Origin of the sequence: Sorangium sp. So ce185, from assembly GCF_051526825.1 — a bacterium.
Lineage (GTDB): Bacteria > Myxococcota_A > Polyangia > Polyangiales > Polyangiaceae > Sorangium > Sorangium cellulosum_D.
In genome coordinates this window covers 2762218-2819888 of sequence record NZ_CP150316.1, presented here as the reverse complement: position 1 = coordinate 2819888, position 57671 = coordinate 2762218, and the positions used below count along the sequence as shown (strand labels likewise).

At 73.3% G+C, this 57671-nt stretch carries 43 protein-coding genes (2 of these 43 only partly in view); 10 read left to right on the top strand and 33 right to left on the bottom strand.

What is annotated here, in order from left to right; genetic code table 11:
- The 8 genes from WMF26_RS10455 to WMF26_RS10420 form a co-directional block, all read right to left on the bottom strand.
- Window positions 1-353: the start of a response regulator gene (locus tag WMF26_RS10455; RefSeq protein ID WP_437337005.1), read on the bottom strand. 1339 nt of this gene lie to the left of the window's left edge; 353 of the gene's 1692 nt are visible here — the first part of the coding sequence; the start codon lies at window positions 351-353; the stop codon falls past the left edge of the window.
- A gap of 369 nt (window positions 354-722) precedes the next feature.
- Window positions 723-1844 carry a tRNA guanosine(34) transglycosylase Tgt gene (gene tgt / locus WMF26_RS10450; RefSeq protein WP_061627576.1) on the bottom strand — a complete coding sequence of 374 codons (1122 nt, stop codon included), beginning with the start codon at window positions 1842-1844 and terminating at the stop codon, window positions 723-725.
- Window positions 1841-2965, bottom strand: a complete 1125-nt coding sequence (queA, locus tag WMF26_RS10445; RefSeq protein WP_438000201.1) for a tRNA preQ1(34) S-adenosylmethionine ribosyltransferase-isomerase QueA — start codon at window positions 2963-2965, stop codon at window positions 1841-1843. Before queA ends, tgt begins: the two co-directional genes overlap by 4 nt.
- Before the next feature lie 9 nt (window positions 2966-2974).
- Window positions 2975-3382 carry a response regulator gene (locus WMF26_RS10440; protein ID WP_438000200.1) on the bottom strand — a complete coding sequence of 136 codons (408 nt, stop codon included), beginning with the start codon at window positions 3380-3382 and terminating at the stop codon, window positions 2975-2977.
- Between the two features lie 403 nt (window positions 3383-3785).
- Window positions 3786-5141 (bottom strand): sigma-54-dependent transcriptional regulator, encoded by a 1356-nt coding sequence (locus tag WMF26_RS10435; protein WP_437337001.1) that lies wholly within the window; start codon window positions 5139-5141, stop codon window positions 3786-3788.
- A gap of 211 nt (window positions 5142-5352) precedes the next feature.
- Window positions 5353-5823, bottom strand: coding sequence for a bacterioferritin (gene bfr / locus WMF26_RS10430; RefSeq protein ID WP_020734067.1), 471 nt, complete (start codon window positions 5821-5823; stop codon window positions 5353-5355).
- A 180-nt stretch (window positions 5824-6003) separates the two neighbouring features.
- The gene (locus tag WMF26_RS10425) at window positions 6004-6216 is read right to left on the bottom strand and encodes a (2Fe-2S)-binding protein (protein WP_044985703.1); all 213 of its coding nucleotides are present in this window, start codon (window positions 6214-6216) and stop codon (window positions 6004-6006) included.
- Between the two features lie 345 nt (window positions 6217-6561).
- Window positions 6562-7326 (bottom strand): SDR family oxidoreductase, encoded by a 765-nt coding sequence (locus tag WMF26_RS10420; RefSeq protein ID WP_437337000.1) that lies wholly within the window; start codon window positions 7324-7326, stop codon window positions 6562-6564.
- 160 nt (window positions 7327-7486) lie between these two features.
- Here WMF26_RS10420 and WMF26_RS10415 point away from each other — a divergent pair, with 160 nt between their 5' ends.
- The gene (locus WMF26_RS10415) at window positions 7487-7909 is read left to right on the top strand and encodes a hypothetical protein (RefSeq protein WP_438000199.1); all 423 of its coding nucleotides are present in this window, start codon (window positions 7487-7489) and stop codon (window positions 7907-7909) included.
- Between the two features lie 63 nt (window positions 7910-7972).
- On the opposite strand, the gene WMF26_RS10410 is transcribed toward WMF26_RS10415, so the two are convergent.
- From WMF26_RS10410 to WMF26_RS10400, 3 genes are all read right to left on the bottom strand, one after another.
- Entirely contained in the window at window positions 7973-8641 is a 669-nt protein-coding gene (locus WMF26_RS10410) for a sigma-70 family RNA polymerase sigma factor (RefSeq protein ID WP_438000198.1), read from the bottom strand.
- Window positions 8642-8643: 2 nt separating this feature from the next.
- The gene (locus WMF26_RS10405) at window positions 8644-8886 is read right to left on the bottom strand and encodes a hypothetical protein (RefSeq protein ID WP_020734062.1); all 243 of its coding nucleotides are present in this window, start codon (window positions 8884-8886) and stop codon (window positions 8644-8646) included.
- A 61-nt stretch (window positions 8887-8947) separates the two neighbouring features.
- Window positions 8948-9472, bottom strand: a complete 525-nt coding sequence (locus WMF26_RS10400) for a hypothetical protein (RefSeq protein ID WP_438000197.1) — start codon at window positions 9470-9472, stop codon at window positions 8948-8950.
- Window positions 9473-9678: 206 nt separating this feature from the next.
- On the opposite strand from WMF26_RS10400, the gene ftsH reads away from it, so the two are divergent.
- Complete coding sequence (gene ftsH / locus WMF26_RS10395) at window positions 9679-11496, top strand: ATP-dependent zinc metalloprotease FtsH (RefSeq protein ID WP_438000196.1); 1818 nt, start codon at window positions 9679-9681, stop codon at window positions 11494-11496.
- A gap of 9 nt (window positions 11497-11505) precedes the next feature.
- Here ftsH and lepB read toward each other — a convergent pair whose 3' ends face one another.
- Window positions 11506-12240, bottom strand: a complete 735-nt coding sequence (lepB, locus tag WMF26_RS10390; RefSeq protein WP_437945951.1) for a signal peptidase I — start codon at window positions 12238-12240, stop codon at window positions 11506-11508.
- Window positions 12241-12287: 47 nt separating this feature from the next.
- On the opposite strand from lepB, the gene WMF26_RS10385 reads away from it, so the two are divergent.
- The 3 genes from WMF26_RS10385 to WMF26_RS10375 all read left to right on the top strand — a co-directional run bounded on the left by WMF26_RS10385 (window position 12288) and on the right by WMF26_RS10375 (window position 16536).
- Window positions 12288-13133, top strand: a complete 846-nt coding sequence (locus WMF26_RS10385; RefSeq protein WP_437939912.1) for a shikimate dehydrogenase — start codon at window positions 12288-12290, stop codon at window positions 13131-13133.
- A gap of 140 nt (window positions 13134-13273) precedes the next feature.
- On the top strand, window positions 13274-14317 hold the full coding sequence (locus WMF26_RS10380; protein WP_061627586.1) for an arginine N-succinyltransferase: 1044 nt from the start codon (window positions 13274-13276) through the stop codon (window positions 14315-14317).
- A gap of 119 nt (window positions 14318-14436) precedes the next feature.
- A complete protein-coding gene (locus WMF26_RS10375) occupies window positions 14437-16536 on the top strand; it encodes an FAD-dependent oxidoreductase (protein WP_438000195.1) in 2100 nt (699 codons plus the stop codon).
- Here WMF26_RS10375 and WMF26_RS10370 read toward each other — a convergent pair.
- The 8 genes from WMF26_RS10370 to WMF26_RS10335 form a co-directional block, all read right to left on the bottom strand.
- Window positions 16525-17259, bottom strand: a complete 735-nt coding sequence (locus WMF26_RS10370; RefSeq protein ID WP_129574106.1) for an ABC transporter ATP-binding protein — start codon at window positions 17257-17259, stop codon at window positions 16525-16527. The two genes, WMF26_RS10375 and WMF26_RS10370, sit on opposite strands and share 12 nt — an antisense overlap.
- Before the next feature lie 8 nt (window positions 17260-17267).
- Window positions 17268-19424 carry an FtsX-like permease family protein gene (locus WMF26_RS10365; RefSeq protein ID WP_438000194.1) on the bottom strand — a complete coding sequence of 719 codons (2157 nt, stop codon included), beginning with the start codon at window positions 19422-19424 and terminating at the stop codon, window positions 17268-17270.
- Complete coding sequence (gene lysS, locus WMF26_RS10360) at window positions 19421-21142, bottom strand: lysine--tRNA ligase (protein WP_438000193.1); 1722 nt, start codon at window positions 21140-21142, stop codon at window positions 19421-19423. The genes WMF26_RS10365 and lysS overlap by 4 nt, the downstream gene beginning before the upstream one ends.
- Window positions 21139-22282, bottom strand: a protein-coding gene (gene prfB, locus WMF26_RS10355) for a peptide chain release factor 2 (RefSeq protein WP_187345900.1) whose coding sequence is annotated in 2 segments (ribosomal slippage) — window positions 21139-22212 and window positions 22214-22282 — 1143 coding nt in all. Because the reading frame shifts where the segments join, the coding sequence is not laid out codon by codon here. The genes lysS and prfB overlap by 4 nt, the downstream gene beginning before the upstream one ends.
- 99 nt (window positions 22283-22381) lie before the next feature.
- Entirely contained in the window at window positions 22382-22855 is a 474-nt protein-coding gene (locus WMF26_RS10350; protein WP_438000192.1) for a hypothetical protein, read from the bottom strand.
- A gap of 279 nt (window positions 22856-23134) precedes the next feature.
- A complete protein-coding gene (locus WMF26_RS10345) occupies window positions 23135-23662 on the bottom strand; it encodes a hypothetical protein (protein ID WP_437726469.1) in 528 nt (175 codons plus the stop codon).
- 101 nt (window positions 23663-23763) lie between these two features.
- A complete protein-coding gene (locus tag WMF26_RS10340; protein WP_438000191.1) occupies window positions 23764-24582 on the bottom strand; it encodes a hypothetical protein in 819 nt (272 codons plus the stop codon).
- A gap of 186 nt (window positions 24583-24768) precedes the next feature.
- On the bottom strand, window positions 24769-26499 hold the full coding sequence (locus tag WMF26_RS10335; protein WP_438000190.1) for a DUF885 domain-containing protein: 1731 nt from the start codon (window positions 26497-26499) through the stop codon (window positions 24769-24771).
- A gap of 114 nt (window positions 26500-26613) precedes the next feature.
- On the opposite strand from WMF26_RS10335, the gene WMF26_RS10330 reads away from it, so the two are divergent.
- Window positions 26614-27765, top strand: a complete 1152-nt coding sequence (locus WMF26_RS10330; RefSeq protein ID WP_061622367.1) for a S1C family serine protease — start codon at window positions 26614-26616, stop codon at window positions 27763-27765.
- 107 nt (window positions 27766-27872) lie between these two features.
- Here the strand turns inward: WMF26_RS10330 and WMF26_RS10325 are convergent, their stop codons facing one another.
- The 10 genes from WMF26_RS10325 to WMF26_RS10280 all read right to left on the bottom strand — a co-directional run bounded on the left by WMF26_RS10325 (window position 27873) and on the right by WMF26_RS10280 (window position 44549).
- A complete protein-coding gene (locus tag WMF26_RS10325; RefSeq protein WP_438000189.1) occupies window positions 27873-31106 on the bottom strand; it encodes an efflux RND transporter permease subunit in 3234 nt (1077 codons plus the stop codon).
- A gap of 44 nt (window positions 31107-31150) precedes the next feature.
- Window positions 31151-32242, bottom strand: coding sequence for an efflux RND transporter periplasmic adaptor subunit (locus WMF26_RS10320; protein WP_438000188.1), 1092 nt, complete (start codon window positions 32240-32242; stop codon window positions 31151-31153).
- 701 nt (window positions 32243-32943) lie between these two features.
- Complete coding sequence (locus WMF26_RS10315; protein ID WP_438000187.1) at window positions 32944-34557, bottom strand: 1,4-alpha-glucan branching protein domain-containing protein; 1614 nt, start codon at window positions 34555-34557, stop codon at window positions 32944-32946.
- A 94-nt stretch (window positions 34558-34651) separates the two neighbouring features.
- Entirely contained in the window at window positions 34652-35548 is an 897-nt protein-coding gene (hemC, locus tag WMF26_RS10310) for a hydroxymethylbilane synthase (RefSeq protein ID WP_438000186.1), read from the bottom strand.
- Between the two features lie 4 nt (window positions 35549-35552).
- A complete protein-coding gene (gene hemA / locus WMF26_RS10305; protein ID WP_437336984.1) occupies window positions 35553-37142 on the bottom strand; it encodes a glutamyl-tRNA reductase in 1590 nt (529 codons plus the stop codon).
- Window positions 37143-37147: 5 nt separating this feature from the next.
- Window positions 37148-38059: a cytochrome c biogenesis protein CcsA gene (ccsA, locus tag WMF26_RS10300; protein WP_061621460.1), complete on the bottom strand. Its 912-nt coding sequence runs from the start codon at window positions 38057-38059 to the stop codon at window positions 37148-37150.
- Window positions 38060-38325: 266 nt separating this feature from the next.
- Window positions 38326-38727 carry a hypothetical protein gene (locus WMF26_RS10295; RefSeq protein ID WP_020734041.1) on the bottom strand — a complete coding sequence of 134 codons (402 nt, stop codon included), beginning with the start codon at window positions 38725-38727 and terminating at the stop codon, window positions 38326-38328.
- Between the two features lie 84 nt (window positions 38728-38811).
- A complete protein-coding gene (pssA, locus tag WMF26_RS10290) occupies window positions 38812-39630 on the bottom strand; it encodes a CDP-diacylglycerol--serine O-phosphatidyltransferase (RefSeq protein WP_044985697.1) in 819 nt (272 codons plus the stop codon).
- Between the two features lie 183 nt (window positions 39631-39813).
- Window positions 39814-43380: a hypothetical protein gene (locus WMF26_RS10285; RefSeq protein WP_438000185.1), complete on the bottom strand. Its 3567-nt coding sequence runs from the start codon at window positions 43378-43380 to the stop codon at window positions 39814-39816.
- On the bottom strand, window positions 43377-44549 hold the full coding sequence (locus WMF26_RS10280; protein ID WP_437336981.1) for a hypothetical protein: 1173 nt from the start codon (window positions 44547-44549) through the stop codon (window positions 43377-43379). Before WMF26_RS10280 ends, WMF26_RS10285 begins: the two co-directional genes overlap by 4 nt.
- Before the next feature lie 75 nt (window positions 44550-44624).
- On the opposite strand from WMF26_RS10280, the gene WMF26_RS10275 reads away from it, so the two are divergent.
- A complete protein-coding gene (locus tag WMF26_RS10275) occupies window positions 44625-45221 on the top strand; it encodes a Uma2 family endonuclease (RefSeq protein ID WP_438000184.1) in 597 nt (198 codons plus the stop codon).
- A gap of 5 nt (window positions 45222-45226) precedes the next feature.
- On the opposite strand, the gene WMF26_RS10270 is transcribed toward WMF26_RS10275, so the two are convergent.
- From WMF26_RS10270 to WMF26_RS10260, 3 genes are all read right to left on the bottom strand, one after another.
- Window positions 45227-45955, bottom strand: coding sequence for a hypothetical protein (locus WMF26_RS10270; RefSeq protein WP_438000183.1), 729 nt, complete (start codon window positions 45953-45955; stop codon window positions 45227-45229).
- 282 nt (window positions 45956-46237) lie between these two features.
- The gene (locus WMF26_RS10265; RefSeq protein WP_438000182.1) at window positions 46238-50245 is read right to left on the bottom strand and encodes a serine/threonine-protein kinase; all 4008 of its coding nucleotides are present in this window, start codon (window positions 50243-50245) and stop codon (window positions 46238-46240) included.
- A 227-nt stretch (window positions 50246-50472) separates the two neighbouring features.
- Entirely contained in the window at window positions 50473-52230 is a 1758-nt protein-coding gene (locus WMF26_RS10260) for an AAA family ATPase (protein ID WP_438000181.1), read from the bottom strand.
- A gap of 225 nt (window positions 52231-52455) precedes the next feature.
- Between WMF26_RS10260 and WMF26_RS10255 the strand changes: the two genes are divergently transcribed.
- The 3 genes in view from WMF26_RS10255 to tsaD are tightly spaced (each overlapping or abutting the next) and all read left to right on the top strand, a layout consistent with a single transcriptional unit that may run on beyond the window.
- Entirely contained in the window at window positions 52456-56757 is a 4302-nt protein-coding gene (locus WMF26_RS10255) for a HEAT repeat domain-containing protein (protein WP_438000180.1), read from the top strand.
- A complete protein-coding gene (locus tag WMF26_RS10250) occupies window positions 56754-57344 on the top strand; it encodes a hypothetical protein (protein ID WP_438000179.1) in 591 nt (196 codons plus the stop codon). The genes WMF26_RS10255 and WMF26_RS10250 overlap by 4 nt, the downstream gene beginning before the upstream one ends.
- Window positions 57332-57671, top strand: partial view of a tRNA (adenosine(37)-N6)-threonylcarbamoyltransferase complex transferase subunit TsaD gene (gene tsaD / locus WMF26_RS10245; RefSeq protein WP_437945931.1) — the 5' end (the start) only. 725 nt of this gene lie beyond the right edge of the window; only the first 340 of its 1065 coding nucleotides appear in the window; the start codon lies at window positions 57332-57334; its stop codon lies beyond the right edge, outside the window. Before WMF26_RS10250 ends, tsaD begins: the two co-directional genes overlap by 13 nt.

Sequence of the window (57671 nt, the reverse complement as noted above, 5' to 3'; positions counted from 1 at the left end):
AGCTCGTCGATCACCTTCTTGTCGGCGGGCGCGGCCATGGCCACGAGGATGCGATCCTCGCGGACGAGCACGGGCAGGAGCTTGTGCTTGGCGGCGATCTCGCGCGGCAGGATCGAGAGGTCGCTGAGCTTGATGCAGACCTGGTTGAGGTCGATGCCGGGAACGCCGCTCTGCTCGGAGAGGGCCTTCAGCGCAGCGACCTCGGAGACGGTGCCGCTCTCGATCAGGTTCGTGGCGAGGGGGACCCCCTTCGCGCGCGCCTCGAGGAGCGCTTGTTCGAGCTGGGGCTGGGTGACCGCCCTTTGCTGGAGGAGGATGCGTCCGAGCGGCTTCTTGTTGGCGTCTTGCGTCATTCCGCGGGCCGAGTCCGAAGGCTAATGGACGAGGAATGCGCGGGCAAGCACGCGGTCCGCGCGCGACGGCGGCCGTTCGGCGGGTGCGGCCGGCTGGGGCTCGTGCGCCGGCGCCTCGGGCCTACAGGCGGGTCGAGCGCGGCCGAGGCGTGGCCCCGCGCGCGCGGCTGCGGGCGCGCGACGCCACGCCGGAGGCGAGGGCTCACCATCCGCCCATGGTAGCTCGGAACCCTCCCGGGCAGCGCGGACGTTGCGCCCTCCGCGCGATCCCCCGCGGCCGCGCCAGGAGCGCGTCCAGAGACCATGGAGACGATGTAGGCGGCTTTCGATCCCGCGGTCGCTCGGCCACCGGGTTGCTCGGTTGCCCGGTTATTCGGTGGCATCGCGCGCGCCGAGCCACGCGCGGGCGAACGCCGCGTACCGCCCCTCGGCGATGGCCGCGCGCGCCTCGCGCATCAGGCGGCCATACAGGTGCAGGTTGTGCTCGGTCAGCAGGCGCAGCACCAGGATCTCGCCCGCCATGTAGAGGTGCCGGAGGTACGCGCGGCTGTACCCCCCGGCGCAGGTCGGGCAGGCGCAGGTCGGGTCGAGCGGCGATCGGTCGTCCTTGTAGCGCGCCTGCTTGATGACGATCTTGCCGTGCTGCGTGAGCGCTTGCCCGTTGCGGGCGTTCCGGGTGGGGAGCACGCAATCGAACATGTCGACCCCGGCGCCGATCGCGTGAACGAGATCGAGCGGCGTCCCCACGCCCATGAGATAGCGGGGGCGCGACGGATCGAGGCGCGGCGCGATCTGCGCGACGGCCTCGTGCATCAGCGCGATCGGCTCGCCCACGGAGAAGCCGCCCAGGGCGAGCCCATCGAACGGCAGGGCCGCGAGCTCGTCCGCGTGCGCCGTGCGCAGGGCGACCGAGGTGCCGCCCTGAACGATGCCGAAGAGCGCCTGGGTGGGGCGCTTGGCGGCGAGGCAGCGCTTCCCCCAGCGCGTCGTCAGGCGGCACGCCTCCTCGACCTCCGCGAGCGGCGCGCCGCCGGGCGGGCACACGTCGAGCTGCATCGCGATGTCGGCCCCGAGCAGCCCCTGCACCTCCATCGCGACCTCGGGCGTGAGCGCCTTGCGGGCGCCGTCGAGGTGCGAGCGGAACACGAAGCCGTCCTCCACGAGGGTGCGCCGCTCGGCGAGCGAGAAGGCCTGGAAACCGCCGGAGTCCGTGAGCATCGCGTGCGGCCAGCGCGTGAACGCGTGCAGCCCGCCGAGCTGCGCGACGAGCTCGGGCCCGGGGCGGAGCCACAGGTGGTACGTGTTGCCGAGGACGATCCTCGCGCCGGTCGCGGCCACCTCGGCGGGGGTTAACGTCTTCACGCTGCCCTGGGTGCCGACCGGCATGAACGTCGGGGTCGGCACGTCGCCGTGCGGCGTGGAGAGCACGCCCGTGCGGGCGTGACCGTCCCGCGCGAGCTCGGAGAAGGCGAAGCCGGGCGTCCGGCTCATGGCGCGCTCGCGCCGCGGATCAGCATGGCGTCTCCATAAGAGTAGAAGCGGTAGCGGGCCTCGATCGCCGCGCGGTACGCGAGGAGCGCGCGCTCGCGGCCGGCGAAGGCGAACACCAGCGCGAGCAGCGTCGAGCGCGGCAGGTGGAAGTTCGTCAGCAGGCCGTCGACGACGCGGAACCGGTAGCCGGGCTGGATCAGGAGGCGCGTCTCCCCGGACTGCGCCCGCACGAGGCCCTCGCGCGCCGGGTCGGCCGCGCTCTCCAGCGCGCGCACCACGGTGGTGCCGATCGCGACCACCGGCGCGCCGCGCTCGCGCGCGGCCGCGACCGCGCCGGCGGTCGCCTCGGGGACCGAGTAGACCTCGACGTGCATCGGGTGCTGGTCGAGGTCGTCGACCGTGACCGGCTGGAACGTGCCGAGGCCGACGTGCAGCGTGACGCTCGCGATCTCGACCCCGTTCGCGCGGAGCCGCTCGACGAGCCCGGGCGAGAGGTGGAGGCCCGCGGTGGGCGCGGCGACCGCACCCGGGACGCGGGCGAAGATGGTCTGGTACCGCTCGCGATCGGACGCGTCGTCGCCGCGGCCGAGGTAGGGCGGGAGCGGGACGTGGCCGTACGCGTCGATCGCGGCCGCGACGGACAGCCCTGCCGGCGACGAGAGCCGCACCGTGAGCACGCCGTCGTCCGCGCGCTCCAGCACCTCCGCGACCAGCGCCCCGTCGCGCTCGAGATCGAGCAACGCGCCCGGCCGGATCGGCTTGGACGCGCGCCCCATCGCTCGCCAGCGCTCGGGCCGCGCCGCGCCGTCGCACGGCTGGCCGGCGGTCCCCTCCCCGCCGTCGGGCGCCTCGTCCAGCCGGTGCAGCAGGAAAAGCTCGACCTGCCCTCCGGTGCCGCGCTTCTTGCCGAACAGCCGGGCGGGTACGACCTTCGTGTCGTTGACGACGACGAGCGCGCCGCGCTCGATGTACCGGTCGAGATCGCGGATCGCGGCGTGCTCGACCTCGCCGGCCTCGCGGCCGCGGTCGACCAGGAGGAGCCTGGCGCCGTCGCGCTCCTCGGGGGGCCGCGACGCGATGAGCGCTTCAGGGAGTTCGTAGTCGAGCAGCTCGCAGCGCACGCCGCGCTACTAGCACGGCGCGGGCGTGAGCACGTTCGTCTTGGCGCGCAGGAAGCGACAGATCTCGCCCACCTTGTATGGCTTCGGGACGAACGCCACGGCGCCGCAGTCGGCGCGCTCGACCTGGCGCGCGGAGAGGTGATACGGGCTGGAGAGCACGACCCGCACCCTCGGGAAGGCATGCCGGATGTTACGGGCGAGCTCGAGCCCGTTCAGGTCCGGCATCATCAGGTCGATCATCGCCACGTCGACCGGGGAGGCGCCGAGGATGCGCAGCGCATCCTGGAACGAGGCGGCGAAGACGACCTCGAACCCCTCGACGCTTAGCCCAGCTGAAAGAGCGCGACGCTGGGAATTCTCACCGTCCACGATCAGCATGCGGGCCATTAAGCGTCCTCCTGCGGCGAGCGCCGCCAACCATGACTACGCCTATCGGTTCAGGGGTTAGCAATTGCCGGGCCAAGCTGCCGAATCACCGCGTTGCGGTTGCCGACGCCGAAGTGAAACAGATGCGCACAGTCTACATCGGCTGCCTCATTGCACTAAGGCAAATCCCGACCCTGCGCCATTGCAAAGATGCAAGCCAACGTGGGCTAGCTGCCCTGATTTGCTGGCGAGTCAGGTCTGTTGCTCAGCCTGGCCGTACGTGCCGGTCGAACCGCGGACAGGCACACGCTGGCTGAGCCCGGTGGGCAGAACGTTGCTCAGCCAGGTGAGCACTGGCCTGCTCAGTCGGGTCCACGGAGTTCCGCTGTACCCTGAGGGAACGTGCTGTCGAGCCTGGTCGTCGGGAACGGCAGAACGGCTGCGGAGGGGCTGCTCAGCCCGGCGGGTACGTGATCGTCAGGCGGGTCATCTTGCGCCAGAGGGTGGTCGCGCTGATCCCGAGCACCTCGGCGGCGCGCTCCCGGCTGCCGTCGCACTCCCGCAGCGCGGCCTCGATCGCCTGGCGCTCGGCGCAGTCGACGACGTCGGCGAGCAGCCGGCTGCCGCCCTCGGGCGCCCGCTTCGGCTGCACCGCGGCGGGCAGCACGTCGTCGACGCTGATGACGCCGCCGCCCGAGAGGGCCACCGCCTGCTCCACCATGTTCTCGAGCTCGCGGATGTTGCCGGGGAAGTCGTACTGCGTCAGCGCCTCGATGACGCCGTCCGCGGCGCGCGCCCGACAGGCCATCTTCCGGTTGTACTTCTCCAGGAAGAACTCCCAGAGGATCGGGATGTCCTCGCGCCGCGAGCGCAGCGGCGGGAGCACGAAGCGCGCGACGTTCAGGCGGTAGTAGAGATCCTGGCGGAACCGCTTCTCCGCCACCGCGGTCAGGAGCTCCTGGTTCGTCGCGGCGATGATGCGCACGTCGACGTGGATGGGCTTGTTCTCGCCCACGCGGCGGATCTCGTTCTCCTGGATCGCGCGGAGCAGCTTCGCCTGGAAGGTGAGCGGGGTCTCGGCGATCTCGTCGAAGAAGAACGTGCCCCCGTCGGCCTCCTCGAACAGGCCCTTCCTCGCCGAGATCGCGCCCGTGAACGAGCCGCGCGCGTGGCCGAACAGCTCGCTCTCGAGGAGCGTCTCGCTGATGGCGGCGCAGTTCACCGGCACGAAGGGGCGATCGGCGCGCTTGCTGTTGGCGTGGATGGCCTTGGCGACCAGCTCCTTGCCGGTGCCGCTCTCGCCGGTGATGAGCACCGTCGCGTCGGTCGGCGCGACCTTCACGATCCGGCCCAGCACCTCGCGGACCGCCTGCGAGCGGCCCACGATGTTCTCGAACCGGTAGCGCTCCTTGAACTCGCTGGCGAGCAGCTGCACCTCCCCGGTGAGCTTCCGGTTCTGGATCGCGCGCTCCACCTTCACGAGGAGTTCCTGCTCCGAGAACGGCTTCTGGATGTAGTCGAACGCGCCGAGCCGCATCGCCTCGACCGCGCTCTCGATGGTGCCGTACGCGGTCATCACGATGACCTCGGTGTTCGCGTTCGACTCCTTCACCGCGCGCAGCACGCCGATGCCGTCGAAGCCGCCCATCCGCAGGTCGGTGAGCACGACGTCGTACGCACCCTTGGCGCCCAGGTCGGCGCCCTGGCTGCCGTCGCCCGCTTCATCGACCTCGTACCCGGCGCCACGCAGCATCATCGCGAGCGTGGTCCGCATGTTCCGCTGGTCATCGACGACAAGAATCTTCGACATGGATTTCCCCCGCCGCGCTCATCCTCCTCGAGGGACGAGCGCGGCGCGACGATCACGGCCGACGCACCGAGCCGGCGCGTAACCGCGCGAGCGCGGTCGTCCGCGGCGCCTTGGACATGCGTCCAGAGTATCGTACGTCAAGCGCGGCCTCCGCCGCCAGAACGCGCGCGGGGTGCGCCGTCGGTGCGGGGGGGCCGAGCCCCACCCTACCCTACTCGCGGATCTGCTGGGACAGGTAGGCGGTCTCGCCAAGCTTCTCGATTAGGCCGATTTGCGTCTCGAGCCAGTCGATGTGCTCCTCCTCGGACTCGAGGATCTTGGCCAGGAGCTCCTCGGAGGTGCGATCCCCCTTGTCGCGGCAGAGGGCGATCGCCGTGTTGAGCCGCTTGACCGCGTTGTACTCGAGCTCGAGGTCGCTCTTGAGCTGCTCCGGCACGGTCTGCCCGATGTGAAGGGTGTCCAGGCGCTGCAGGTTGGGCAGCCCTTCCAGGAAGAGGATGCGATCGATGATCGCATCGGCGTGCTTCATCTCGTCGATCGACTCGGCGCGGCCGCGCGCGGCGAGCGTGACGAAGCCCCAGTGCGCGCACATCTTCGCGTGCAGGAAGTACTGGTTGATCGCGACGAGCTCCGCCGCGAGCACCTCGTTCAACGCGTCGACGACATCTTTCGCACCCTTCATCGGACCCTCTCGCGCTCGTGCCTGTCGTGCTCGCCCCGCCTGCCACGGCGAGGAGGCGCCGGCGGGAGCGCCAGCGCCCAGGTCAAATGCGCAAGGTCCACGGAAGTGCGCAAGAAATTTCTAAGGAAAGGTCGCCGATCCCCCGCCGGAGAGACCGGAGCGCAGCGTCGATCCAGAGAATCAGGCTGCGCTGGAGACCGGCGCCATCGTCAGGCGGCGCGGGGCGGCGACGGGCTCGCCCGCGCCGACGAGCTTGGCGATCGTCGGCTGGCAGGAGCCGCACCGCGTGCCGGCCCCCGTGCACTCCATCACCTCGGCCACGGAGCAGGCCCCCTCGTTCACCGCTTCGCGAATCTCTCGATCACAGACGCCCATGCAGAGGCACACGTACATGCAGAACCCCCGGCTACGTTTAACGGGTAGGTTGATATTGAACATAGCTTTCAATATCGACGCGTCAAGCGCGAATGTTTCGTGGGCGGATCGCCGAGCCGGCTCGGGGCTCGGCCTCCCGGGGTTCGGGCGCCCCCGGCGCCGGACGGCGGCGCCGGCGGAGCGAGACGTGGGGCCGCCGGACGGGGCAGGCCGACGACGGACGCCGCCGGGCAGCGCCCTGGGTGTCCAGGAGGCGAGGCGCGAAGCGAAGGGGCGCGGTGAGTGAGGACGCGCGGGGACGCGGGGAGGATGCGACGAGGACGCGCGGGGACGCGGCGGGATGCCGGGGCCGCCGCTCCGGGGTCACATCGTGAGACCGCCGTCGACGTCGATGCAGCGGCCGTTGAAGTACTCGCACTCGATCACGAAGCGCACGGCCTGCCAGATGTCCTCGGGCACGCCGATGCGGCCGACCGGGATCATGGCGACCAGGGCGTCGCGCGCCTTCTGGTGCATGCCCTGCGTCATCGGCGTCTCGATCATGCCGGGCGCGACCGCGCCCACGCGGATGCCGAACGGCGCGAACTCGAGCGCCCAGGTCTTCGTATTCGCCGCGAGCGCGCTCTTCGCGGCGGTGTAGTTCGACTGGCCGCGGTTGCCGTGGCGCGCGATGGAGCTGATGTTGACGATGACGCCCTTCTGCTCGGTCTCGACCATCTTCGCGACGACCTCGCGGACCATCAGCGTGGCGCCCGTCAGGTTGACGTCGATGACGGCCTGCCACTGCGCCGCGCTCAGCTTGACGACCGCGCCGGTCTGGCGGTCCTTCTTGACCAGGAGGCCGTCCCGCAGGATGCCGGCGTTGTTCACGAGGCCGTTCAGGCCGCCCATGGCCCCGTGCGCGAACCGGACGAACGCCTCGACCTCCGCCTCCACCGCCACGTTGAAGGGCCGCGCGTGGATCTTCCCGGGGAGACCCTGGCTCGCCTCGACCAGCGACGCGAGCCCCTCCTCGTTCACGTCGCCCGCGGCGACCTGGCCCCCGGACTCCGCGAGCCGCAGCGCATAGTGGCGACCCAGCCCCTGGGCGGCGCCTGTGACGACAAACTTCGTGTCCTCGAGTCGCATGATCGCATTCCTCCGAGGGATCGCTCCCGGCCACTGTCTCGAAGGCGCGTCTACCACAGCGCCGCCCCCCAGCGGCGGACGACGTCGCGGCGCGCCGCGCTCCCCCGCGCCGAGCGCGGTAGCCGCTTGCGCCAGGTCGCATCGATGTTATTCAGCGCCCATGAGGTCGATCGCGCTCGCCGCCGCCGTGTGCGCCGGCATCCTGATCCTCGCGCCGGCCTGTGACCGCGCGCCCCCCGTGCCCGAAACCTCCGATCCGACCGGCAAGGATCTGGTCGTCGGCGCCGTGGTCGCGGCCACCGAGAAGAGCGGAGGGATCCGCATCTACAAGATCGTCGAGGTCGAAGACCTGCCCGAGCCGTTCGGAAGGGACCTGCACATGATCGCCTACGATCCCAAGGTGCAGACCTTCCAGGAGGCCGCGGAGCTCCGCCGCAAGGGGAAGCTGACCGTCGTGAAGGACCACATGATGGTCCGCCTCGTTCACTTCATGCCGCGCGATCACCGCGTGATCAGCAACGAGCCGGTCACCGACGAGGAGCGCGCCCCGTACCTCCGCTCGGTCCAGAGCCGGCAGCGATAACCGCCATCCGTCGAGGGGGAACGACGCGCCGGCGCGCCCGTGGGAGAGCGGCGCGCACGCGCGTCAGCGCATCGCGCGGAGCAGCTCGCCCAGCCGCGCGATCGCCTGGCTGTGCAGGCGGCTCGCCCAGCTCTTGCTGATCCCGAGATCCTGCGCGATCTGATCGAAGCGCTCGTCGTCGAAGTAGTGGCGCTCGACCAGGGCGCGCTCGCGCTCGGGGAGCTCGCGCACGGCGTGCCGCACGGCCTGTGCGAGCTCGGCGGCAGAGGCGCGCTCCTCGGGGCTGTCGGCGGCGTCGGCGACCGCAGCGACGTCGCCCTGGTTCGAGAGCAGGCCGAGCGCCATCGCGGCCGCGTGCCCGGCGAGCAGGCCGCCGAGCCGCGCGGCGTAGTCCTCCTGCGTGGCCGGCGCGTCGGCGTCGTCCTCCGGCCCCCGCCCCTCCGCGAACCGCGCCGACGCAGCCAGCGCGCTGGCCCGCGCCGCCGCGGATCGCCAGCGCGTCTCCCGCCGGATACCGTCGAAGATCGCCCAGCGGATCTTCCGCTTGGCGTACGCCTCGAACGAGGATCGGCCTGGATCGTACGTCCGCACCACCTCGAGCAGCGCCGGGTGCCCGAGCGCGACGAGGTCCTCGACCGGGATGCGGCGGCCCAGGCGGCGCGCGACGCGCTTCGCGACCAGCTGGAGCAGAGCGAGCCCCTCGGCGAGCAGCCGGTCTTCCGGAGTGCGCACCGCTAGCCCGCCTTGGCGCGCCCCGCTGCGCCGAGCACCCCGAACGCCCGCTCGCCGCTCTCGTCGACCTCGCGCGGGTGCGCGCGCCGGAGGAGGCGGATCGCCTCCTCGTCGTGCAGCAAGACCTCCGCGAGCTGCTCGCGCATCCACGCGACCTCGTGCGCCGGCAGGCGACCCACGTAAGGCGCCACGGCGGCGTCGACCTGAGCGGCGATCCAGGGGTCGTCGAGGAGCGAAGCGTCCATGCGGGGCCGCATTATATCCGCATCGCGCGCGCCGTCATCCGGCGCACGCGACGCGGCGGCGTCACTTGGCCGGCGGCGGCGCGTTGAGGCAGGCCTCGAACGCCCTGACGCTCCGCGCGTCGAACGCGCACTTGAGCGACCTCGGATCCACGTGCTTGCCGACGTTCTGCTCGCACGACTGCGCGTACTGCTCCCCGAGGGTGGCCGCGACGGCGTCGATCCTCTTCTCGGTCTCGCCCCGCTGCTCCGGCGTCAGCTTGGCGCTCAGCGCCGCGACCTGCTCCGAGCGCGTGAGCACCGTGAGCTGCTTGCCGAGCTCGACGCAGTCGCCGTGCATGAGCGCGTAGTCGTCGGGCACCGAGTCGTCGCGCCGCGGCGCCGCCGGCGCGGCGGACGGCGTCGCCGGAGCGGGCTCCGCCTCCTGCGCCTCGACGCCCAGGGCGGCCTCCGGCGCGGGCTCGGCGGCCTTCGCGGGCTCCTCCAGCCGCGCGGGCTCGGGCTGCTCGGCCGGAGGTGGCGCAGCCCCGCCGCACCCGAGCAAAGACATCGTCAGCGGACCCGTGATCAAGAAAAGAGCTCTCCCCATGCGATCAGGGTTGATCGGTTCGCGCCGTGCGTCCACGCCGCGCCGGGCGCGCTCGGCGCTGTTACGCCTGTAACGCAACTTCATCGGTCGAGCGGTCCGCCTTGCCTCGAGGGTGCACGACCCGCCTTGGCAGACTCCGTGCAGGGCGCACCGTGGCGACTGGCCGGGCTTGCCGGTGACGTCGCCTGTCCGCGCGGAGGCGAGCCATGCGGTCGCTCTGGATTGTTCTCGTCCTGGTGCTCGGCTCGGCGCTGCTCCTTCAGGTGGTGGTGGCGTCCGACAGCCGCATCCCGTACGCGCGGTTCCGCTCGCTCGCGGAGAGCGGAGAGCTCGCCGAGGTCGAGATCCGGGACGGCGTGTACATCGGGCGAGCGGCGCCCGGCCTCAGCGCGACAGCGCCGCGGAGCTACCGCACGGGGCGCATCGAGCAGACCGAGAAGGATCTGCTCGCCGCCCTCGACCGGCGCGGAATCCCGTACACGCGCGCCGCGGACGAGCGAGGGCTGCTGCCGTATCTCTGGCTGGCGCTGCCCCTGACCGCGCTGGTCGCGATGATCCACCTCGCGTCGCGCCGGTCGGCGGCGGGGAACGTCTCGGGCGCCGCGACCGCCTTCGGCAAGAACAAGGCGCGGCTCTACGAGGAGCGCGGGTCGACGGCGACGTTCCGCGACGTCGCGGGCAGCGCCGAGGCGAAGGCCGAGCTCGGCGAGATCGTCGACTTCCTCAAGGCGCCCGAGCGCTACGAGAAGCTCGGCGGCCGGATGCCCAGGGGGGTGCTCCTCGTGGGGCCGCCCGGCACGGGCAAGACGCTGCTGGCCCGGGCGATCGCGGGAGAGGCGAGCGTCCCCTTCTTCAGCGCGTGCGGGTCGGAGTTCGTGGAGATGTTCGTCGGCGTCGGCGCCGCGCGCGTGCGCGATCTCTTCTCCCAGGCGCGCGAGAAGGGGACCTGCCTCGTGTTCATCGACGAGCTCGACGCGGTCGGCAAGGCGCGCGGCATCGGCGGCTCGGTCGGCGGCCACGACGAGCGCGAGCAGACGCTCAACCAGCTCCTGACCGAGATGGACGGGTTCGACGCGCGCGCGGCCATCGTCGTGATCGCCGCGACGAACCGCCCCGAGATCCTCGATCCGGCGCTCCTCCGGGCGGGGCGGTTCGATCGCCGGGTGCACGTCGATCGGCCCGATCTCGCCGAGCGGCGCGAGATCCTCGCGGTGCACGGGAGGAAGGTGACGCTCGACGCGGACGTGGATCTCGACGCCGTGGCCGCGCAGACCGCGGGGCTCGTCGGGGCCGACCTCGCGAACATCGTCAACGAGGCGGCGCTGCTCGCGGCGCGGCGCAGGGCCACCGCGGTGGGGCAGATCGACCTGGAGGCCGCGATCGAGCGCGGGCTCGCGGGGCTCGAGCGGCGGGGCCGGCGGCTCGGCGCGCGCGAGAAGCTCGTGGTCGCCTACCACGAGGTGGGGCACGCGCTGACGGCGACGCTGCTGCCGACGCAGGACCCGGTGCGCAAGGTGTCCATCGTGCCGCGCGGGCCAGGGGCGCTCGGGTACACGATGCAGCTGCCGCGGGAGGACCGTTACCTGTGGAGCCGGCAGGAGATCCTCGACCGGCTGGTCGTGCTGCTCGGCGGGCGCGCCGCCGAGGCGGAGGCCGTCGGGGACCTGTCGACCGGCGCGCAGGACGACCTGCTCAACGCGACGGAGCTCGCGCGCCGCATGGTGCGCGAGCTCGGCATGGGCCAGGGGGTCGGGCTCTCGGCGCTGGAGCCGCGCCGGCCGCTGTCGTTCCTCGGCGAGCCGCGGGGCGCGCCCCCGTCCGGGGCGGGGCGGGAGTGCAGCGACGCGACCGCGCGCGAGATCGACGCGGAGGTCGCGCGGATCCTCTCGGACGCGGAGGCGCGGGCGCGCGCGATGATCCACGGGCGCCGCGCGACGCTCGAGCGCATCGCCGCGAGGCTCTACGAGGTCGAGACCCTGAGCGGCGATGAGCTCAGGGCGATGATGGCGCGAGGCGACGCGTGACCCGGGCGCTCAGTCGACGCTCCGCAGGGCGCGGGACAGATCGAAGCCCTCGGCGTCGTGGTGATAGACGACGCGGAGCACGCGGCCGCGGACGAGCTCCCGCGGCACCGCGCCCATCGCCCGGCTGTCGAGCGACGCGGCGCGGTTGTCGCCCATCACGAAGAGGTGGCCCGGCGGCACGACGACCGGCCCGAACGCCTCGAGATCGGGCTCGCCCGCGGCGTGCGTGACCGGGCCGAGGTGCTCGACCCGCGTGCCGTCCCCGAGCTCCTCGGTCGCCTGCGCCGCGCCATCGACGTAGAGCACGCCTCGCCGGAGCATCACCGTCTGCCCGGGGAGCGCGATCACGCGCTTGACGAGGAGGGTCGAGCCGCCGCGCGGATCCGCGAAGAGCACCACGTCGCCGGCGCTCGGCCAGCTGCGCTCGAACACGTAGCCGTCCGTGAGCGGGACGCGGAGCCCGTAGGCGACCTTGTCGACAAGGATGCGATCGCCGGGGGCGATCGTCGGCCACATCGAGCCGGTGGGCACGTGATACTGGTCCGCGAGCGTCGAGCGGCCCAGCGTGAGGACCGCGAGGACCGCGAGGACCTTGAGGAGGCTGCGACCGAGCGGCGCGACGGTCTGGTAGGCGCGCCGCGCGAACGCGCGATCGGATCGGGGCATGAACAGGCCGGCCTTGGCGGGCTCGAGGCACGCTGTCGCCGCCTCCGCCGCCGGCCCGGGGGAGCTCTGCTCGCTCATCGCTGGCGGGGCTAGCATCCGCGCTGGAGACAGGCCAGCTTCGCTGCATGCACGGCTGTACTTCGTCGACTGCATCATTCTCCCAAGCTCTGGGCCGCCTCACACTCTGCGGATCAATGTCGCTTCATCCGGTATCGACAGGCGCCGCCATGCACCTCGCCGGCTACCGCGCGCTGGGGCTCGATTTTACCTATATCCCTTTTGCGGTGACCGATGTTGAGGGAGCGACGCGCGGGATGCGGGCGCTCGGGATCCGCGGCCTCGGTGTGTCGATGCCCTACAAGCAGGCGGTAATTCCGTTGCTGGACGAGATCGACCCCATCGCCGCGCGCATCGGCGCGGTGAACACGATCGTCAACGACGGCGGGCGACTCCGGGGATACAACACCGACTGGATCGGCGCGGCGCGGGCGCTGGAGGAGGCGACGCAGCTCGGGGGCGCGCGGGTGCTGCTCCTCGGCGCGGGGGGCGCGGCGCGCGCGGTCGCGTTCGGGCTCGCGGAGCGCGGCGCCCGCGTCACGATCGCGAACCGGGATCTCGAGAAGGCGCGGCAGCTCGCGGCGGCGGTCGGCGGGACGGCGGTGCCCCTCGACGGGGGGGCGCTCACGCCCGACCACGACGTCCTCGTCAACGCGACCTCGCGCGGCATGGCCGAGGTCGACCCGCGGAGCCCCGTCCCGGAGGAGGCGTTGCGGGAGGGTCTCCTGGTGATGGATATCGTGTACAAGCCGATGATCACGGAGCTCGTGGAGGCGGCGCGGCGGCGCGGGGCCACCGCCGTTCACGGCGGGAGGATGCTCCTTCACCAGGCGGCGGAGCAGTTCCGGCTGTACACCGGGCGCGAGCCGCCGCTCGACGCCATGGACGAAGCGCTCCGCGCTCAGCTCGGCTGACGCGCGCCGCCGCGCGGGGCCGGCTCGCGCCGTCCGCGCGCCGGCGGGGACGGGCGGCGCGCGGCGAGCTCTGTTGTACGCCCCGCGCGCGGCATCCGTAGCAATGGCCAAGCGCGAGCGCCACGCGTAGGCTTCTCCCGATGATCTCGTTTGAAATACGCGCAGCCGTGACCGGCGACGAGGAGCAGCTCCTCTATGTCGCGCGCCACCTGAACTCGGTCAACCTGCCGAACAACCGTGACGCAATCCACGAGATCGTCGCCGAGAGCCACCGGAGCTTCAGCGGGGCCATCCAGGACCCGCGCCTGCGCCAATACGTCTTCGTGCTCGTCGACCTGACGAAGGGCGACAAGGGCATGATCGTCGGCACCTCGATGATCATCGCGCAGCTCGGCCGGCGCGGCGTCCCGTACATCTATTTCGACGTGCTCGACGAGGAGAAGTACTCGGCCACGATCGACAAGCATTTCCATCATACCGTGCTGCGCATCGGCTACTCGTACAATGGACCGACGGAGATCGGCGGACTCGTGCTCATGCCGGACTACCGGCAGGGGCCTGAGCGGCTCGGCACGATGATCTCGTATGTTCGCTTCCTCTACATGGCCGCGCGGCCCGACCTGTTCCAGGAGGAGATCCTCGCGGAGCTGATGCCCCCGCTCGAGCCGGATGGAACAAGCCACCTCTGGGAGGCGCTGGGGCGCAAGTTCACCGACATGAGCTATGCCGAGGCAGACCTCCTCTCCAAGAAGAACAAGGAGTTCATCAAGGGGCTCTTCCCCGAGGGGACCATCTACGCCTCGCTGCTGCCCGAGGACGCCCAGCGCGTGATCGGGAAGGTCGGGTCGCAGACCCGGGGCGTGGAGAAGCTCCTGCGCCGCATCGGCTTCCGCTACGCCCACAGGGTCGATCCGTTCGACGGCGGGCCGCACTTCACCGCCCGCATGGACGAGATCTCCCTCGTGAGCGACACCCGCCGGGCCAAGGCTGGCCGCCCGTTCGCGCCGAGCCCGTCGGACCCGAAGGGCATCGTCGCGCTCGAGCGCCCCGACGCCCCCTACTTCCGCGCGGTCGCCGCGCACTTCCGCGACGAGGGAGAGCGCGGCCTGGCGATCGCCGAGGACGCCTGGCACCACCTCGCGCTGGAGCCCCGCGCGCCGATCTGCGTCCTGCCCATGCCGTGAGCGACGCCGCCGCGCGCTCCGACCGGAACGCGCAGACCGAGCGGACCGGGCCGCCTTGCATTTCGACGATTCTGTTGCTACAGAATTAACAGAAGTTATCACGAGGGGCTCGGACGACCATGACCCTGGGATTGGACTTCGATTTCAGGCGCTGGCCCGCGCTGGAGCGGCTGGAGCGGAAGGAGCGCTGGCCCGGGGCGGCGCAGCGGGCGGAGGGCGGCGCGGAGAGCGCGCCCGCGACAGGGGGACGGCCTGGAGCGGAGCCGGCGCTCTCGGAGCGGGAGCTGCGCGTCGCCGCCGCGCTCGCCGAGGCGGCGATGCCGCCCGGCCGCTTCCTCGAGGGCGCCGGCGCGGCGACCGCCGCCCGCCTCGCGGCCTTTCTGTCGACGATCCCGCCGCACCTGGCGCAGGGGCTGCGCGCGGCGCTGTGGGCGATCGAGCTCGCGCCGGTGGCGACGCGGCTCAGGCCGCTGTCGGCGCTGCCGCTCGAGGAGCGGATGGAGGTGCTCCGCGGCTTCGAGCAGAGCCGGGCGCTGGCGCTGCGGTCGCTGCTCCGCGCCGTGCTCACGCCGCTCCGGTTCCTCCACTACGACCGGCCCGAGATGTTCGAGCACGTGGGCTGCCGCTACGAGCTGCCCACGGTGCGGGACGAGAGCCCCCGCTGGCTGTCGCAGGTGACGAACGGGCGCGAGGTCGAGGAGGACCTGGAGCTCGAGTGCGAGGTGCTCGTGATCGGCACCGGGGCCGGGGGCGCGGCCGCCGCCTACGAGCTCGCGTCGCGGGGGCACGCGGTCCTGATGCTCGAGGAGGGCGACTACCACCGCCGCTCGAGCTTCACCGGCCGGCCGGCGCGCGCGTACCGGGAGATGTACCGCGATCACGGGCTCGACATGGCGATCGGCAACGTGGGGATCCCGGTGTTCGCGGGGCGCGCCGTCGGAGGGAGCACCGTGATCAACTCCGGGACCTGCTACCGGGCGCCGGAGAGCACCTTCGCGTCGTGGCGGGACGGCATGGGGCTGCCCGCGGAGCTCTCGTCCGAGGGGCTCGCGCCCTACTACGAGCGCGTCGAGCGGATGCTCCAGGTCGCCCCGGCCGATCCGCTGCACCTCGGGGCGATCGGGCCGATCATCCGGCGCGGCGCGGAGCGGCTCGGCCTGCAGCACGGGCCGCTCCAGCGCAACGCGCCGGACTGCGACGGACAGGGGATCTGCTGCTTCGGCTGCCCGACCGGGGCCAAGCGCTCGACCGACGTGAGCTACGTGCCCGAGGCGCTGAAGCGGGGCGCGCAGCTCATCACGGCGGCGCGCGTGAGGACGATCGACGTCGTGGCGGGCCGCGCGCGCGGGGCGACGGCCGTGCTCGGCGGCGACACGAGGGCCGGCGGAGGCGGCCGCTCGGCCGGCGGCGCGAGGCGGCGGCGGCCGCGGCTCGTGGTCAAGGCGGAGGCCGTCGTGGTGGCCGGCGGCGCGCTGATGACGCCGCTCTTGCTGCGCCGGAGCGGGGCGTGCCTCTCGAGCGGCATGCTGGGGAAGAACCTGTCGATCCACCCGGCGTCGAAGGTGATGGCGCTCTTCGACGAGCGGGTCGACCAGTGGCGAGGCATCCCGCAGGGCTACCAGATCGACCACTTCGCCGACGAAGGCCTGATGTTCGAGGGCGGGTCGCTCCCGTTCGACGTCGCCGCGCTGGCCGTGCCGTGGACGGGGCGGCGCTACACCGAGCTCATGGAGCGGTACCCGCACCTCGCGACGTTCGGCTTCATGATCAAGGACACGAGCCGCGGCGAGGTGAGGCCCGGGATCGGCGGCACGCCGCTCGTGCTCTACACGATGAACCCGGAGGACGTCGCGAGGATGCAGCGCGGGATCGAGCTGCTCTGCGAGGTGTTCCTGGCCGCGGGGGCGCGGCGTGTCCTGCCGCTCGTCGCCGGCTGCGACGAGGTGAACGGCCCGGAGGACCTCGCGCGGCTCAAGGGGCGGCAGATCAAGGCCGGCGACATCGACGTGGCCGCGTTCCACCCGCTCGGGACGTGCCGCATCGGCGTCGATCCGCGGTCATCGTGCCTCGGGCCGGACCACCAGGCGCACGACGTCGCCGGGCTCTACGTGTGCGACGGGAGCGCGATCCCCTCATCGCTCGGCGTGAACCCGCAGATGACCATCATGGCCATGTCGCTGCGCGCGGCCGAGCTCCTGAGCGAGCGGCTATCCGGCTGAGCCGCCGCGGTACCCGGCGGCCGCGGCGCGCTCGCTGCCGATGCGGTCGCTCTCGATGGCCCCGTCGCGCATCGTCACCACGCGCGGCATCGACTCGGCGAAGCTGAGGTTGTGCGTCACCACGACGACCGTGGTGCCGTGCTTGCGGTTCATCTCGAAGAACAGCTGGTGGATCGAGTCGCTCGTCGCGGTGTCGAGGTTGCCGGTCGGCTCGTCGGCGAGGAGCAGCTTCGGCGACAGGACGAGCGCGCGCGCCAGGGCCACCCGCTGCTGCTCGCCGCCCGACAGCTCGCCCGGCCGGTGCGTCGCGCGCGCGGCGAGCCCCACCTCGGCGAGCAGCGCGCGCGCGAGCGGCTCCATCTCGCGGCGGGTCTTCCCCTGGATGAGGCCCGGCATCATCACGTTCTCGACCGCGTTGAACTCGGGGAGCAGGTGGTGGAACTGGAAGACGAAGCCGATCATCCGGTTCCGGATCGCCGCGAGCCGCGAGCTCGGCATGCCGGTGAGCTCGTCGCTGCCGAGGCGGATGCGGCCGCTCGTCGGGAGGTCCAGCGTGCCGATGCAGTGGAGGAACGTGCTCTTACCGGCCCCGGAGGGGCCCACGAACGCCACGACCTCGCCCTGGTTGATCACGATATCGATGCCGCAGAGCACGTGGAGCTCGCGCCCCATGTGAACGAACGTCTTGCGGAGATCTTCGACGACGACGAGCGGAGTGGACATGGAGGGGTTTACTCGTAACGGAGCCCGTCGACCGGAGAGAGCTTCGAGGCGGCGCGGGCCGGGTAGAGGGTGGCGATCGTGCAGATGAGCAGCGCCGCCACGGCGACTATCGCATAGTCGGAGCCGTTCACGTTCACGGGCAGCCGGTCGATGTAATAGACGTCCGGATCGAGCCGGACGCCGAACCAGGACAGGCCCGTGCAGACCGCCAGCGCGGTGCCGACACCGTAGACGGTGCCGATGGCGCCGATGATGACGCCCTCGAGCATGAACACGCGCATCACCGCGCTGTCCGAGGCCCCGAGCGCCTTCAGGACGGCGATCTCCTTGCCCTTCTCCGTCACCATGAGGAGCAGCGTGCAGACGATGCAGAAGCTCGCGACCGCGATGGCGATGGACAGGATGATGAACGTCGCGATCTTCTCCAGCTTGAGCGCGCTGAAGAGGCTCTTGTTGCTCTCGACCCAGTCGCGGACGCGGAGCTTTTGGGGCGGCTTGCCGCCCTCCGGCGCCTCGTCGAGCGCGGCGCTCGCGGCGACCGCCGCCTCGACGGCCGGGCGGACGTCCTGCACCCGCTCGGGATCCGGGATCCGGATGTCGATGTGGGTGATCCTGTCCTCCAGGCCGAAGAACTTCTGCGCCTCGTCCAGCAAGACGTACGCGTGCGAGACGTCGTACTCGTACATGCCGCTGTAGAAGATCGCCGCGACGCGGAACCTGCGGGAGCGCGGCATCACGCCGGTGGGGCCGAGCTCGCCCACCGGCGAGAGGAGCGTCACCTCGTCCCCGACGAGCACGTGGAGCGACTTCGCGAGCTCGCGGCCGATGACGACGCCCGGGTACACGCGCGTCTGCCGCTTCAGGTACTCGCGCACCGACGGGTCGACGTCCGACGGCTGGCGGAAATCCGGCCCCTTGAAGTACGGCTCCCCGCCCGGGCCCCGGCCGATGATCTCCTCCGGCGGCAGGCTCGTCAGCTTCTCGGGATCGCGCAGGTAGTCGAAGTTGCCGACCTCGATGTTCTTCTTGAGATCGATGACCTGCCCGATCGTGTCCGGATCGATGCCGCGGACGATGGCGCCAGCGGTGTTCGAGGCGCTGGAGCCCATCGCCTCGCCGGCCGCGACCGGCGTCGCGGCGCCCCCGTAAGGCGCGAGCGCGACGCGCACCTTGGTGAGCTTGTCGTCCCAGTCGCCGAAGCCGCCGGGGCGGGTGGCGTCGACGACCATGTGCGCGTTGTTGCCGAGGATCTTGCGCTTCAGGTCGGCGCCGAAGCCGCCCATGATGCTCGTCACTGAGCACAGCGAGCACGAGCTGACGGCGACCCCGGCCATCGACAGGACCGAGATGACCGTGAGAAAGCCGCTCTTCGAGGCGCGCACGTGGCGCGCGCCCACGTGGGGCACGAAGCTCCGGCGCTCCAGCGCGTCGAGGGCGAGCGGCAGGAGCGCCGACAGCACGAAGAACAGGAAGACCGTGCTGGAGACGAGCGCGGCGAAGCGGATGATCTGATCGGTGGGGTTGTGCGCCGCGAACCGCCCGACGGGCATCCTGGCCGTGAGCGCCGCGGTGACGCCGAACGTCACGCCCACGAGCGCGCCCCACCACCAGCCGAGCGCGCGGTAGAGCCCCTTGCGGACCAGGCGAGTCCCGGCGATCGCGTAGCCAACGCCCGCGGCGATCAGGACCCCGGCGAGGAGCCACTTCAGCGTCGGATGGAGCGGCAGGACCGCGAGCCAGACGACGGCCACCGCGAGCGCGGCCACGAGGCAGATCACGCCCAGCGCCCTGACGAACGCGCGGACCTTGGGCCCTCGCGCGCCGAACACCCGCCAGCCGAGGCCCGTCGCGGTCACGAGCAGCAAGCCGACGCCCGCCCCGGCCAGCGCGCCGAGGGCGCCGCCGATCATCTCGGGGTTGCTGGCGACGACCACGCCGACGAGCCCGAGGGCCTTCGCTCCCCCGCCGGCCGTGAGGAGCGCGAGCGCGAGCAGGCCGCCGCCCGCGAGCGCGAGCACGAGCCCGACGCGCGCGACGACGGGGCGCCGCGGCTCCAGCTCGCCCTTCTTGTCGAAGCGGGTGTAGCCGCGCCAGGCGAGCAGGAGGACACCCAGCGCGACGGCGGCGAGCAGCGCGGCCTGCAGGGGTCGGGAGAGCTCGATCACGCGTCGGTCTCGGGGCGCAGGAGGGGGAACAGGATGACGTCGCGGATGGATGTCGCGCCGGTGAGGAGCATCGTCAGGCGATCGATCCCCATGCCGAAGCCCGCCGTCGGCGGGAGGCCGTGCTCCAGGGCGCGGACGTAGTCGGCGTCGTAATCCATCGTCTCCTCCTCGCCCCGCGACTTCTTGGCGACCTGCGCGCGGAACCGCGCGTCCTGGTCCTCGGGGTCGTTGAGCTCGCTGAAGGCGTTGCAGAGCTCGCGGCCCTCGATGAAGAGCTCGAAGCGGTCGACCAGCGAGGGGTCGCTGTCCTTCTTGCGCGCGAGCGGGGAGACCTCGAAGGGATAGTCGATGATGAAGACGGGGACGCTCTTGTCGCCCGCCTCGGTGCGGTAGTCCTTCGTGAGGAACGGCTCGACCACGTACTCGTAGGCGCAGAAGACGAGCTCGCCGGGCGACTCGCACTTCTTCGCGCCCGCGCGGAAGTTCGTCCAGTCGATCTCGCGCCCGCTCGCCTTGGCGGCCTTCGCCCACTCCTTGATCGGCGCGTCGTCCGCGGCGACGCGCTGCGGGACGTCGGCCGGGAGCCCCGCCTTGGCCAGGGCGCGGGCGAGCCCCTCGGCCATGGGCACGCGCGCGAAGCGCTCGAGCGAGAACGCGCGCTGCGAGGCCCAGGCCGCGTGCTCGGCCGGGAGGCGCTCGGCGAGGCGGGCGTCGACGTGGCGGAGCATCGCCTCGGTCGCGTCCATCAGGGTCTCGTACGTCGCGTACGCCTGGTAGTACTCGAGCATCGTGAACTCGGGGTTGTGCCGCGTCGACAGCCCCTCGTTCCGGTAGCAGCGTGCGATCTCGTAGACGCGCTCGAAGCCGCCGACCACGAGCCGCTTCAGGAAGAGCTCGGGCGCGATGCGCATGAAGAGCTCGAGATCGAGCGCGTTGTGGTGGGTCTTGAACGGCTTCGCGGCCGCGCCGCCGACGAGCGTGTGCATCGTCGGGGTCTCGACCTCGAGGAAGCCCCGCGCGTCGAGGAACTCGCGCAGCGCGGCGACGATCGCGCTGCGGGCGCGGAAGACCCCCGCCACGTGCGGGTTGGCCACGAGGTCGACGTACCGCATGCGGTAGCGCGACTCGACGTCCTTGAAGCTCGTCTTGGTCGGCAGCGGGCGGTAGGCCTTCGTGAGCAGCCGGAGGCGCTCCGCGCGGATCGAGAGCTCCCCCTTCTGCGTGGCCATCGCGACGCCGTGGGCCTCGACGAAATCGCCGAGATCGATGTCCTCCAGCCGCTCGAAATCGGCCAGGCTCCCCTGCTCGCAGTAGAGCTGGAGCTCGCCGGTGCGGTCGCGCAGCCGCACGAAGGTGACGCCGCCGAACGAGCGCACGAAGAGGACCCGGCCCGCGACGCGGAACGGGGTCGGCTCGACGCGCGCCGGGTCGTAGCGATCCGCCGTCGGCGCGGCGGGCCGGTCCGGCGCCGCGCCCTCCGGCCGGGGCTCGGCCGCGGCCCGCGCCCCGTCGAAGCGGGCGCGGACGGCGGCGAGCTCGGTGAGCGGCTCGCCCGTCGTGACGTCGTTGGCGAACGGGTTCTCGCCGCGGGCGCGGAGGCGGGCCGCCTTCGCCTTGCGGGTGGCGATCAGCGTCTCCTCGGCGCGCGCGGCCTCGGCGGCCTCCTTCGCTAGCCGCTCGCTCTTCTTGTCGTTCGGTCGGTCTTTTTGCTGGCTCACGGAGCGTCGTCCTCCGCGACCGAGCCGCCCTTCCTGAGCGAGCCGCCGGCCGCGGCGAGCAGATAGGCCTCGATGAAGCCCTCGAGATCGCCGTCGAGGACGGCGTCCACGTCGGTGGCCTCGGTGGAGGTGCGGACGTCCTTGACGAGCCGGTAGGGCGCGAGGACGTAGTTCCTGATCTGGCTGCCGAAGTTGATGGCGCTCTTCGCGGCGTTGTAGGCCTGGACCTCGGCCTCCCGCTTCTGGAGCTCCATCTCGTACAGCTTCGCCTTGAGGACCTTCATCGCCATCGCGCGGTTCTGGTGCTGGCTGCGCTCGGCGCGGCACACGATGTTGAGGCCGGTCGGGAGGTGGCGCAGGCGAACGGCGGTCTCCACCTTATTCACGTTCTGCCCGCCCTTGCCGCCGGCGCGCATCGTCGTGATCTCGATGTCCTTCTCGTTGACCTGGATGTTGATCTCGTCGTCGCTGTCCGGGGTGATCTCGACGGCGGCGAACGCGGTCTGGCGCGTGTGATCCGCGTTGAACGGGCTCATCCGCACCAGGCGATGGACCCCTGCCTCGGAGCGCAGGTACCCGTAGGCGGCGTCGCCGGTCACCGTGAAGGTCACGGCGTCGATGCCGGCCTCGTCGCCGTCCTGGTAGTCGATGATCTCCGTCTTGTAGCCCCGGCGCTCGCAGAAGCGCAGGTACATGCGGAGGAGCATGGACGCCCAGTCCTTCGCGTCGGTGCCGCCGGCGCCCGGGTGGATGCTGACGATGGCGTTCCCGCGGTCGGCGGGGCCGGACAGCATGCGATCGAGCTCGGCCTTGCGCAGGCGCGCGGCGATGGCGTCGGCCTGCGCGTCGGCGTCGGCGATGACGCCCTCGTCGCCCTCGGCGGCGCCGAGCTCGAGGTACTCCGCAAGATCCTCGATCTCGCGGCCGAGCTTCTGCGCCATCTCGAGCTTCGCCTCGACCTGGGCGCGCTTGCGGAGGACGGCTTGGGCTTTTTCCTGATCGTTCCAGAACCCGGACGACAGCGTCGTCTGGGTCAGGTCCTGGAGCATCCGTTCGAGCTTAGGGACGTCAAAGATGCCCCCTTAGCGCCTCAAAGCGCCGTTTGATGTCCAGGACTTTCTCGCGGGTCTCGGAGAGCATGGCCGGGGATCTATTCGATCTGGGCGGCGATCGCCAGGAGAGACCGCCCCGCGCGCAGACGCAGAGGCCGCGGCGGCCCGCGCCGGGGGCGCTGGCGGCTCAAGCCGGGGTCGGTCGGGGGACAGATCGCTGGAAGGCCCGACGGATCGCGGGCCATGACGGCCGAGGTCTCCTCGCTCGGCGCGAGCTCGCCACCACGTCTCGGATCGTCCTCAGGGAGATCGGGGGAGCCGCCGCCGGGCTGCTCAGCGCACCGTCGAGGTAACGGCCCAGGAGCTCGGTCAGCGCGACGGCGGTGATCGCGTTGGAGAAGAGACCGGCGACCGGGACGAGGCCGAGCGTGAAGTTGGCGAAGAGCCGCACAGCGGCTCCGCCCCAGATGATCTTGCTCACCTGAAGCCACGGAGCCCTGAGGAGCGGCACGCCCCGCGCCCGCGTCAGCGACGCGGAAAACCAGTAATGGATGGGAACCACGATCAGCTCATCTGCGCCGGGAATGGGCTGTGTGACGAAGCTCGTCACCGCGGTGATCGCGGAATACTTGTTGGTCAGTCGGCGGATCTTCGGTTCCATCGACCGTATATACGGCGCGGCGTTGGCCACCGGGAGGCCGGACGAGCTCGCTGGGTCGAGGCCGCGACGCGCGAAGTCGAGGACGAACCGCGCTCGACCAGGGCGCAGCGCGGGACTCGCCGCGATCCCGATCGCGGGCCTCGGCGCGCTTCGCGAGCGCGCGGCGAGGCGAGATCCCCCCGGAGCGACTCTGCAGATCGGCGGATCGATCCAGCGCGAGCCCCCGGGAGCCCGACCCCGCGCTCCGCTGGAATGGCGGCGTCTCCAGCGCCGGCGGCGCTACGGATCGAGCCCTTCCCTGCAGGCGGCCCTGAGCTCGGCGAGCGCGGCGACGAGCGACTCCCGCTCGCCGCGCCACGCCGGCGACGCGTCCTCGGCGTCGCGCCGGCGGAGGTGCTCGCGGGCCTCGTCCCAGAGCGGGCGCGGCGGCTCCAGCGGGGGCACGCGCCGGCGCACGGCGTCCGTCAAGCGGAGCACGCGCTCGACGCGGGAGAGCGCCTCGCCGAGCGGCACCTCGCCCGCCTTGCAGCGCCGGAGCAGGCCGCACTCGTAGCTGCTGCACACGGAGAAGCGCGTCTCGTAGACGGTGCACTTCCGGTCGCGGTGGCACGGGCACGGCAGCCTGAAGGCGTCGTGGTACTGGTTGCACGCGAGAGGCAGGCGCAGCTTCTCGGCGAGCGGGAGCTCGTGCTCCTCGAGCGGCGCGACGTCGAAGAGCAGCCCCGTGCAGCACAGGCCGCACGCGGTGCACAGGTCCGAGCCGCTCGGCCGCGCCTCGGGGGTCTCGCTCGCCGGGGGAGAGCTCACCCGCCTCGATTGGCACGCGCGCGGCCGCGCGTCGAGCCGGGAGGCGGGCGAGCGAGGCGCGCCCGGCGCCCGGAGGCAGGCGCGGGCGCGCTGGCCGGCGATCAGAACACGATCTCCGAGTAGGGGCAGCGCTCCCGGATGGCCTCGACGTCGCACGGCTCGGGCGGCATGCAGTTGAACGACGGCGGGCAGCTCGCGTCCTGCTCGCAGCCGCAGCCGCACGCGTTGTGGAAGTAGGCCGTGGTGTCGGGGCAGACGAAGTCGATGAGCTGGCACGTCTCCGGGCTGTCGGCCGCGTAGCTGCGCCACCACTCGGCCTCCGGGTCGCACGCGCAGGCGCGCTCGGTGCACGCGACGCTGCCGTCGGCCGCGCACGTGCAGGTGTTGCAGCCGTCGATGGACGGGAACGCCTCCCCCACCTCGTAGATCGAGCCCTCGTAGAAGCAGCCGTCGTAGCAGAGGACCGCCGTGCAGACGGCGATGCCGTCGGCGTCGCACCAGCAGGTGTTGCAGCCGTCGTCCATCGGGAGCTCCTCGCCCGGCGCGCACCCTTCACACGCGATGGTGGAGCACTCGACGTTGCCGCTGCCGGAGGGGTCGCAGATGCACGAGTTGCAGCCGTCCGAGGCGCGGAAGGAGTCGCCGGGGGCGTGGTCCACGCCGTCGTACGTACAGCCGCCGGGCACGCACGCCTTGCGGGTGCAGGCGATGGTCCCGTCGTCCGAGCAAACGCAGGTGTTGCAGCCGTCCTTGTCCAGGAACGAGTCGCCGGGGCTGTAGACGGTGCCGTCCACGTCGCAGGGGGTCCCGCCATCCACGACGTTGATGTGGCAGCCCGCGAGCGCGCCCGCCGACGCGAGGGCGACGGCCACCGAGAGCAGGCCGCTGATGTGGAACCAAGGAAGACGATGAGCTGTCATGGGATTCGCTCCTGTGCCAAAGAATGCCAGCGAGACGCCTGGAATCAGCCGCCAGACGCGGAGAGGCGCTCGGGAGCGAGGTAAAGAAAGGACCGTGCCAGGCGGCCCGGAGGCGCGCGGGCTCGAGGCGCGCCGGTTGTCGCCCCGCGCCCGCACCGGCGGCGTCCCCGCCTCGCGGGCGCGATCTCAGCGCAGCGCGCCGTCCTCCGCGCCCGCGCCCTCGAGGACGATCTCGCGCAGGTGGTCGAGCCCGACCGACCCAGAGCCGATCACCTTGGCGTGAAACGCCTTCAGATCGAAGGCCTCGCCCTGCCGGCGCCGCAGCTCCTCGCGCAGCTCCAGGACGACCCGCTCGCCGACCTTGTACGAGATCGCCTGCCCCGGCCAGCCGAGATAGCGCGTCGCCTCGCTGTGCGCGTGATCCAGCGTGAGGAAGGCGCGGCGGTGGAGATACTCGACCGCGGTCTCGTAACTCCACGGCTCCCCGGCGTGGAGCGGGGCGTGCTGGGGGATCGGCAGGTCGAGGTGCATGCCGATGTCGAGGACGACGCGGTAGGCGCGCGTGAGCTTGCCCGCGAGCATCCCGAGCACGTAGTCGGGGCGCTCGAAGTAGCCGAGCTCGTACATCAGCTGCTCGGCGTAGAGCGCCCACCCCTCGGCGAAGCCGGAGCACGTCACCAGGAAGCGGTGGAGCCGGCTCAGCCGGTCCTCGAGGTGCACCTGGAGCGCGCACTGCAGGTGATGGCCGGGGAATCCCTCGTGGTACGCCGTGGTGATCTCCTCGTAGAGCGGGAACTGCTGCTTGTCGCCGGCGGCGTACCAGACGGTGCCGGGCCGCTTGAAGCCGTCGCTCGGGGGCATGTAGTACGCGCCGAGCGCGCCGCCCGGCGGCGCCAGCTTCACCTCGATGTGGCGGATGGGATCGGGGATGTCGAAATGCACGCCGTCGAGCTCGGCGAGCGCCTTCCGCTGGCGCTCGGACATGAGGCGGAGGAACTCGTCGGCGCCGCGCGCGCACCGGGCGGGATCGGTCATGAGCACCTCGATCACGTCGGGCAGCGACGCGCCGGGGAGGATCTCGCCGGCGAGGCGCGCCATCCGGGCCTCGATGTCGTGCACCTCGGACCACCCCCAGGCGTAGGTCTCGATCGGATCGATGGTCGCGCCGAGGAAGCGGCGCGCCATGCGCAGGTAACGCTCCTCGCCCACGGCGTCCGCGGCGCGCGCGCTCGGCAGGTACGTCTGCTCCAGGAAATCGGCGAACGCGCCGAACGCGGCGCGCGCCCGCCCGACGCCGGCGGCGAGGCGCGCGCGGCCGGCGTCCGTGGCGCAGCCGGACGCCTCGTAGGCGGCGGGCAGCGTGAGGAAGAACGACGCCTCGCCGACCTGGTAGCGCGCCTGCTCGATGACGGCGCGCACCTGGCGGCGCGCGACGACCTGGCCTGTTCGGCGCCCCTCCTCCAGCGACGCCCGGTAGCTGTCGAAGGCCCCCGGGAGCCCCTCCAGGCGCGACGCGATGGCGTCCCAGCCGGCCGCGCTGCGCACGTCCATGAGGTCGAAGACCACCCGGAGGTGCTGGAACGCCGACTCGATGTTGTTGAGGTCGCGCAGGTGCTCGCCGTGACGGAAATCGTCGAGCCGCTCGTCCAGGTGATCGGCCATCACACGGCGTGCGAGGCGGCCCCACCGCGCCTCCGGCCCGCGCCCAGGGGGCGGCAGCGCCCGGAGCCTCTCCTGGAAGGACGCGACGGTGGAGGCCCAGGACGCGGCGCCGCTCGGGCTCCAGTCGTTCCAGGCGCCGTCGTCGCACGGGATGCCCGCCAGGGTGGCGTGGGCAGGACATTGTGCGGCGAAGGTTTCGACGAACTCGTCGCTGAGGGCGAAGATCGGATCGCGCGCGTCGTGGTGTTGGCTCACCGCGACAGCATAGGCGGCCACGCCCGGAATTTCTTCGTGCACGCGAGACGGCCCGTCGGGTCTTCGTTACGCTTGTGGAGAGAGGCCGCTCACGGGGCGGCCCCGGGGAGCGACATGAACCATCGCAGCCTGAAAGGCGAGCTCCACGACGACGACCGGCGCCCGAGCGCCGCCCTTCCCTCGCGTTCCCGGCCGCCGCGGCGGCCCCTCCGGCCGCGCCTCTCCGGGCTGCTCGCCGCGGCGGCGCTCGCGGCGCTCGGCTGCGCCGGCTCCGCAGGCCACCCGGCGAGCTCGGCGCCCCCGCCCGCCGCGATGACGCCGGCCCAGATCGCGGCGCGCGCCACGCCGGCGGTCGTCACGATCCGCGGCGACGGCTCGCTGGGGGCGGGCTTCCTCGTCCGCGAGGACGGCTGGATCGCGACGAACTTCCACGTCATCGCCGGGATGCCGGATCTCAAGGTCGTCCTCTGGGACCAGAGCGAGCACCCCGTGCTCGAGGTGCTCGCGTTCGACGAGGACCGGGATCTCGCGATCGTCCGGATCCACGCGCCGCGGAAGCTCCCGCTGCTGCCCCTGGGCGACAGCCGCGCGGTGCGCCCGGGCGATCCCGTGGTCGCGATCGGGCATCCGCTCGGCCTCGCCGACACCGTGTCGAACGGCCTCGTGAGCGCGGTCCGCGTGGTCGATCCCGCGCTGACGCTGCTGCAGATCTCCGCGCCGATCGCGCCGGGCTCCTCGGGCGGGCCGCTGTTCAACGAGCGCGGCGAGGTGATCGGCGTCGCCGCCGCGGTGGCGACGCAGGGGCAGAACCTCAACTTCGGCGTGCCCGCCGACTACCTCAAGCGGCTGCTCGTGCGCCCCGACCCGGTGCCGCTCTCGACCTTCGCGGCCGAGACGGCCGACGAGGAGCAGGCGCTGCCGGCGGTCAAGCGCTCGGTGCCCCACCACGCGCTCGCGATCCTCCGCGGCTGCACCGAGGGGGATCTCCTCGTCTTGGCGCGGACGATGGACGGCGCCATCGAGGTCGGCTCGCCCCTCTACAACCAGGGGGATTTCGCGTCCTGCTATCATATCTACGAGGGCGCCTCGCTCGACATGGAGCGCCGGCTCGGCCCCTCGTGCCGGGGCCCGAGGCAGGCGCTCGCCGAGGGCCGCCGCAAGGCCGCCGGCCTCGACGACAACGCCGCGCAGGCCTGGGCGATGCGCGACGCGTTCGACGGTCTCCTGGATGTGATCCTGCGCAAGGTGCACGGCGACACGCAGTGACCGGCGCGTTGCGGCGAGCGCGGCGCCTTTGACCGGCGCCGCGTCGCGGCAGCGCAGGGGGCCGGGCGCGGCGCGCCGCGGCCCCCGAGCGCCGCCAGGCAGCGCGGCTAGTCGAGGTGCGCCCCCACCGGCCGGCCGCCCTCGTGGGCGATCGCGGCGCGCGCCGCGGCGCCGTGGTGGCCCGCCGCGACGACCCCGTCGCCCGCCGGAGCGACGCCGCCCTCCCCCGCCCCGCGAGGCGCTCCCGTATCGTCGTTGTCGTTGCCCCGCATGAACGGCAGGACCCGCTTCAGCCACGACGAGACGTCGTCGAAGAGCGAGTAGGCGACCGGGGTCGCGAGCAGCGTCAGCAGGAGCGCCATCGTCTGCCCGCCGATGATCACGAACCCGGTCGCGCGGTTGGTCCCCGAGCCCGCGCCGCTCGAGGCGACGAGCGGGATCATGCCGGCCACGAACGCGAGCGTGGTCATCAGGATGGGCCGGAGCCGGTCGCGGTTCGCCTCCAGGATCGCCTGCGCGCGCGGCAAGCCGTGCTCGCGCAGCTTGATGGTGTGATCGATCTGGAGGATCGAGTTCTTCTTCACGACGCCGAACAGCACGACGATGCCGAGCAGCGAGAAGATGTTGAGCGACTGCCGGAAGATGATGACCGAGATGAACGCGAACGGCACCGTCAGCGGCAGCGACAGGAGGATCGTGATCGGGTGCAGCCACGACTCGAACTGCGCCGCGAGCACGAGGTACATGAAGACGAACGACAGGAGCAGCGCGACGAGGAAGCTCTTCATCATCTTGGCGAGCTCCTTCGACGCGCCGACGGGTCCTGCGGAGTAGCCGGGCGCCAGGTTCAGCTGCGCCACCGCCTTGTCGAGCTCCTGCACGACCGTCTGCTGCGAGTAGCCCGCCTCGAGGTTGGCCATCAGCATGACCTGCCGCTGGCGGTTGTACCGCTCGATGCGCGACGGGCCCGTCCCCTCGTTGAACGTGACCACGTTGTCGAGCGTGACCGCGCCGAGCTTGGTCGACGGCACCGTGATCTTCGCGAGGCCCTCCTTGTCGGAGCGGAAGCTCGGCAGCGCGCGCGCGCGCACCTCGTACTGCTCCCCGCCCTCGTTGTAGGTCGACACCTTGTACCCGCCGACCAGGAGGCGCAGGGTGCTGGCCACGTCGCCGACCTGGACGCCGAGATCGGCGGCCTTCTTGCGGTCGATCTCCACCCGGATCTCCGGCTTGCCGACGAGCAACGACGTGTCCGGATCCACGACGCCCGGCATCGCCTTGAGCTTCTGGAGCAGCGCGTCCGAGTACAGGCCGATCTTCTGGAGGTCGGGGCCCTGCACCTGGTACGCGATCTGCGCGCTCTGGCCGCCGGAGAACGCGGGCACGACGCCGATGCTCGCCCGGAGCTTCTCCGCGTCGAACCTCGGCTGGAGCTCGCGCCGGGCCCTGTCGATGAGGTCCTGCTGCGACAGCTCGCGCTCGCTCACGGGCTTGAGCTTCACGTAGATGTTGGCGAGGTTCGGCGTCTTCTGCGGATCGTCGCCGATCGTCGTCAGCGTGTAGCTCACGCCCGGGAGCTTCTCGATCTCCGAGGCGATCCGCGTGGCGATGACGCGCGTCCCGTCGAGGCTCACGCCCTCGGGCGCGCGCAGGGTGACCTGGAACTGCGACTCGTCCTCGACCGGGAGGAAGTTGAACTTCGCGAGGCCCCCGAGGACCGGGATCGAGAACAGGGCCAGGACCGAGGCGAGCACGATCACCCAGCGGTGCGCCATCGACCAGCGGAGGAGCGACATGTAGCCGCGCTCGATCGGCCCGTAGAAGCGCGACTCCTTGGAGCTGTGGGAGCCGCCCTTGTCCGGCTTCTTCAGCCACCGCGCCGACAGCATCGGCGTCAGCGTGAAGCTCACGATAAGCGAGACCAGGATCGAGAACGCCATGGTGAGGCCGAACGAGTTCAGGAAGCGGCCGACGATGCCGCTCATGAACGCGACCGGGAGGAACACCGCGACCAGCGAGAGCGTCGTCGCGAGCACCGCGGGGCCGATCTCCCGCGTGCCCTGGAGCGCCGCCTCCCACGGGCTCGCGCCCTTCTCCTCGATCCAGCGGTAGCAGTTCTCGAGGACGACGATCGCGTCGTCGATCACGATGCCGACCGCCAGCGTCAGGGCGAGGAGCGTGATGCCGTTGAGCGTGAAGCCCGCCACCCTCATCAGGGCGAACGTGGAGATGATGCTCGTCGGGATCGCGATCGCGGAGATGACCGTGCTGCGCGCGTTCGCGAGGAAGAGCGCGACGATGATCGCGGCGAGCAACGCGCCGAGCACGAGGTGCTCCTTGACGGCGTTGACCGAGTTCTTGATGAACTCCGACTGATCGCGGGCGATGACGATCTGGTAGCCCGGGGGGAGGCGCTTCTCGACGTCGCTGATCCGCGCCTTCAGGCCGTCGATGACCTCGACGGTGTTCGTCCCGCTCTGCTTGCGGATGCTGAGGAGCACGGCGGGGTCGAGCCCGCGGAAGCCGGCGGACTCCGGCTCCGCCATGCCGTCCTGGACCTCGGCGACGTCGCCGAGCCGGACGGAGTAGCCGTCGCGGTTGGCGAGCACGATGTCCGCCATCTGCTCGACCGACTGCACGCGGCCGCGCGTCCGGAGGGTGAGCGCCCTGCCCCCTTGCTCGATGCGGCCGGCGGGGATCTCGACGTTCTGGCTCGCCAGCGCCTGGGCCACCACGCCGCCCGTCAGCGCGTACTTCTCGAGCTTCTCCGGATCGATCCAGATGTTGATCTGGCGGCTGCGGCCGCCGATGACCAGCACCTGGCCGACGCCGGCGAGCGACTCCAGCTCGCGCCGCAGCGTCTTGTCGGCGAACTCGGTCACCTCGCGGACGCTCGCCTTCGGCGACGAGACGGCGAGCGTGAGGATCGGCGCCGCGTCCGGATCCAGCTTGCCCACGATCGGCGGATCGATGCCCTCGGGGAGCTCGGCGAGGATGCCCTCGACCTTGTCGCGCACCTCCTGCGCGGCCACGTCGACGTCCTTCTCGAGCTGGAAGGAGATCATGACCTGGCTGAGCCCCTCGACCGACGCGGAGCGCAGCTCGTCGATGCCGCTGATCGTGTTGACCGCCGACTCGATCTTGTCGGAGATCTCCGTCTCCACCTCCTCGGGCGCCGCGCCGGGGAGGACCGTCGTCACGACGATGAACGGGAACTCGACCTTGGGGAACCGGTCCACGCCGAGGCCGAAGTACGAGAACGCCCCGAGCACCGTCAGGAGCAGGACGATCACCGACGCGAACACCGGCCTACGGATGCAGATTGCCGCGAGCCATTGCATGGTCGCTACCTTTCTTCAGTAATGAGACGCGCAGCGCGCTCGGCTCACTGCGCCGCCGCGATCTCGATGCCGTCCGCCAGCTCGCTCACCTTGTCGATCGCGACCTCTTCCCCATCGGCGACCGGGCCGATCACCTCGATGAGGCCGTCGACCTTGCGGCCGGTCTTGACCAGCCGCTCCGTCACGCGATCACCGGACCTCACGAACACGCGCGCGCTCGTCCCGGAGGTGCCGACCGCCGCCTCGGGCACGAGGAGCGCCGTTTTTGACTCGCCGGTCAGCGCCAGCTGACCCTGCGCGAAGAGGCCGGGCCGGAGCTTCCCCTCGCTGTTGTCGAACTCGGCCTCGACGGGCAGCGTGCGCGAGGAGGCCTTGAGGCTCGCGCCGATGCGCTTCACGACGCCCGGGAACGTGCGATCGGGGAAGGCGGCGACCGAGATGCGGACCGGCTTGCCGACCTCGATGCTCGCGATGTCCGCCTCGGGCACGTCGATGCGGAGCCGCAGCGGGTTGTCGCGGACCACGACCGCCACCACGCGGCCCGGGCTCGCGAACTCGCCGACGCTGATCCGCTTCTCGGCGACGGCGCCGTCGAACGGCGCCCGCACCGTCGTGTCGGCCACCGACTTCGAGGCGAGCCCCGCCTGCGCCTGCGCCGACGAGAGCGCGGCGACGGTCGCGCGGATGCCGTTGACCGCGGCCTCGTACTGCGCGGTCGCGTTCTGCGCCTGCGTGCGCGCCGCGTCCCACGTCGACTGGGCGACGGCGCCCTGATCGAAGAGCTGCTTCACGCGGTCGGCCTCGGCCTTCGCGAGCTCCATGCTCTGCTTCGCGGCCCGGACCTCCGGCACCTGGTCGGGATCGATGTCCTTCGGCGACGCGCCCTGCTGCAGCGCGAGCTTGGCCCGGGCCTGCGCCACGGCGGCGGAGGCCGCCTGCGACTGGAGCGCCAGGTTGCGCGCGTCGAGCACGACGAGCGCGTCGCCCTTCTTGACCCGGGAGCCCACGTCGACCTCGACGCTCACGACCGAGCCGGCGACCTGCGTCGCCACCTCGCTCGTCTCGTCGGCGACGAGCGTGCCGCTGATGTCGAGCGTCTGCGGGAGCGGGCGCGCGGTCACCTTCCCGAAGCGCACTGCGGGCTTCTCGCGAGGCGCGGCGGTGTCGCGCGCGGGCGCGGGCTTCGCCTCCGCTTCCGGGCGCTTGCAGGCGGTCAGCGTGGTCGCCGCGAGCGCGGCGACGAGCGCCGCGACGACGGCGGCGCGAGAGTGATTCGAGGCGGCGCTACGAGCGCCGAAAACCCGTCGAGCGATACGGCGCTCGGGTCCGCAAGGAGGATGTGTCATGGGGAGTCCGCCCGGTTCTTTGCCAGCGCCTGCCGGTGCGGTCCAGGAGCAAAGCTGGCGGGCACCACAGTAGGGTGCTGACCGGCCGGTCATCAAGGGGGTGTTCCGGCCAATGTCTCCGTCCTCCTCGCACTTTATGCCGCCATGGCCGAGGAAAACGTGCTGCGCGCCGCGCTCGGGGTTGCGCCGGCCGGAGCTCGGCAATGAAACGGAGCGGTGAATCGCCGGTCATCGTCCGGAAAGGGGGCGCCGGAGCGGTGAGCCGCCGCGCGAATGCGCCCTCCTCAGCGCCGCGCGCCGCGGCCGCCGTGGCATCCGCGGCGCAAGGGTGCTGCGCCTCGGGGCAGGCCGCCAGCGGTAGCCGCAAATTCCGCCATAGAGTATTTCAATAAAGGCGCATTCTAGTGTGTGTGTATTCGGGATGTTGAAAGCGGTTCAGCTCCTGATCTCCGGAGATGTCCGGGGACGGGGCAGCGCCGTTGAGAGGCCGCTCAACGCCACGGGTCGAAGGCGTCCTGGAGCGCAGGGCCCGAGAGCTCGGCGAGGAACGGATCGAGCGCGCAGAGCGCGTCGAGCCAGGCGACGTCGGCGGGAGCGGCCGAGGGCTCCTGGGCGAGGCCCGCGAGCCGGCGGGCGCGCGCCGCGTGGGCCCGGGTGCGCGCCTCCGCGTAGGGGACCATGTCGCCGGCGGACATCATGAACGCCCAGTCGCTCGACTGGAGGAGGAGGAGCTCGCGGATCGCCTGGTCCAGCGCGCGGCCGGGCAGGCCGCCCGCGCCGCGGCGGCGCGAGAGCGCCCCCAGCACCGCGCGCTCGGCGTGATGGGCGTGCCGCCACAGGCGCGCCGCGCTCGGGCCCGTCCAATACGCGCCGAAGCCGCCTTCGCCCCACGTGGAGGCGGCGGGCGCGACGACCTCCGCGGGCGGGTGGCGCTCGAGGTAGGCGCCGAGCGCGATGGGGACGGCGCGGTCCGAGGCGGCGAGGCCGCGCAGGGCGTGCTCGAGGAACTCGGGCCCCTCGAGCCAGAAGTGGCCGAAGAGCTCGGCGTCATAGGGGGCCACCAGGATGGGCGGGGCCGGCGCGCCGGCCCACGGGGCGCCGTGGATCGACGCGAGCGCGGCCTCGCGGCGCGCCACGAACGCCGCGGCGTCGGCGCGCGCCTGCGCGGACGCGCGGGCCGGGTCGTACGGCGCCTTGTCGGGGCCGGGCCCGGTCACGCGGTGGAGCTTGAGGCCGGTCATGAGCCGGGCGCCGCCGGGGCCGATCTCCCCGTCGAGCTCGCGCTCGGGCAGGTCGAGCCCGACGTCGCGGTAAAACTCGCGGTAGACCGGGTGGCCCGGGTAGCCGGCGTCGCGCGACCAGACCTCGCGCGCGCTGTCGCGATCGCGCCCGAAGCACGCGACGCCGGCCGGCGAGCGCACGGGGACCGACGCGCCGGCGGACGGCGCTGGCGCGGCGAGCGCGAGGGCGTGGGCGTCGAGCACGGTGAAGCGGACGCCGGCCGCGGCGAGATCGGCGTCGATGCCGGGCGCGTAAGCGCACTCGGGCAGCCAGAAGCCGCGCGGCTCGGGCGCGCCCGTGAGGGCCGCGAAGGCGCGGCGGCCGAGCCGGATCTGCGCCCGGATCGACGCCGGCGTGGGGAGCAGGCCGGGCAGGTACGCGTGCGTCGCGGCGGTGGTGAGGAGCTCGACGCGGCCCGCGGCGGCGTGGCGCAGGAGGGCGCCGGGGACGTCGCCGCCCAGCGCCGCCCAGGCGCGCGCCGCGCCGGCGAGCCGCGCGCGGTAGAACGCGGCGGCCGCCGCGAAGCCGCTGCCGGCGAAGCGGGCCTCGACCCGGGCGGCGAGCGCCGTGATCCGGCGGAGGTGATCCTCGAACCGGCGGAGGAGCAGCTCGTCGCGCAGCATCGCGAGGAGCGGCGGCGAGACGGAGAGGGTCAGCGGGGCGACGACGCGATCGGCGGCGAGGCGATCGAGGACCCCGAGCAACGGGAGGTAGCACTCCCAGAGCGCCTCGAAGAGCCAGCGCTCCTCCAGCGAGCGCGCGTGCTCGGGGTGGCGCACGTACGGCAGGTGGGCGTGGAGGACGAGGGCGACGTAGCCCGGCATGAGCGCTGGCCGGCGGGAGATCGCCGGTGGGCGCGATGTCGCACGGGCGCGCCGGCGCGGGAAGCGTCGGAGCTCCGGCGTCGGCCCGTGCGGCTCAGCCTTTCTTGAGCTCCATCCCGAGGTCCTCCCCCAGGCGCGCGGCCTCGCGCTCGTCTCCGGGCCACGGGACGCGCCGCTCGGCCCGCCGCAGCCGGGAGCCGTCGGGCTCGGCGAGGAGCGCCCGCAGCCAGAGCGCGCCGCCGTCCCGCACCGCGTAGGCGGCCACCGGCGTCCGGCAGCTGCCTTCCACGGCCGCCATCACGGCCCGCTCCGCCGTGACGCAGACGGTGGTCTCGCGGTCCGCGAGCGCCGAGAGGACGCCGCGCACGCCGGCGTCCTCGGCGCGGCACTCGATGCCGAGCGCCCCCTGGCCGATCGCCGGCAGCGACACCTCGGGCGACAGGACCTCGGTGGCGCGATCGGCGAGGCCGAGCCGCTTCAGGCCGGCGAGCGCCAGCACCACGGCGTCGAACGACCCGTCGAACACCTTGCGGAGGCGCGTGTCGACGTTGCCGCGGACCGGCTCGATCGCGAGATCCGGGCGCGCCTCGCGCAGCGCGACCGCCCGGCGGAGGCTCGAGGTGCCGACCCGCGCGCCCGCCGGCAGCTCCGCGAGCGGGGCGCCGCTCCGGGTGACGATGACGTCGCGAGGATCCTCCCGCGCGGGGATGCAGGCGATGCACAGCGCCGGGGCGAGCTCGGCGGGGACGTCCTTGATCGAGTGGACCGCGAAATCGGCGCGCCGGTCGAGCAGCGCCTCCTCGAGCTCCTTGATGAACAGCCCCTTGCCGCCGATGTCCTGGAGCGAGCGATCCTGCGTCTTGTCGCCCGAGGTCACCACCTCGAGCTCGCGGAGGGAGAGATCGGGCACCGCCGCCTCGAGGGAACGGGCGAAGGCGCGGGACTGGGCGAGGGCGAGCGCCGAGCGGCGCGTGGCGAGGGTGAGCTCCATGGGGTCACGCTCCCTTTAACCCAGCTGCGCGCACGGCCGCGGCCGGATTCGCGACGGCCAGGACGCCGGCCTCGGCGGGCTGGGGGCGCGCGCTGGGCTGCCGGGCGTAGCGGCCGTCGTCGTCCGCGACCTGAGGGCGCGGGTCGACCTGCCGCGGCGAGGCGCCCCGCGCGCCGGAGGGCGGCGGCGCTGCCCCGCGGGCGGACCGCGGCGTGGGAGGGCCCTCCGCGGCGACGCGCAGCTCCCCCTCGGCGAGCGGGGCGGCGGCGCTGTCGGCCGGCGCGCCGTCGATGTCGAAGAGCTCGCGGAGCGAGTCGACGTGCTCGGCGACGCGGGGATCGGTGGCCATGGCGCGGAGGCGGGTGGTGGGCACGTGGAGCAGCTTGTTCGTGGCGGCGTCGACCATCAGCGCGAGCGCCTGGCGCTCGGCCGGGCCGAGGTGCCGGAGCTTGCCGGCGAGGCTGCGCTCGACCTCGGCCGCGAGGATGGAGCGCGTGCGGGCCCTGAGCCCCACGATCGTGGGCGTGAGGGCGCGCTCGAGCGTCCACGTCTCGAAGGCGTGCGCCTCGTCCGCGACGATCGCCTCGGCCCGCGCCGCCTCGGCGGCGCGCCCCTCGACCGACTGCGCCACGATCTGCGAGAGATCGTCGACGTCGTAGAGGTAGACGCTGTCGAGCTTGTTGACGGCGGGGTCGATGTCGCGCGGGACCGCGATGTCGATGAGGAACAGGCTCCGGCCCTTCCTGGCCTTGCGGGCCCGGCGGACGAGGTCGAGCGTGACCACGTAGCTCGGGCTCGAGGTCGACGAGATCACGATGTCGGCGTCGATGACGGCGCGCTCGAGCTCGGCCCAGGGGCGGGGCTCGCCGCCGACCTCGCGCGCGAGGGCGGCGGCGCGATCCAGGCTCCGGTTGACCACGACGAGGCGGGCGCCGGCGCGGACGAGGAGCTTCGAGGCGGCCTCGGCCATCTCGCCGGCGCCGATGAGCAGCGCCGTGTGCCCGGCGAGATCCGCGAAGATCTGGCGGGCGAGATCGATGGCGACGCTGGAGACCGAGACCTGGCCCGCGCCGATCGCCGTCTCGGTGCGCACGCGCTTGCCGACCTTGATCGCGCGGTGGGCCGCGCGGCCGAGCCGCGCGCCGAGGGTCTTCGCCCCGCGGGCGATCTCGATCGCCTCCTTCATCTGCCCGAGGATCTGCGGCTCGCCGACGACCATCGAGTCGAGCGACGCGGCGACGCGGAAGAGGTGGAGGACGGCATCGCCGCCGACGCGGCCGGCGAGGTGGCCGCGGACGCCGTCGCCCCCGAGGCCGACGAGGACCCCGACGGCGGCGCGCAGCGCCTCGTTGTCGGCCGCGAGCTCCTCGTCGGACGGCGGCGCGGCGCCGCCGGGGCGGGACAGCCCGGGCGCCTGCTGCCGCGGCGAGGCGTAGACCTCGACGCGGTTGCAGGTGGAGAGCACCAGCGCCTCCCCGATGGCCGGGTGCGCGGTGAGGCGGCCGAGCACCTCGGGGAGCCGGTCGCGGCCGATCGCGAGCCGCTCGCGCACCTCGATGGGCGCGGTCTTGTGGGAGAGCCCGACGAAGATCACGGGCGCTAGCCTCCGAGCCCCGCGGCGGGGCGGACGAGGTAGATCACGAGCACGGCCGCGGCGCAGGCGAGCCCCGCGATGGTGCCGTACGCCGCGCGGCGGCCGCGCCAGCCGGCGGCGGCGCGCAGGAGCAGCACGAGCGCGATGAGGAGCCAGGTGGCGTAGCCGAAGATGGCGCGCATCACCTCCTCGGTGCTGCCCATCTCGAGCTGGTGCGCCCAGTACGTCCCCGTGACGATGCCGAGCGTCAGCAAGGGGAAGCCGGCGATCAGGAACCGGTGGACGGCGTGATCGAGGGTGTCGAGCGGCGGGAGGCCGCCCATGCGCTCGACGTGCCGCTTCCGCTTGAGGCGCTTCTCCTGGACGAGGTAGAGCGCGGCGGCGGCGCCGGCGAGGAGGAAGAGGGCGATCCCGAGCAGGTTCGCCATGACGTGGGCCGCGATGAACAGCGGGCTGAGCTTCTGCTCGGAGTGCGGCTTGCCGAGGAAGAAGGTGCCGAGCAGGAAGGCGAGCCCGAGCGGGCCGATGAGGAGCCCGAGCGCGTCGATGCGGAAGCGACGGCGGGCGACGAGGTACACGGCGATCGCGAGGAGGGACGCGACCGAGAGCATGAAGTGGACCGAGTGGACCGGGCAGACGCGCGCGACGAAGCTGGCGAGCGTGACGTAGGTCGCGTGCCCGAGGGCGCCCAGGCCGAGCAGCAGGGGCGCGTGCCGCGACGCGCGCGCGGCGGCGGTGGCGCTCGGCCGAGCGGCGGGGTCGTGGGCGTGCGCCCCGCCGCCGAGGAGGCCCGGGAGCTCCCCCGAGGAGGGGAGCCGCGCGCGGCTGCGGGCGACGTCGAGGAAGAAGAGCGCGCTGGCGGCGCCGTAGAACAGGAGCGCGAGCGCAAAGCTGATCCCGGAGATGACCTCGGGCATGGCCCCCGTTATAGCCTGCCTTACCGGGGATGGCCCGCCGCGCTCGGAGGGGAGCGCGTACCGTCGTCGGAGCCGGCCCGACAGCGCGAGGCCCCGGTCGGAGGGTGGGCGCCCCGGGGCGACCGCTGCGCCGGGGACGCCGTCGCGCCCGACGGGTCGCCGGCGGCTGCGGCGCCGTCGCGCCCTGCCGGGGCGCCGCGCCGGGGGCGCTCCGGGCCCCGCCGGGGACCGCCGCGCGCCCGGCCGGTGACCGCCGCGCGGCGGCGCTACATCTTGCTCGTCAGGAACGCGGCGAGGAGCTCCTCGTCGCTGGTCAGGCTGCTGTTCGTGGCGGTCGACGCGGGCGCGGCCTTGCGGTGCTCGGCGAACGTGCCCACCGGCGCGCCGATGAACCCCGGGATCACGTCGTAGGCGTTGTCGCCGATGATCATCGACCCCTCGAGGATCTCCGCCCCGAGCTCCCGCAGGAACGCGCGCGTCTTGACCCGGCCGAGGACCTCGTGGACGTCCGCCGCCCCCGTCACCTCGCGGAGCACGCGGATCGCCTCGATGATCTTGTAGCGGCGGCCCTCGGTCTTGATCAGAAGCTCGTCGTTGTTCAGATCGACGCGGTCGCTCGCGATCCAGTCGTCGAGCGCGGCCTGCGGAAAGAACACGCGGTTCTTCATCGCGGGCAGTCTACTCAAAAACAGGCCCGAGCGGTTGGGCCGCGATGCCGGCGGCCAGGGGTCGGCCAGCGGCCGGGACCCGCGTCAGGCCGGAGGGGGCACCCGGGGCGGCGGCGCCGAGTCCCGCGACAGGCCGCGGAGGCGCGCCGGCAGGTGCCAGAGCGACTCGAAGATCCCGAGCAGCACGTAGAAGCCGAGCAGCCACACGAGCACGAACGCAGGCTGCAGCTGCGTCGAGATCACCGCGCTCGAGCCGACGGCGAACGCGACGAAGAGCACGGTGCGGACGTTGAGCCGGAGATCCTTGAAAGAGCGGAACCGGATCGTCGAGACCATCAGCAGCGACAGGATCGTCGTGGTCACGAGGATCGCCGGCGCGTAGCGCTCGCCGCCGATGTCGCCGGCGGCCGCGTGGTTCGCCACCACGATCGAGACCAGGATCCCCGCGGCGCCCGGGATCGGCAGGCCGACGATGTACTTCGAGGGCTTCGTGGGCTTGCCCGCCTCGCCCATGGAGAGGACGTTGAAGCGCGCCAGCCGGACCGCGCCGCACGCCGTGAAGATGAACGACACGAGCAGCCCCGCGAGATCGAAGCGGTGCAGCGTCCACTGGTACACGAGCATCGACGGCGCCACGCCGAACGAGACGATATCGGCCAGCGAGTCGATCTGCAGGCCGAAGGCGCTCTGGGTCTTCGTCATCCGCGCGACGCGCCCGTCGAGCGTGTCGAAGAACATCGCGAAGACGATGAGCAGCGCGGCGCGGTAGAAATCATCCTCCGACTGCGCGGTCGCCGAGCGCCGGATCGAGTCGAAGCCGCAGAATATCGATGAGAGCGTGATCAGGTTCGGAAGCAGGAACAGCGTCTTCCTGAGCTCCAACCGCCGTCGCTTCCGGATCATGCCGCCTCCCTTTCAGGCAGGCCAGGCTATCGCCGCACAGACCACGAACGCAAGCGCCGAAGCGCAGACGCGAACCGCTAGAAGGTTACCGCGAGCCGGGATCCAGGAGCGTTTCATCGCACCCTCTGCTGCGTTTCAGCCGTTCTTTTTCTCGGCTTTCGGCCGCCGCTCAGCGCTCAGCGCTCAGCGCTCGGGGCGCGGCGAGCCGTCGAGCGCCGGCTCGCTCCATACCGCCTCCGGGACCTTCGCGCTCGGCTCGAAGCGGCAGGCCATCCGGCGGAGCTCGATGGCCGTGCCGGTCGCGCCCGACGAGCCCGCTGCCGCCCGGAACAGCCACGACTGCGCGAGATCGCCGGGGAGGATCGCGGAAAGAGGAGCCCGCCCGATCGCCCGGGCGTCCCAGCCGGCGACGCACGGCGCGGACGGCGTGCCGTGCAGCACCGTGGAGGCGGTCAGGAGCACCATCACCTCGGGCGCGCCCGACGGGCCAGCGGCGTCGGTGACGACGACGGGGTGGCGCGTGCCAGGGAACAGGGCCTCGCTGCCCAAAAAGAGCGGCACCTCATGGCGCGCGGTCGCGGCGCGCTCGGCGGCAGAGCACGGGCGCGGCGCGTCGCCGAGATCGAACGGCGTCGGCAGCGGCCGCGCAGCGCCGAGCGTTCCGTCCTTGCGAAAAGGCTGGAAGAGGGCCCAGGCGATCGCGTGCCCTGGATCGGCGACCAGGGTCGTCACGCCGATCGACGTGCCCGCGTAGGTCCAGTCGGTGTGCACGAGCCGATCGCGGCCCGCGGGAGGCGCGACGGTCACGGCCTCGATCGCCCACGCGGGGCCCGAGCCGGGCGGGGCGGGCGCGCCGGCGGAGGGCGCCGGGGCCGGGCGGTGCGCGAGCAGCATCGCGGTCACCGGGCCGTTCGACGCCTGCCGGACCATCCCCACGCCGACGGGCTGGCCGTCCGCGAGGACGGCGTCGGCCCGCACGTCGAGGCTGCCGTGGAGGCCCGACGCGGGCCAGGACGGGAAATCGAAGCGCTGGAGCTTGCCGGACGGCTCGTAGAAGAACGTGAGCTCCGAGTGCGCGCTGCCGGAGTGCGGGCGAAGAAAGATCCCGCGCAGCGAGACCGACAGGAGCGCGGGGTCGTAGAAATCCTCGGGGGGCGGCGCGGGCGTGCGGCGCTGGCCGGGCTGAGGGCGCGCGCCCGGAGGCGCGTTGCGCGCGGCGTCCGCAGCGGGCTTCACGTCGCCGAGCTCGAACGGGCCGGCGTCGGGGATGACGCCGCGGCCCGAGGTGCCGTCCAGCCAGTTCTCCCATGCGACCTCGACGTTGCGCATCGGCGCGCCCGGCTTCGCCGCGCCGCCGGGGATCCGCACGCGCGCCGCGGCGTAGCCCTCCATCTGCGCGGTGAGGTTGGTCGCCACCCGCGCTCCCCCGAGCCCCGCCGGCACCGCCGGCAAGAGCGATCGCGTGACGACGCGCGCCTCGCCGGCGCCGGACTCGGGGAGCGTCGCGGAGACGACGTCGATGGCGCCGCTCGGCGCGCGCGTGAGCAACGACCAGACCGACCGGCCGCGCAGGAGCTCGTCGGCGTCGGGCAGGCCGAGGCCGCTCGCGTCGACGTGGTCGATGCGCGTCCATTTCGAGGACGGCAGCGTCTCGCAGACGATGGGCGTGCGCACGGCGGGCTGGGCGCGCGGCGGAGGCTCCGGCGCGCGCGGCGGCGCGGCCTCGGCCTGGCCGCCCCAGCCGACGCGGGTCGCCACGTCGCCGAAGAGGCAGCCGCTCGCGCCGCACGCGACGGCGACCGGCGCCTGGGCGAGCTCGCGCGAGAGCGCCGGCATCTCCGGGAGCTCGACCCAGGTCACGCCGCCGTCGAGCGACTCCCAGAATGCGGCGACGTCCTCGCCGCCTCCGTCGGTATGCGCGCGCCCGCGCGACGCCCGCGCCGACAGCGCGACCACGCGCCGCCCGAAGCCGGCGAGCGCCGCGCTCTCCGCCGGCGCGGCCGCCGCCGTGAGCACCCGGCCGTCCTCGTCCGCGGTGAGGTACGTGAGCGCGCCGCGATCCGAGAGCAGCAGGCCCACGGCGCCGTCGTCCGCGGGGCGGAGCGCGCTCTCCTCGACGATCTCGAGCCCCTCGGGCGACGCGCCCTCGCCCGGGCCGCCCTCGGCGTCCTCGTCCTCGTCCTCGGCGCCGTCCCCCCGCGCCGCCGGCGGCGCGCCGCCGGTCGCGTCGAGCGACCGCGGCGCGAAGGTCTCGCCGCCGTCGTGCGAGACGAACAGCGCGAGGCGCTCGTCCTTGCCGCGGTAGCCGAGGAAGTAGGCGGAGCGCCCGTCCGCCGAGAACGCGGGCAGCGCGGCGGGGGCGCTGAGCGTGGGGGCCGCCGCGAGGGTCACCGCGTCGCGCGCGTCGCGGGCGCCGTCGCGGGTGAGGAGCAGCGGCGCGGTCGGCTTGCAGCCGTCCGCGCCGTCGCTCGGCCTGCAGACGCCGGTCACGAGCGCCGCGCCCTCGGGCGCCACCGCGACGCCGACCTGGTCGATGTCCGCCGTCTCCAGCGTGGCGGCCGGCGACCACGCGCCGCCGCCGTCCTCGCTGCGGAGCACCCGCGCCACGATGCGGTCGCCGTCCGGCTCGGCGCACACCGCGACCACCCGCCGGCCGTTCGCGCCGAGCTTGATGCTCCCGCACTCGCCCGTCCCCGGCAGGGGCGCTTCCTTGAGCGGCCCGTCGATGGGGCCGCTCGCGAGGCGCCACGGCGCGCCGGCGTCGTCCGGGCGCACCGCCTCGACGTAGCGATCGCCGGCGATCGCCGCCCGCCCGAGCCACACCGCGGCGGCGGACGGCGCGCGCGGGGCCGCGATGGCGAGCTCGACGTCGGCGCGCGGGAGCGTCGCCGCGCCGCGCGAGAACGCGGGCGCGCGCCGCGGATCCCAGGTCGCCGACGCGAGCAGGCCCTCGGCGAGGAGCTCGCCGCCGAGGACGCCGACGCGCGACAGGCCCATGGCCGGGAGCGGCGCGCGCGCCCAGGTGGCGCCGCCGTCCTCGCTCGCGAACAGCGCCTCGGGCAGGGCGAGCGCGAGCGCGCGGCCGCCCTCGGTCATGGCGACGCCGAAGGCGCGCGGCGGGGACCCGGCCTGCGCCGCGGCGCCGTCGAGCAGGGTCGGCTTCCACCCGAGCTCCTCGCGCCAGCGGAGCACGCCCCCGGCCCGGGTCACCCCGAGCAGCGAGCCGCCGGCGCCCGCGAGCTGCACGAGCGGCTCCGGCGGCGAAAGCGTCCGCGTGAACGGCCCGAGCGGCGAGGAGGCCTCGTAGATCGACCCGCTCGCGCCGACGAACATCCAGGAGGCCGGCGAGCGCCGCACGATGGCGGTGAGCTCCTCGGGTGCGGGCGCGGCGCTCGCCCTGCCCTGCCCCGCGCACCGGACGGGCTGCGCGGCGGCGCCCGGCGGCGCGGCGGCGTCCGGTCGGGCCGCCGCGGCCGCCCGAGACTCGGGCGTCACCGTCCAGCGCTGGCCGCCCTGGGCCACGACGACGCAGCCGCCGCCGGTGGACGGCGCCCACGCGACCGCGGCCTCGGGCGGCGCCGGGTGGTAGCTCCAGCGCGCCGGCGAGGCGTACGCGGCGCCCGCGATGTCGGCCGGCGGGAGCACGGCCGCCGCCGGGCGCGACGGCTGCGCCGGGGCGCTGGAGCAGCCCGCGAGGGCGCACGCCGACGCCAGGGCGAGGGGCGCGCGGCGCCGCGGCGGCGCGGTCATTCGACCCAGCGGGCCACGAACAGGTTGGTCTCGCCGGGCTTCGCGCCGTACCGGTTCGAGGCGAAGACGACGTGCTCGCCGGTCGGCGAGAACATCGGGAAGCTGTCGAAGCCCTCGTAGAACGTGACGCGCTCGACGGGCGGCACGCCGTCGGGCCCCGGGGGCCCCTCCGAGTCGACGAGGTAGAGGTCGAAGTTCGGCATGCCCCGGGCGCCCTGCGGGGTGCTGAAATCCGAGGCGAAGACGAGCCGCCGCGAGTCCGGCAGGAAGTAGGGCGCGAAGTTGGCGCGGCCGTTCCTCGTCACCGCGCGCGGGTTCTGCCCGTCGGCGCCCGCGACGAAGATCTCGAGGGCGCTCGGGCGGACGAGCCCCTTGGCGAGCAGCGCGCGGTAGTCGTCGAGCGCCGCGCCGGTCGGGCGGCTCGCGCGCCAGACGAGCTTGGTCGAGTCGGGCGAGAAGAAGGCGCCGCCGTCGTAGCCGGGCGTGCTCGTGATGCGCCGGACGTCGGAGCCGTCGAGCTTCGCGGTGTAGAGCTCGATGTCCCCGTCGCGCGTGCTCGTGAACACGAGGCGCGAGCCGTCGAACGCGACGGTGGCCTCGGCGTCGTAGCCTTTGCCCTGGATGAGGGGGCGGAGATCCGAGCCGTCGGGGTTCGCGGTGTAGATGTCGAACTCGTCGAGCGGCCACACGTAGCCCTGCGAGTGATCCGGCTTCGGCGGGCACGCCTCGCCGGCGGCGTGGGTGGACGCGAAGAGGACGCGCGGCTGCGCCGGGGCCGGGGGCGCGGGGAAGAGGAAGTAGCCGCAGGTCGTCTTGCCCTGGCCGTTCGAGACCCGGCGGACCTCGCCGCTCTCCAGGTCGATCACGTACTGCTGGTCGCACGCGTTGCCGTCGCGGGTCGACTGGAAGATGAGCTTCCTGCCGTCGGGCGACCAGTAGGCCTCGGCGTTCTCGCCTGCGAAGGTGAGCTGCCGGAGGTCGGCGAGGTGCTTCTCGCGCGGGTCGGCGGCGACGCTCTTGCCGGCGCGGATGCGGAAGGGGAGCCACTCGGGCTTCGCCGTGGTCGTCGCCTCGGGGATCTGGCCGAGGGGCTCCTTCGGCCGGGGCTCCGGCGAGGCGCAGGCGGCGAGGAGCAGGCAGGCGAGCAGGGCGGGCGGCCGTCGGTTCATGGCGGCGCGACTCTAGTACGAAAGCGGGGAGCCGTCGCGGGGAGGCCCGCGGCCGGATGCGGTACACTTTCCGGCATGGCAACTGCTTCGCCGCTCGGTCGCGCCACCGCCGAAGATCTCGCGCGGCTGCCCCTTGACGTGCGCGCCGAGATCATCGACGGCGCGATCGTCGAGAAGGCGACCCCGAGCGCTGAGCACAGCGACGCGCAGGGCGAGGTGATCGCCCGCCTGCGCGGCCCCTTCCATCGCCGCCCGGGCGGCGGTCATCCCGGAGGGTGGTGGATCCTCCCCGAGGTCGAGATCGAGCTCGATCCGCATGAGGTCTACCGCCCCGACATCGCCGGCTGGCGCCGCGAGCGCACCCCCGAGCGCCCGAGCGGCCGGCCGGTGAAGAGCAGGCCGGACTGGGTCTGCGAGGTGCTCTCCGCCTCGAACGCCAGCAACGATCTCGTCAAGAAGCTACGCGTCTATCACCGGTTCCAGATCACCCATTACTGGATCGTCGACCCGCAGAACGAGACGCTCACCGTGCTGCGCTGGACGGCAGACGGCTACCTCGCTGCGCTCACCGCCGGCCCCGGCGACCGCGTGCGCGCCGAGCCGTTCGAGGCCGTGGAGCTGCCCGTCGGCGTCCTGTTCGGGGGCGACGAGGAGCCCGCGGCAGGGACCTGATCCCGCTACTGCCGGAAGATCGTCACCGTCGTCGGAATCGTATGGCCCCCGCCGGAGCAGTTCCGGAAGCTGCCGTCCGACGCCGGGTTGCCGCAGTGATCGTCGCACTCGCCGAGGACCTCGACGACGCAGCCGTCCGCGTCCGCGCCCGTCCCGCCGCACACGCGGCGGATGAGCGTCGACCCGGGCGACCTGCACGCGAACCGGAGCTGCTCCGGCGCGAAGAGATCGCCGAAATAAGCCCCCTCCCGGTGAGGGAACGACTCCCGCTCCGCGGGCTCCAGCTCAAGGGCCTTGTTCTGGCCGCGCATCGAGATGGGGAGGCTCTCCCCGAGGTGGTTGACCCTGGCCAGCATGCAGGAGGACACCCACCCTTGGCATCGCGCGTTGCAGTGCCCGTGCGCCCTGCCCCACTCGGGTGAAAGACCGACATCCCCCTCGAAGACGTGAGTCTCGCCGTCCAGGGAGACCTCCACCGACTGCCCCGCCGGGAGCGCGCAGCCCACCGCGTACTTCAGGAACTCTCGGGCCAGCGGATCCCGGAGCGCGTTCAGGACATCGCCGCTGCCGGCGATCGCGTCGGTGGTCAGCGGATTGCCAGTGAGCTCCCCCGTCGCGACCCTGTCGGTCGTGAGCGCGCTGGCCTTGAGCGCGTTCTTCGTGAATGCGTTCCGCGTGAACACCTCTTGCGCCGCCGTCTCGCTGTCCTCCTCGAAGGGGTCGCCCTCACTCACGCAGGCCGGCAAACAGGCAGTCATCAGGCCCAGGAACGAGATCGCGAGTACGATACGATTTCGCATAGCCCCCTCAATAGCCACTCAAACATGTATCAGGAGTTTCCTCAACCCGTTTTCGGGAGGGACCTCAAGATTCCGCACCTGCGTCGATATCGCAAAAACAGCGTGCGAGCAGCCGATCAGGCGCGCTCGTGGGCGGCGCGAGGACTTCGGGAGAGACGCTGGCAGGGAATCCTACGTTCGCTGGATCGCACCGTTATCCATCGCACCCATGTCGCATCATTGCCGAGCGTCGCTGTCGCCGAGCCACCGCGCCGCCAGCGCGAGCGTCTCGACGTTGTCGAGCGACGAGAGGAACCGATCCCGGTTGCGAGGATTCGAGATCTGCCCCGCGCGGGCGAGCACGCTCTGGCGCGCCCGCGCGACCGCGGCGATCCCTTCGTCCTGCCGGCCGCTCGCGAAGAGGGCCTCCGCCCGGACGAGCCGGATCAGCGACTCGCCCTCCTCGACCGCGCCGAGCGACTCGAGGAGGGCGAGCGCCTCGCCGGACAGCGCGAGCGCCTCGTCGGCGCGGCCCTTCCGGAGCAGCACGCGCGCGGAGAGCGCCCACGCCGCGGCGCGCAGCGGCGGCGCGCTCTGCAGGAGCTCGGCGGCCGCGCGGGCCTCGGCCTCCGCGACGGCGAGGTCGCCGCCGAGCAGCGCCGCCTTCGCCAGGTAGGCGCGCGCGACCCCCTCGGCCCTCGGATCGCCCAGCCGCTGGAACGTCGCGATCGCCTCCGCCTCGACCCGCCGCGCCTCGTCGAGGTCGCCGCGGGCGATCATCACGTTGCCCAGGTTGCTGCGGGCGAACGCGGCCAGGTCCGTGAGCTCCATCTGATCCGCGGCGCGCAGCGCGGCGCGCAGCGCGGCCTCGGCCCCCTCGTAGTCGCCGAGCTCCATGGTGACGGCGCCCAGGTTCACCCGCAGCGAGCACGCGTTGCGGCGATCGCCGCTCCGCTCGAACACCGCGAGCGCCGCCTCGATGCCCTCCAGGCAAGCGCCGGGATCGCCGAAGGTCATCGCGCGGATGGCGCGCGCCTCGTAAAGCCTGGCGCGCACCTCGACGTCGAGCGCCCGGCCCTCGTCCCCGCTGCGCTCGAGCGCGGCGATGATCCCGTCCGCGGCGGAGTAGCGGCCACCGAAGACGAGCCAGAGGGCGCCCTCGACGAGGCAGATGTCCCGCCGGGTGAGCGCGCCCTCGCCGGGCGACGCGCCCCGCGCCGTCGCCACCCAGGACTCCACGCGGTCGAGCGCCCCCTGCTTGCCGGCGGCCATGACCACCCCGGTCGCGGCGGAGTACCAGGGCGGCGAGCCCGGCTCGAAGAGCGCGGCCGCCTCGAGCGCGCGCTGCTCGGCCGCGGCGAAATCGCCGCGCCACACGCGGGCCTCCGCCTCGACGAGGAGCAGCCCGCCCGCCTCCGCCCCGGAGGCGCCGCACGCGAGGCCGCGCTCGGCGTGCCCGATCGCGGCGAGGAGATCGTTGCCGCGCAGGGACTGCTCCGCCGCGCGCCGGTACCACGCCGCCGCCCGCCCCGGCTCGGCGCCGCGCTCGAAGTGCTCCGCGAGCTCCGCCGCGTCGCCCTTCCCCTCCCCTTCCAGCCACTCGCCCGCGAGCCGGTGCCCGAGCTGCCGGTCGTAGTCCGTCAGCGCGCCGTACGCCGCCTCCCGCACGAGGCCGTGCCGGAAGCTGTACTCGGGCTCGGCCTCGCCCGCCTCGCCCGGCGCGCCGAGCTCGAGCGCCGCGGCCTCGCACGCCGTGGGCGCGTCGCGCTCGGGCTCGTCGATGGGCCCCGGGCGCGGGGAGGAGGACAGCGCGGAGAGGAGGCCGTCGCCGCGCCGGCCAGGCTGCCGCCGCGGGACGATCACCTCGCGCTCGACGAGCTCGGCGAGCCGGTCCCCCACCTCGGCGTCGGCGCCGCCGAGCAGCGCGGCCACGCCCGCGGGCCGGAAGCTCTGGCCGAAGACGCTCGCCGCCCGGAGGACGCGCCGCGCCTCGGGATCGAGCGCCTCGAGCCGCGCCTGCACCATCGCCAGCACCGTCTCCGGCAGCGCGGCGCCCCGCCCGTCGGCGGCGGCGCGGATCTGCTCTTCCAGGAAGAACGCGTTGCCGTCGGCGCGCTCGACAAGCGTGGCGACGACCTGCTCGGCGGCCGCGTTGCCGAGCGCCTGGCGCACGAGCCGCTCGCTGGCGCGGCGCGAGAGCCCCGTGAGCTCGATCTCCTGCACGCCGCGGCCGGCCCACAGCTTCGGGAACATCTCGCGCACCTCGGGCCGGCCGAGCGCCAGCACCATGAACGGCGCGTCGCGCAGGTTGCGGAGGGCGCTGTTGATCATGGCCACCGTCGGCAGATCGCCCCAGTGCAGGTCCTCGAGCACGAGCAGCACCGGCTGCGCCGCGCACTCGGCGCGCAGGAACTCCTCCCAGGCGAGGTGCAGCTGATCGCCCATGAGCACGGAGCTCCGGCGCGCCACCCGGAGCGCCTCGCTCTCGTCGTCCGGGAAGGGCGCCCCCACGAGCTCGCCCAGGAACGGCGCGAGGCGGGCGCCGTCCTCGCCGTGGCGGCCGACGCGCTCGCGGATCTTGCGCTGCACCGCCGCGGCCGGCGTGCCGTCGGCGACGCCGAGCGCGCGCCGGAGCGCCTGCGAGAGGAGGCCGAAGGAGGCGCCGGCGCTCATCGGATCGCCGCGCGCGATCCAGATCTCCATCGGCTCGCCGCGCGCCCGGAGGCGCCGGAGCAGCTCGGTGCGCAGGCGCGATTTGCCCATGCCCGCGGGGGCGGTGACCAGCACCGCGGACGGGGTCTGCTCCTCGATGCACTGGACGAAGGTCGCCTCGAGGAGGGACAGCTCGCGGTCGCGGCCCACGCACGGCGTCGGCTTGCCGAGCAGGCGCGGCACCACCTCGAGGTCGTCGCGCTCGCCGCGCAGGAGGTGGCCGGTGGGGTCGGCTCCGACGTCGAACCGCGCGCCGAGCAGGCCGGCCGTGACCTCGTCGATGCGGACGACGCCGGGCCGCGCCGCGTCGCCGGCGAGGAGCGCCGCGGCCTGGTCGATGAGGTTGCCGATCGGGGAGCGGGCGGTGAGCTCGGTGCGCCCCGAGACCAGCGCGACGGGCGCGCCGCCGAGCAGCACCTGCATCGCGAGCGCGCACCGCGCGCCCCGGGCGGCGAGATCGGTCGGCGCGACGGCGCCGGAGAGCACGACGACCGGCGAGCGCGACTCGATGATCTCGAGGCGGCCCTGGTGGCGCTCGGCCAGGGCGCTGAGCGCGCGCACCCGGAGCGCGTCCTCGCCCTCGGACCGGGTCGCGTCGCTGTCGAGCGCGCCGTCGCGGGCGAGGAGGAGGCAGATCATCCGGCGCTCGCCGGTGGTGAGCTCGGGGGCGGGGCCGCCGATCGGCAACGGGACGCGCCGCGAGCCGGGCGCGAGCTCGCCGAGCGACGCGAGCTCGGCGGCCACGGCCGCGCCGTCGCGGGGGCGGTCGCGCGGGGCCTTGGCGAGCATGCGCATGACGAGATCGTCGAGCGCGGCGGGCACCTCGCCGCGGAGCTCCCGGAGCCGGGGCGGATCCTCGAGGAGGACCTTCACGAGCACGGAGAGGCCGTCGTTGCCGACGAACGGGGGCCGGCCGGTGAGGCAGCGGTAGAGGACGCAGCCGAGGGCGAAGACGTCGGCGCGGGCGTCGATGGTGAGCTCGCCGCGCGCCTGCTCGGGCGCCATGTAGCCGGGGGTGCCGAGCATCACGCCGGGCATGGTGAGCTCCTGGCCGGCCTCCGCGACGCGCGCGACGCCGAAGTCGAGCAGGGTGACCTCGTCGACGGAGCCGCCGACGAGCAGGAGGTTGCTCGGCTTGAGGTCGCGGTGGACGACGCCGAGGCGGTGGAGGGCGCCGAGCGTGGCGGCGACGCGCGCGCCGAGCGCGAGGCTCTCGGGCACGGTGAGCGGCTCGCGGAGGAAGCGCTCGGCGAGGGTCTCGCCGGAGAGCCACTGCATGGCGAGGAAGAGGTCGCCGCCCTCGGTCGCGCCGTGCGCGACGTACGCGACGATCCCGGGGTGACGGAGCGTGGCGAGCGCCTGCGCCTCGCGGAGGAAGCGGTGCGTCTCCTGGGGGCCCCGGCGCTGGAGGATCTTCACCGCGACCGGCTCGCCGGTGAGCCGGTCGCGGGCGCGGAAGATCTGCGCCATGCCGCCGGCGGTGGCGTGCCCCTCGATCTCGAAGCGGTTGCCGACGAGGTCCCCTGCGCGCATCAGCGGTACCCCTGCGGCGGCCCCGGGAGCCGCGGCGCTCGCCAGTGCAGTGCGTCGGAAGAGCCCATCGCAGTGGCCGAGGATATCCAGAACCGCGCCGCTTCCAGGGAGCAATTTGTGCTGTGAGGAAGGCAACCGTTACGAGATCTAGGTTACGGTTTGCCGCGGAGCGGTGCGTAAGGTGGGCAGGAGGTTGTGCTCCGCACCACGACACGTGTCCGGAGCGGTCAGTCCCGCGAGGGTCCGTCCTCGGCGCCGGAGAGGACTTCGGCGACGGGCCTGACCCAGGCGCGCTTTCCGTCGAAGACCGCGACCAGCGCGTGCACGGGCGCGGCGCCGGCGGCGATGAGCTCTGCCGCGTAGCGGCGATCGCGGACCTGCCGCGCGGCGGCGAGGAGCGCCTGCTCCGGCGTCTCGCCGCGCTGCGGCACCTTGAGCTCCAGCACGACCCCTGGGCGCCCCGGCGTCCGCGGCCGCACGAGGACGTCGGCGCGACCGAGGCCCGACTCGCGGTTGGAGCGGACGTCGTAGTCGCCCTCGAGCTGCACGAGCAGGCCGAGGATGAAGCCGTGATAGAGCTTCTCCGGCTCCCGGCCGGCGGGGTCCTGGTAGGACATCACGGTGACGAGCAGCCGCTCGAGCAGCGCCTCCAGCGACGGCGCGTCGCCCGCGAGCAGCGCGCGGAGCAGCCCCTCGGCGTGCCTCCGCTCCGGCAGCCCGCGCCGCAGCCAGGAGCGGAAGAGATCGCGATAGGCGACGCGGACCTCGATGTTGGGAATCGCGAGCTCGGCGATGACGTCCCCGAGCTCTTCGCGCACCGCCCTGGGCGTGAGATAGCCGGAGAAGAGGAGGAAGCTCCACAGCGCCTCGGGCTGCTGGTCCAGGTCGCGCAGGACGATGTTCTCGTCGATGTGTGCCTCGACAGGCTCGCCGCGCAGGAGCGCCTCGGTCTCGCTCGAGAGGCCGAGCCCGCGCCGGGCGATGAGATCCTGGAGGAGGTCGGTCGAGGCGGTGTTGACCCAGTAGGGCCGGAGGGCGCCGCTGGCCACGCAGTTGAGGATCGACCAGGGATTGTAGATGACCTCGCCGCTGAAGAGATATCCGTTGTACCAGGCCCGGATATCGTCGAGGCGGAGCGGCGCGTGCTCCGGGAGCGGCGCGGTCTGCCCGGCGGGAGCGCTGTCGGGCCGCGCCTGCTCAAGGACGCCGGCGACCTCCGCTTCGGTGAAGCCGAAGGACGTTGCGTAGCGGCGATCGTTCAGGATCGAGGAGACGATGACGTTGTTGAGGCCCGAGAAGAGGTTCTCCCGGGCGACCCGCAGCACCCCGGTGAGCACCCCCTTGAAGAGGGAGGGATTGTCCTTGAGGGCGGCAGAGAAGAAGTTCCGGAAGAACAGCGTCACCTCGTCGAAGAAGCCGTTGAGATATCCGGATTGGATCGGGGTGTCGTATTCATCGATGAGAATCATCACCCGGCGGCCGTGATGGCGCGCGAGGTGATCCGAAAGTTCCCTGAGCGAGCGACGGCAGTCTTCCTCGGTCGCTTCGCCATAAAGGATGCGCTCGAACCGCGGGCGCTCATGCGGCTCGAGCGCCCCTTCGTCGAGGAGATAACGATGCTTCGCATACAGGCCCTGGAGCTCGCTGCGAATCCCTTCCTGGGTGGTCTCGTAAGAGGCGGTCTTGATGTCTTTGAACGTGAGGAGCAGGACAGGGTGCTGCTGGAAATGCGCGCGGGCCGCCGGGTCGCTCCAGACGGCGAGGTCCTGGAACAGCGGGGAGAGGTCCTCGTCGGATTTCCCGAGGAAATACGCGAGGGTGGAGAGGTTCAAGGTCTTGCCGAAGCGGCGCGGCCGCGGGAACAGGACGACCTGTGCGGGATCGGCGAGGAGCTGTCCGATGAACGAGGTCTTGTCGACGTAGCCGGCGCCCGCCCGGCGGAGCTCGCGGAAATCGGACTGGCCGAGTGCGGGGACGAAGGGCATGGCTTCCTTCAATGGGGCCGCCGCCTTTCAGCGGCGGAGAGGGGGCTCGCGGCGCGCACAGTGACTGTCCTCGGCCCCACCTCGCCCGTCAAGCATTCCCCGGAAAGGGCAGACGTGCCCGCCGAGCTCACCCGCCCGGCGCTGCAGCGCCCGTCGCGCCCCTCCCTGGACGCGCCGCCGCCGCTCCGCGTGGCCCGCCGCGCACCGCCGATCTACCCTACCCCCGTGCGATCCCTCGTTCTGGCCGGCTGCCTCGCGGTCCTGGTCCCCGCAGCCGCGACGCTCGCGATCCCGCACGCCGAGGCCGCGGATTTCGATCCCTCCGGCCGCGGCAAGCGCAAACCGAAGGCCCCGAAGCCCGGCGGCGGCAAGCCGGGCCCCGCCGCGCGGCCGCAGCCCGGACCGCGGCCGCAGCCGGGACCGCGGCCGCAGCCCGAACAAGCGCCGCAGGCCAAGCCCGAGCCGGCCGAGGGCGCCGACGCGAAGCGGAGCGGGCCGTCGAACGACGCGCTCATCGCGCGCTACACGGCCATCGTCATGAGCCAGCCGAGCGCGCCTTTCCCGCTCCAGCGCCTCGCCCAGCTCTACCGCGAGCGCGACGGGAACCTGAAGAAGCTCGTCGAGGAGTTCGAGCGCCGCGCCGCGCAGCCCGGCGCCGATGCCTGGGCCTCCAAGGTCGTGCTCGCCGGCATCTACAAGCAGGACGGGCGCTACGACGACGCCATCAAGACGTACGAGGCCGCCATCGCGGACCGGCCGGCGGACCCGGCGGCGATGATGGCGCTCGCCCAGCTCGAGGCGGACCGCGGCGACAAGGCCCGCGCGCGGGCGCACTACGAGAAGGCGCTGCCGCTGCTCAAGGTCGCCGCGGACGTCGAGCAGACCCGGCGCACGCTGCTCGCGCTCTGCCTCGACCTCTCGGACTTCGACGCGGCCAAGGCGCACCACGACGCGCTCGTGAAGAACGCGCAGGGCTCGCTCTTCGTGAAGGCCGAGCTCGGGCGCGAGCTCTCCGCGCGCGGGCACCACGCGCGCGCCGAGGCCGAGTTCCGCGAGCTCGTGAAGGCCGCCGCCGGCGACAACCGGGCGCTCGCGCCGGCGCTGCGCGACCTCGGGCAGGCGCTCGCGCGGCAGAAGAAGATGGACGAGGCGCTCGCCGTCCTGAAGCGGGCGCTCTCCATCGCCGGCAACGCCGCGGGCGTGCGGGCCGAGATCCTGCTCATCATGACCGACGCCTTCCGCGCCGAGGGCAAGCTCGCCGAGCTCATCGCGATCCTCGAGGCCGAGCGGGGGCAGGACTTCCAGCGGCTCGCGACCCTCGGCGCGCTGTACGAGGAGACCGGCGACGTCGACAAGGCGATCGCGATCTACCGGAGGGCGCTCGCGCTCGACGGCAAGCACATCGACACGCGGCTCCGGCTCGTGCACCTGCTCCAGACCGCCGGCGAGCTCGACACCGCGATCCGCGAGTACGAGCTCTTGATCAAGGCGGCCCCGAACAACGCCGACTTCGTGTTCGAGCTGTGCGAGACGCTCATCCAGCGGGGCGATCGGCCCAAGGCGCTCGCGCTGCTCACCCAGCTCGAGGGGCGCGTCGCGGACGAGCCCGAGACGCTCGCGGCCGTCGCCGACTTCTACGAGCGCGTCGAGGAGAAGGACCGGGCCCTCAAGGTGCTCCAGCGGCTCGCCGGGGCCGCGGGCGGGGATCCGAGCCACCTCGTCGACCTCGGCGACCGGTACTTCCAGGCGGGCGACAAGAAGAAGGCGCTGGAGACCTGGGCGCGCATCAATCTGGTCGTGCCGAGCCGGGCGCGCGCCGCGGCCACCCTCGGCGAGGTGTACCTCGACCACGACATGGTGACCGAGGCGCTCGCCGCGCTCCGGGAGGCCGCGCAGCTCGAGCCCGCGAACGCCCGCTACAAGAAGGCGCTGGCGATCGCGCTGGAGCGCACCGCGAGCTCGCTCGGCAACGCCGGGCCACGCTACGCCGAGGCGCGCGAGCTGTGGGAGCAGCTGCTCGCCGGCGCGGGCGGCGACAAGCTGCTCGCGCGCGAGGCGCGCACCCACATCGTCAGCCTCTGGTCGCTCACCCACGAGCTGCAGGGCCGCGTCGGGCCGCTCGGCGCGCGCTTCAACGCGACCCCGCCCGACCTGGAGGCGGGGCGGCTGCTCGCCGAGGTGCAGCGCAAGCTGCACCGGCTGCCCGACGCCGAGGCCACGCTCCGCAAGCTCGTCCAGGCCGCGCCGGGCGACGAGGACTCGCTCCTCGCGCTGGAGCGCGTGCTCGTGCTCCAGCAGAACCTCCTCGGCGCCATCGACGTGCTGGGCAAGCTCGTCGAGGTGAACCCGAAGCGGGCCCGCGAGTTCTACCAGCGCATGGCGCAGTACGCCGCGGAGCTCTACCGCGACGACGACGCGATCCGGTACGCCGCGCGCGCCGTCGAGCTGTCGCCCGAGGACGCGAGCGGCCACCAGAAGCTCGGCGACATGTACCGGAGGCGGCAGGACTTCCCGCGCGCCATCGCCGAGTACCGGCAGGCGCTCGCGAAGAACGACCGGCTCTTCCCCGTCTACTTCGACCTCGCCGAGCTCCTGCTCACCGCGGGGCAGGCCGACGAGGCCGACCGGCTCTTCCGGCGCGTCGTGCGGGCGTCGAACGACGAGGAGCTCGTCGCGCGCGCCGCGCGGATGTCGATGCAGGTGAACCTCGGCCGGGGCTCGCTCGAGGTGCTCGAGCGCGAGCTCCTGCCGGTCGCGGTCGGCAACCCGCAGAAGCCGCTCTACCGGCGGCTGCTCGTCGAGCTGTACGGGGCGATGACCTTCCCGCTGATGCAGAAGGTCCGCGCCGAGGGCGGCGCGGCGAGCGCGGCCGCGCGCGCGGAGCTCGCGAAGATCGGCGCGCGCGCGGTGAAGCCGCTGCTCGACGCGCTCGCCGACGAGAAGGAGTCGCAGCAGAAGGTCGCGATCGAGGTGCTGGCCTACGTCGAGAACAAGAGCGCCGGGCCGGCGCTCTACAACTTCGCGATCGGGCAGGCGGACAAGGGCCTGCGCGCCCGCGCGATGATCGCGTGCGGCGCGCTGCGCGACCCGTCGATGCTGGAGCGCTACGAGCAGATGCTCGCGCCGCGGGACGCGGCGGCGAGCGTGCTGCCGAACGACGCGGTCGCGGTCGCGGCGACCTGGGGCGTGGCGCGGCTCGCGGCGGGCGGCGGCCGGCCCGCGGCGAAGGCCGAGGCGCTGCTCGCGCGGCTCCTGTCCTCGCCGGCGCCGGAGGTGCGGGCGATCGCGGCGGTCGGCCTCGGGCTGACGCACGACCGGAGGCACGCGGCGGCGCTGTCCGCGGTCGCGCGGGCGCCCGAGGCCGGCTCCGTGCCGCGCGCGGCCGCGGTCCGCGCGCTGGGCGAGATCGGCGGCGGCGGCGAGGGGCCCGCGCTGTTCATGTCGCTCGCGGACTCGAGCGAGCCGGAGCTCCGCCGCGCGGCGCTGCTCACGCTCGCGCGGCTCGGCGACGGCGCCTCGGCGAAGGGCGCCGGCGAGGCCGAGGCGCCCGCCTCGGGGGGCGCCGCGCAGGCGATCGCGGCCGGCGCGTTCTCGTCGGACGAGGGGCTGCGCGCGGCCGCGGTGTCGGCGGCGGTCGCGCTCACGCGGCGGGCCTACCCGCGCGCACGAGAGCCGCTGCCCGTGCCGGACGGGGCGCTGACGGTGAAGGACGTGCTCGCGGGGCTCGACCCGGATCCGCCCGGCCCGGAGGACCGCGCGGCCGCGCTCGTGGCGCTCGGCCCGGCGCTCCAGAAGGCGGCGGTCGCCGCGGTCGCGACGTCGCCGGAGCGGGCGCTGGTCGTCGCGGACGCGATCCTGTCGCGCGGCGCGGCCGGCCCGCGCGGCGCGGGCGCGGCCGGCGATCGCGGCGCCGCCGGCGACGGGGCGGCGCTCGGGCTCGCGCCGTTCACGGACGGGCGCGCCGAGCTCGCCCCGGAGCTCCGGCGGCAGGTCGAGGCGGCCGTGGAGGGGGTCGCGGCCGCGGTCGTGGGCGGGTTCGTGGCGCTCGTGCGGCACCCGGCGATCGAGGTGCGCACGCGCGCCGTGGAGCTGCTCGCCACGCGGCCCGAGCCCGAGGCGCAGGCCGCGGTGATCGACGCGCTCGGCGATCCGGAGGAGAGCGTGCGGCGGGCGGCGCTCGCGGCGCTCGGCGCGGTCCGGCACGGGCCGACCATCGCGGCGGTCTCGGAGCTCCTGCGGACCTCGCCGAGCTGGCCGCTCCGCGTCCGCGCGGCGGAGGCCCTGGGCCGGCTGGGCGCGCCTGGCGGCGGCGGCGCGGCCGGCGGGCGGCCGGGCCAGGTGGCGGAGACGCTCGGCGCGGCGGCCCGCTCCGACGCGTACGCCCTCGTGCGCGAGGCGGCGGCGCGCGCCCTCGCCTCGGCGGACCGCGCGGCAGCGGCGCCGGTGCTGAAGCACCTCGCGGCGCGCGACCCCGAGCCGCGCGTGCGCCAGGCCGCGGCCGATCTGATGCGGAGCGGCGCGCCGTGAGCGCCGCTGCAGCGCCCGGGCCGCGGCGCGCCCCGCTGCGGCTCGCGCCGCTCGTCCTGGCCGGCGCGGCCGCGGCGGGCGGCGCGGCCGGCTGCGACGACGTGAGCCGGTTCTCGACGGCGGACGGCGAGGCCTACTGCGGCGCGATCACGCTGGGCGGCGCGTTCCGCGCGGGCCTGAGCCCGCGGGTGCAGATGCGGCTGTCGCTCGACGCGGACGCGCTCGACGGGCCGGAGCCGCCGGGCGCGCTGTGGACCTACGAGGCGCCCGACGGGGCCGCGCCGGAGCGGCGCCTCCTCGACGGCGCGCCGCTCAGGCCGATCGGCGCGCTCGCCCACGATCCGCTGTCGCGGCTGGAGTTCGGGGAGGGCCGCGAGCGCAACGCGATCTACGCCGTGAGCGCGTCGGATCCCGCGGCGGAGCCGCTGCTCGCGATCCTGTCGCTGCGCACCGACGCGTCCGTCGAGGTCCGCCTGCTCCGGCCGGGCCGGGAGCCGCTTGCGCCGGGCGCGGCGCAGGCGGAGGGAGAGCGGCAGGTGTTCGGCAATTTCAGGCTGACGCGGCGGACGGGGACATGCGGGTTCTAGGGATCGAGACATCGTGCGACGAGACGGCGGCGGCGGTGGTGACCGAGGGCGGCGACGTCCTCTCGGACGTCGTGCGCAGCCAGGTGGCGCTGCACGCGCCGTACGGCGGGGTCGTGCCCGAGGTCGCGGCGCGCGATCACGCGCGCGCGGTGGTCCCGGTGGTGCGCGAGGCGCTGTCGCGCGCCGGCGTCGCGGCGGCGGACCTCGACGGCGTCGCGGTGACGTCGCGGCCTGGGCTCGCGGGGGCGCTGCTCGTCGGCCTGCAGGCGGCGAAGGGGCTCGCGTGGGCGGCGGGCAAGCCGCTCGTCGGCGTCGATCACCTCGTCG

What these genes read in the sequence shown, in the direction of transcription:
- tgt (WP_061627576.1), bottom strand. Translation starts at nt 1,844, where the DNA reads ATGAGCCGGACGCCCGGCTTCGCCTTCTCCGAGCTCGCGCGGGACGGT.
- WMF26_RS10435 (WP_437337001.1), bottom strand. Translation starts at nt 5,141, where the DNA reads ATGTCGAAGATTCTTGTCGTCGATGACCAGCGGAACATGCGGACCACG.
- bfr (WP_020734067.1), bottom strand. Translation starts at nt 5,823, where the DNA reads ATGAAGGGTGCGAAAGATGTCGTCGACGCGTTGAACGAGGTGCTCGCG.
- WMF26_RS10425 (WP_044985703.1), bottom strand. Translation starts at nt 6,216, where the DNA reads ATGTACGTGTGCCTCTGCATGGGCGTCTGTGATCGAGAGATTCGCGAA.
- WMF26_RS10420 (WP_437337000.1), bottom strand. Translation starts at nt 7,326, where the DNA reads ATGCGACTCGAGGACACGAAGTTTGTCGTCACAGGCGCCGCCCAGGGG.
- WMF26_RS10415 (WP_438000199.1), top strand. Translation starts at nt 7,487, where the DNA reads ATGAGGTCGATCGCGCTCGCCGCCGCCGTGTGCGCCGGCATCCTGATC.
- WMF26_RS10405 (WP_020734062.1), bottom strand. Translation starts at nt 8,886, where the DNA reads ATGGACGCTTCGCTCCTCGACGACCCCTGGATCGCCGCTCAGGTCGAC.
- WMF26_RS10400 (WP_438000197.1), bottom strand. Translation starts at nt 9,472, where the DNA reads ATGGGGAGAGCTCTTTTCTTGATCACGGGTCCGCTGACGATGTCTTTG.
- ftsH (WP_438000196.1), top strand. Translation starts at nt 9,679, where the DNA reads ATGCGGTCGCTCTGGATTGTTCTCGTCCTGGTGCTCGGCTCGGCGCTG.
- lepB (WP_437945951.1), bottom strand. Translation starts at nt 12,240, where the DNA reads ATGAGCGAGCAGAGCTCCCCCGGGCCGGCGGCGGAGGCGGCGACAGCG.
- WMF26_RS10385 (WP_437939912.1), top strand. Translation starts at nt 12,288, where the DNA reads ATGCACGGCTGTACTTCGTCGACTGCATCATTCTCCCAAGCTCTGGGC.
- WMF26_RS10380 (WP_061627586.1), top strand. Translation starts at nt 13,274, where the DNA reads ATGATCTCGTTTGAAATACGCGCAGCCGTGACCGGCGACGAGGAGCAG.
- WMF26_RS10375 (WP_438000195.1), top strand. Translation starts at nt 14,437, where the DNA reads ATGACCCTGGGATTGGACTTCGATTTCAGGCGCTGGCCCGCGCTGGAG.
- WMF26_RS10370 (WP_129574106.1), bottom strand. Translation starts at nt 17,259, where the DNA reads ATGTCCACTCCGCTCGTCGTCGTCGAAGATCTCCGCAAGACGTTCGTT.
- WMF26_RS10350 (WP_438000192.1), bottom strand. Translation starts at nt 22,855, where the DNA reads ATGGAACCGAAGATCCGCCGACTGACCAACAAGTATTCCGCGATCACC.
- WMF26_RS10340 (WP_438000191.1), bottom strand. Translation starts at nt 24,582, where the DNA reads ATGACAGCTCATCGTCTTCCTTGGTTCCACATCAGCGGCCTGCTCTCG.
- WMF26_RS10330 (WP_061622367.1), top strand. Translation starts at nt 26,614, where the DNA reads ATGAACCATCGCAGCCTGAAAGGCGAGCTCCACGACGACGACCGGCGC.
- WMF26_RS10325 (WP_438000189.1), bottom strand. Translation starts at nt 31,106, where the DNA reads ATGCAATGGCTCGCGGCAATCTGCATCCGTAGGCCGGTGTTCGCGTCG.
- WMF26_RS10315 (WP_438000187.1), bottom strand. Translation starts at nt 34,557, where the DNA reads ATGCCGGGCTACGTCGCCCTCGTCCTCCACGCCCACCTGCCGTACGTG.
- hemC (WP_438000186.1), bottom strand. Translation starts at nt 35,548, where the DNA reads ATGGAGCTCACCCTCGCCACGCGCCGCTCGGCGCTCGCCCTCGCCCAG.
- ccsA (WP_061621460.1), bottom strand. Translation starts at nt 38,059, where the DNA reads ATGCCCGAGGTCATCTCCGGGATCAGCTTTGCGCTCGCGCTCCTGTTC.
- WMF26_RS10295 (WP_020734041.1), bottom strand. Translation starts at nt 38,727, where the DNA reads ATGAAGAACCGCGTGTTCTTTCCGCAGGCCGCGCTCGACGACTGGATC.
- pssA (WP_044985697.1), bottom strand. Translation starts at nt 39,630, where the DNA reads ATGATCCGGAAGCGACGGCGGTTGGAGCTCAGGAAGACGCTGTTCCTG.
- WMF26_RS10285 (WP_438000185.1), bottom strand. Translation starts at nt 43,380, where the DNA reads ATGACCGCGCCGCCGCGGCGCCGCGCGCCCCTCGCCCTGGCGTCGGCG.
- WMF26_RS10280 (WP_437336981.1), bottom strand. Translation starts at nt 44,549, where the DNA reads ATGAACCGACGGCCGCCCGCCCTGCTCGCCTGCCTGCTCCTCGCCGCC.
- WMF26_RS10275 (WP_438000184.1), top strand. Translation starts at nt 44,625, where the DNA reads ATGGCAACTGCTTCGCCGCTCGGTCGCGCCACCGCCGAAGATCTCGCG.
- WMF26_RS10265 (WP_438000182.1), bottom strand. Translation starts at nt 50,245, where the DNA reads ATGCGCGCAGGGGACCTCGTCGGCAACCGCTTCGAGATCGAGGGGCAC.
- WMF26_RS10260 (WP_438000181.1), bottom strand. Translation starts at nt 52,230, where the DNA reads ATGCCCTTCGTCCCCGCACTCGGCCAGTCCGATTTCCGCGAGCTCCGC.